Below are 57,671 nucleotides of genomic sequence, written 5' to 3' on the forward strand. Positions count from 1 at the left end.
AATTGCGCTACGGGTTTCAACCATAAACAGTGCAGGTCCAATAGAATGGCCGGACACATCGGCAATGACAATATCCAGGCACTCTTCATTCCGAAAAAAATAATCAAAATAATCACCGCCAACCTGATCAGCAGGCAAGCAATAACCGGTAATTTCAAAATACCCTGATTTAATCGGTGCTGAGGGTGACAAGGAAGCCTGGATTCGTTGGGCAATCTTGATTTCACTCTGGGCGATTGCCAGCTTGACCTGGGCCTCAAGAATTTTCTGTTCAGCGGCTTTTCGGGCAGTGATTTCGTGGATAAAACCACTAAATATATAGGCGTTACCCAATTTTAAAGGAGCAACACTAAACTCAACCGGAAACTCGGAGCCGTCCCTACGTATCGCGACATGCTCAATCAGTTGATTTAACTGGGGACCAATCCCTGTATTTAGAAAAAGTTTTAAGCCAAGACGGTGAGCATGACGAAACCGTAACGGGATAATTAACTCGTCAAGACGTTGGCCGATTGCCTCATCCCGCGACCAGCCGAACATTTTCTGAGCCTGGTAATTCCAATCCGTAATAAATCCGTAGGAATCCATAATCACGATGGCACTTAAAGAGCTTTCAATAATTAGTCGTGTGCGTTGTTCGCTTTCTACCAACGCATCCTGAAAATACTTTCTTGCAGTAATATCCCGATCAACGCCGCGCCATTTTAACAGCTTTCCTTCTGCATTAATAATGGGCAATCCAGTCGATTCGGTAAAAATGGGGTGCCCATCTTTATGCCGGTAGTGATTGGTTAACGCATAAAAAGGCAGATGGCTAGTCGAGTAAGATTGTTGCTCGACTTGATCCTGAAAGGTTAAAAATTTAGTGTAATGTTTGCCAATAATTTCCGTCTCGCTAAATCCGAGAATTTGGTTAACCGCAGTACTACTGTATATATAATAGCCCTGAGGGTCTTGCTCCCATAACCATTCGCCAGTCATTTCCGCCATTTGCCGAAAACGCTCTTCACTTTCTATTAGTGCGGATTCAACTTCCTGACAATGGAAATTATTTTCGTCAGCCTCCACAGCCATAATTAGCGGATGCGGATGAATATAAAATGATCATTGATGATATATAGCCAAAACCTGTTTCACATAATTTTGTGTTTCAGGATACGGTGGAATTGAATTTTTATAGCGTATTACAGCATTTTCACCGGCATTGTAGGCGGCAACAGCAAGATCCAGATTTGGATTAAACAGGGTAATTAAATGTTTTAAATAGCGTGCGCCACCGTCAACATTCTGATCGGGATTATTACGGTCGATAACACCAAAACGTCTTGCCGTATCAGGCATCAACTGCATCAGACCTACTGCACCTTTTGGAGATTGGGCGCTTGAGTTGTAAGCTGATTCTGTTTGAATAACGGCATGTAACAATTTGGCATCAACCTGATGTCGATAGGCCGTTTGCTCAATAAGGTCGGTAAATCTTTTTTTATTGGTGCCGGTAAAATTCTGAGTTTTTATAATGTCATTTTTTGGCGAATAACTGACGGCTTTTGATTTTATAATGAGCTTATACAGGCTATTGCGAGGCTCATCCGTATAGTAAACATGGCCATCATTATCCGTATACTTATAGATATCGGCTAATACCCCTTTTGAAAGAAATAGTGTCAATAAAATAACAGTAATTTTTATCATTTTTTTACCTAAAGCGCCGCTTTAACGACCACTAAATTTGCAGCTTTAAGTGCTTTACGCCTGGCCTCATAGACGCTTTCAGCAGTTGCCAAAGCCACACCCATACGTCTATTGACAAATGCCTCAGGTTTGCCAAATAATCTAACCTCACTGTCAGACACAGCAAGTGCCTGAGCTAAGCCGTCATAAACAACGCCTTTGGCATTAATACCACCTAAAATAACAGCACTGGCGCCTACGCCTTTCAAACTAGTATTTACCGGCAAGCCTAAAATAGCCCTTGCGTGTAACTCAAATTCATTTTGATTTTGCGTCACCATAGTCACCATACCGGTATCGTGAGGCCTGGGACTAACCTCGCTAAACCATACCTCATCGCCTTTGATAAACAACTCAACACCAAACAAGCCAAGTCCGCCAATTTCATGGGTTACTTTAAAAGCAATGTCTTGAGATAACTTTAACGAGGCTGCACTCATGATTTGTGGTTGCCAGCTTTCCCGATAATCGCCATTTTCCTGCACATGCCCGATAGGTGCACAAAAATCGGTTTGCACTACACCATTCTCGTTTAATGAACGGACAGTCAGCAAAGTGATTTCAAAATCAAAATCAATTTTAGCTTCAACAATCACTTTACCCGTATCAACACGTCCGCTGGACTTGGCATACTCCCATGCCTGTTTTAGCTGATCAGGACCTTTAACCATAGATTGACCTTTGCCGGACGAAGACATGGTTGGTTTAATAAAGCAAGGATAACCTATGCCACTGTTAACAGCAGCTTGTAACTCATCAAAATTTTGTGCGAAAGCATACCTTGAGGTGGGAATTTTTAACTGTTCAGCAACGAGCGTTCTAATCCCTTCCCTATTCATGGTCAACTGGATAGCTCTGGCATTGGGTACAATGGTACATTGCCCCTCGGCTTCAATATCAGCAAGTGCATGGGTTGCAATCGCTTCAATTTCAGGAATAATGAAATGGGGCTGCTCCAGTGCAATCAGCTTTTTTATTGCTTCAGAATCCGTCATATCAATAACGTAACTGCGATGAGCAATCTGGTGCGCAGGGGCATTATGATAGCGATCGACAGCAATTACTTCGACACCGTAACGTTGCAGCGAAATAGCCAGTTCTTTGCCTAATTCACCACTGCCCAGCAACAAAGCACGTGTTGCTTTACCCGTTAATGCAGTACCTATGGTCATTTTGCATCCGCCAGATAGTTGTCTATATCTTCTTTTGAAAAGCCGATTTTTTTAGCGACGCGATCAGCGTGGCTAACCCGGGAAATTCCTGCAATTAATTTATAGCTGGGTGCATCGTTGGCAAACTCAACTTGTCTTGGCAAGCCGATTCGCTGACGCACAAACTCATCAACCAATTGATGGTTGTGGGTAATCAAAATAGTACTGTTACCTTTGCGATAAAAACCGTTCAGCACATTCGATGAAGATTCCATTTTTTCTTCAAACGTTGTACCTTCTGACAATTCGTCCAACACCACTAAACTTTTAGGACTTGTTGCCAAAAATATATCTTTGGTACGTTTTAATTCTGTCCCAAAACGCCCTTCCCCATCATTTAAATGGCTAACTTCAGATACTTGATAAAAAATCCTGTCGGCTACCGTCAGCATTACCGCTTTTGCAGGTACATAACAGCCAATTTGCGCCAAGAGTTGAATTTGCGTAATGGTTTTACAAAAAGCTGTTTTACCGCCACTGTTAGGGCCGGTTATCAGTACCAGTTTATCCTCTTCCAAAACAAAATCGTTGCCGACATATTCGGGATTTTCTTTACCCAAAACGGGATTTTTGGCATCAGCAAGATTGATACGATGATGCTCGCCATCAATCAACGTCGGTAATACAACAGGACTACCAAAAGCGTCAGCAAATTTAATAAATGCCATCAATTCATCCAACTGACCCAACGCATCTAATGTTTCGGCAACATCTGGTGAATTTTTAAATTCATTTCTTAACGGGATAATACAACTATCGCGATCAAAACCACCAATAACAGGAAAATAAACCAACAACAACGGTACAAAGAAAATGCTTGCAGTGGGAATTGCCTGAACGGAAATATTAAACATATCCGTTGGGAAAAAATGTGCCAAGGCCCATACACCAGCAAAAAAAAGAGCAATGAGTAACGGCTTAAACAGCCGTGGTTTGAAAATAATAGCGGGTGAAAACGAGTTCTTTCTCTCTTGCTTCGATTGAATGCCATTTTCAGAGATATAAGCCGGGCCTTGCATTAAAGAATAAACTCGCGTGCCCGCAAATGCTTTTATTTTGTCAAACAGGTCTTTTAAATAAATACTTTGTGGTAACTCGGTTTCTTGAACTTGGGTTACCAGCTCAAGCATAAAACGAATACCTCTTACGTACTGCAGATAACCATAACCTTCAATTTCATGGGTTTCTCTGGCGGTTCCAAAAGATCCCATAAATTCGCCAAACAACAATAAATAAAAGCTGTTCTCATGAGATGCGGCGTTTTCCAGAATGCGTTCCAGAGCCTCTTTTAGTGCAGAATTATTACGTAATTCTTCAACCGCATCCTGCTTGGCCTTAATTTCATCAAGCGTAGCCAAGGGTTGTGTTAAAGAACGATACAATACTGCCTGACCTATCGTCGTTGCCGCATGATTAACCGCATCAAATACCTTGTCAACTTCAATCGTATTGAAGGCGCTTTCATCTATAACGCCGACACCGGTAGCCAAAGGCTTGCTGGATTTAATAGTCGGCCAGACATCTTGCCAACCCTGTAATATGGTTTTTTTCATGGATATTTTAACTTTTTATTTATCGAGACATCAAAAAAACAGATCTTGTGCCACTATAACTACTTAATTTTTAAGTTCAAGTAAATTAATGAGGGCATCGACATGTGCTTCTGAATCATTAAGGGCCGAGATATACCGATAAGCGGTTCCACCGGACTCCATAAATATGGATTTATTTTCCATGGCTATTTCTTCCAGTGTTTCGAGGCAGTCAACAGCAAAACCGGGACACACCACATCAACTGTTTTAATACCTTGCCCTGGAAGCTTTTCCAAGGTATCGACACAATAAGGTTTTAACCATTCTGCCTTGCCAAAACGGGACTGAAAAACAATCATCCATTCTTTTTCATTGAGACCCAATTTTTCAGCAATTAAATCGGCTGTTTTATGACACTGATGAAAATAGGGATCGCCCCATTTAGTCAAAACCTCTGGCAGCCCATGAAAAGACATAATCAACAATTCATTTTTTGACTGTTCACGCCATGCCTGTTCAATCGACTCGGCAACCGCGGCAATATAATGTTTATCCTGATGATAATCACTGATAAATCGAAAAGACGGTAAATGCCGCCATTGATTAAGTTCTTTGACTAAATCATCATAAATAGAGGCAGTGGTCGTCGACGAATACTGCGGATATAAAGGCAAGACGATAACATCAGTGATGCCGGCTTTTTTAAACTCTCTTAATTGTGTTGCCATGGAAGGCTCGCCATAACGCATTACATAATTGCTGACAATACCTTTAGCGTCCAGTTGCTCAGCGACTTTCTCGGTTAATTGCCGAGTCATGTAAGTTAACGGTGAGCCTTTTTCATGCCATACTTTTTGATAAGCTTTTGCAGACCGGCTCGGTCGAAATGGCAATACAAAAAAATTCAGTATTATCCACCACAGTGGGCGAGGCAAATTAACAACACGTGGGTCCCACAAAAAATCCGCCAAAAATCGTCTGACCGCACGCGTTGTGGATGCTGTTGGCGAACCTAGATTAGCCAGTAATACACCTGTTTTTTTAGTAGCCATAAACCAACCTATCTGCTGATCAGATTTAAAAATTCTGAGCGTGTGCTAATTTCTTTACGAAAAATACCGGTCATCACTGAAGTCGTCATTACCGAATTTTGTTTTTCAACACCGCGCATCATCATGCATAAATGCTTGGCCTCAATAACCACGGCCACGCCTCTGGCACCAGTTGAAAGCTCAATCGCATCGGCAATTTGTTTAGTCAGTTTTTCCTGAATTTGTAAACGCCGCGCATACATGTCAATGATACGAGCTACTTTGGATAACCCCAGTACTTTACCCTGAGGTAAATAACCTACATGACATTTACCAATAAACGGCAATAAATGATGTTCACATAACGAGTATAGTTCGATATCCTTAACAATAACCATGTCTTCGGTATCGGCAGAAAAAATAGCGCCATTTAGCACTTCTTCCAGGGTCTTATCGTAACCGTTATTGAGGAATTTGAATGCTTTGGCCGCGCGTTTTGGCGTATCAATCAGACCCTCACGTCCCAAATCTTCACCGACCGCTTCAATAATTCTGGCGAAATGTTCTTCCATGCTTTTCAGTCTCACTTAATAAAAAATAGCCCGAAGTATAGCACTACATTTTATGTTGCTGCCAGATTTTGAACAGCCTGAATTTTTTAAAAAAAGTATTTTTTGCCCTTGCCACTTTTATAACTTAGGTGATTTCCAAGAATTAAAAGTCCAAAGTGGCGCAGGATTTTTATTTATTTATAACGACTGCAAGGATAGATATTTGCTCCTGTAATATCTGCCCCTTGTCGATTATGCAGGAGATAGAGTAAAGCAGCAGCACTTGCCGAGGCGGAAAAATTGGCGCGTAGCTGGCTACGTAACTATTTTGACAATGCAGTAATGAATAAAAAGACCAGCAAGCTAAATATATTATTCACAGGAAATAACCTTATTGCTCAGTAAACTTTAAAGCTTCCAGTATGACCTTTTCATCCGCACCTGACTGACTGACATTTTCACTGATAGCTCTGCGCCAACCTCTGGCACCCGATTCGCCGTGAAAAAGACCTAAAATATGCCGGGACACACTGTTTAAACGCACTTCATTTTTAAGCTGTTCCTGAATATAAGGAATTAAAGCAGCAACAATCGCCTGACGCGAAAGCGGATGGCTATCGGCACCAAAAAAACGCCTGTCAACATCCGCTAATATATAAGGATTATGATAAGCCTCTCGCCCCATCATGACACCATCAACATTTTTCAACATTTCCTCAGCCTGATCCAATGACGTAATACCGCCATTAATAATAATTTCCAACTGCGGAAAATCTTTTTTCAGTTGAAAGACAAAATCATAGCGCAATGGGGGTACATCACGATTTTGTTTCGGCGACAAGCCACTTAACCAGGCTTTTCTGGCGTGAACAATAAATGTTTTACAACCGGCACTGGCAATGGTATCCACAAAATGTACCAACTCCTCGTAAGAATCCCGTTCATCAATGCCAATTCTCGATTTAATCGTTACCGGAATGGCAACCGCTTGAGACATTGCAGAAACACATTCAGCAACCAGTAACGGATCAGCCATTAAACAGGCACCAAAACGACCATTCTGAACCCGGTCACTGGGACAGCCTACATTCAAATTGACTTCCATATAGCCATAGTCTTCAACCATCTTGGCACAAATTGCCAAATCGAGTGGATTACTGCCGCCCAGCTGAAAAGCCAAAGGATTTTCAACAGCATTGAACTGTAAAAATCGATGATGATCGCCATGAATTAATGCACCTGTTGTCACCATCTCGGTATACAAAAAGGCGTGCTTTGAAATCAGCCGATGAAAAAAACGGCAGCGACTATCTGTCCAATCGAGCATGGGGGCAACACAGAAGCGGTGTCTAGTAAAATCAAGGGTTTTCATGTAAAAATAAGTATAATAAAGTGATTGTATTTGCTATTCAGTACGCCTATAGTACACCTAATTTATTAGGCGTACCGAATAGCATGGCATCAATAACAAAAAGAATACGGGCAGACGGCACCATAGTTTATAAAGCTGAAATTGTCATCAAAAAAGATGGTGTCATTGTACATCGTGAATCAAAAACTTTTGATAAACAGAAGCTATCGAAAGATTGGGCGATGCGTCGCGAAGTTGAGTTACAGAAAACAGATGTCTACGCAAAAAAATCATACCTGCCAATCAGAGAGGTAATCGAGAAATATCTAAAAGACTTCCCCCCTTCTGGACGCTCAAAATTATCTGATTTACTCATGCTATCAAAACAGGATATTGGGTCTATCGATATTCACAAGCTATCAACATCAGATTTAATTCGTCATATAAGATTTAGAAATACAATATGTAAACCCCAAACCGCCGGGAATGATCTTATTTGGCTAAACACTGTTATTAAAACAATGAGTGCCATAATTGATTTAGGTATTGATATGTCGATATTTGATTCAGCAAGAAGAATATTACATGCCGAAGGTTTGATTGCTCACTCAAAAAAGCGTGAGAGGATACCATTAAAATCTGAATTATGGGCAATATCACGATGGTTTTTCGATAAGCCATTTATGCTCCATATAATATGGTTTGCAATTTATTCAGCACGAAGACAGTCCGAAATAATGCGTATTGAGTGGGATGATATTCGACATGAAGACAGGACATGCCTAATTCGTGATATTAAAGATCCGCGCAAAAAAGGCTTGGTTGTTCGTTGTAAGCTGCCAATGAGTGCCTACAAAATAATCATGAGGCAACCTAAGACCAGTAAGTTTGTGTTCCCGTATAACTCAAAAACCATTGGCGCATATCATACCAGGGCTTGTAAGATGCTAGGCATTGATGACCTACACTTTCACGATTATCGGCATTTAGCAGCAACAAGGCTTTTCAATGCCGGACTATCTATTCAGCAAGTTCAACAGATTACACTGCATAAAACATGGAGCAGTTTACAGAGATATGTGAATATGCAGCCTGGTGATATCGATATTTAGAGCAGTGGATTAAGAGAGAACCGCCCAATACATAAAAATCAATAAGTTAGCTGTATTTTATTGCACCTATTTAATGATTTTCAGTGTATATAAATCAATATCTTACAAAACAATTGCACTCACGAATAATGCGGGTTGCAGATATTTAATGCCAAACTAAAACAATGACTTGTTACAGCCAAGCCAAGTTAGGCAACTCGCTTTCAATGTCAGCATAACTGGTTGGAACTGGTCTGTTCCCGGCTTCAACATCGGCTAATATTTGGTATAGAGTCGCCCATGTTGTATCCCGAACACCAGTGCAATACTGTCCTTCTGCCGCAAATTGAGCAACTGTGCTGGTTGCATAAGTACACGCTGACAAGATACTGTCATAGTTTCTGGTTTTTGCAAAATCATCCAAGCGTTTTTGGGTTGCTTCAGTAATTACTTTGACAATATCAATTGACGGCAATGCCAATAATGGCAGAGTAAAGTCGGTATTGCCATGTACTGTATTCATCGCTTAACGGCCATAAGTCTAAAATCTCTGTAGTGTAGTGAAACGGTGGTATCTTCCGCCCACCATAGAAGTGCGACTGTTTTTGTAGTATTAACTGGCACACCAAAACAGGTACTTAATACGGGCAACTCTTCAATTGCAGTTAGGATAGCCGTGTCGGTTATAAATACTGAATCAGTTATATTGTAGAACGCCCATCGCGTTTGCTTTAAACCAGCAGAGTAAACCTGTAGTGAGTTAACCTGCACAGAGCAAGGCAATTCCTCAGTTAAACTGGTGTTTGCTATAACAAAACTGGCTACCGCAGTGAGCGCAAGTGGGTTTGCGGTAACTACGTCAGCCGAACGTCCAAAATTAAACTCATTAGTAGCATTAGGCTCAATATCTATCGTTTGTACGGCAATGGGCGTTTGCGATCCAGAAGCCAACTTTACGCCCACTATTGCATCTGGCTCATAAACTGCACGAAACCAGTAAAAGTTGGGCACTGGCGTTAACCCAACCGCCTCGTAAAACTTATCTACTGTGGTGCTATGCAGAGTGGCGGTTGCAAAATCATTCGCTAAGCTTGACCATATCTCTGTCTCGTAACCAACGTCGCCATAAACGCTGTCGAGAACTGACCAAGTAAATGATAGTTTTTTGAAACCGATTATGACAACTAATTCTTGGATTATCGGCGCTGGTGCTGAAGCTTCCCACTCTAAAGTAGTGGTATTAAATCGATAATATTTGCCAGGCTTTTCAACATTTTCTATTGAGTATATGGCTTGATCTGCAGATTCACCCGTATATGCCTCATAAAGCGTTAACAGATGATTATCATCAATAGCTATTATTTTGTAAGGCAAGTCGCCAATAAAAATAGTATCCCCTGTTTTAGCATAGTCGAGCCACGATGTGCCAAGACCCTCAACCTGATCGCTACCGTTAACTACTTTTATATATCCCGCTTCATAAGCCATTTTAGTTTCCTATTGCAATGTAGTTTAGTGAACCTTTAGCGAGGACTGTTGAGCCCGCGACTGCCCAAGCGTAAGACGAAAAGGTAAAGTCGTTGGATATAGCCGCTGAATTAACAATTAATTGCCTTGATTTGATCGTAGCGTGTAATGTATTACAGTTGCCAAAACAAGTGCCATAACCGCTAATGGCAGCCTTCCAAAAATACCTGTCATAGCTGGTAGCACTTGCTGAAAGCGACCCCCGCAATGTAGCACCCGCTTGGGTGTTTCTTGAAAACCCTGTAGAGGATATGCCGAATGTAGCTGCCGATTGAGAACTATTTGCGAATAGTGTCCAATTTGTAGTATAGGTTACTTCATGTATAGCAAATCCGCTAGATGGTGTAACGTCTCCTAAATCATAAGTTAAACTTGTTGCGCCTGAAGCAAATGTATTTACATTACCGCTTCCAAAAGCTGAGTCACTTCCGCCAGTAATATCTTTAGACACTTCTTGGTAATTATAAACATCACTGCCTAATGAGTAACCCGTACCATTGGTATTTGCCACTGAAAAGTAAGCCCTAATTTTCGTATAAGTGGAGGTAAGATTTACCGCATTAGTATCGACGATTGACACGCCATGCTCCGCTGCTGTGACAGCTCTCGTCTTGGTCGCCAAATTTATCCATGACGACCCGTTCCAGCCCTGAATAGTCCATGTTACGCTACGATAATAATAGCCATAAGTACCCGTTCCAGTGCCCTGAACACTGCTGAATTGAACAGCAACGGTCGCAGAAACCGTATTGGCTATCAACGCGCTTTCACCGGAAGTCCAAGCGTTTACGCCAGTAGTTCCAGATTGTGAGGTGACTACTGTATTGCCTGAGCTATTTGACAGCGTTAAGTCTGCTACCGCGTCGAATTGCCATTTACCCGAAGGTGCCGGTGGTAATCTTTTCCAGAAGTTAATGCCTGATATTGCGCTACCCGCTCCTAAGTATGAATCTACAGAGATAGCTTCACCAACTGGTATAACAGCTTTTCTATAACTTACAGCGCCATTATTAACTCTAGCAAAGTTGATCTCAGCGCCTATTCTATAAATGCGCCAAATATTAGTTAGTGGAAAAATACCGCCAGCTAAAAGTGTTACTCCATTTGCTTTCATAGCTAGAGAGCCATCAGCTGCTAATGCCATCACATAGTTGATGGTATCTATTGCTGGATTTGAAGCGCCTATGCTAAACCCAATTGAGCAGGGAGCAGAATCAAACTTAAACTCTATATAACAATCTTCAGTTATTGTGTTGCCAGCATAAGCTTGTTTGCCGCCAGTTGAGCTACCAATATTAGAGATATAGCCAGTATTATTTTTAGTCTCTGCTGACCCTATCAGCGCAAGCCCTTGTTGAGTTATAACGCCAACTGTTGTTGATGCTACCTCTCGTAAATTGTCGGCTCTAATCTGCCAACTTTGATCCTGCGCTCCATAAGCTTTTAAATAACTGGTCAGTGCGTATGTGCTAACTTGTATAATAGGTTGAGCATCCCACCAACCATCAATGGTTACCGTTGTTCCACTTTCCGCAACCCCGTAAACTACGCGTTGAACATTCTTGTAGGTGCGATAAGCGCCTTCCCTGTATTTCATAAACGACAGATCGCCGCTGCTTAAAATAGCCAAATCGCGGTTGACGATAGTTTCTGGACCTTTGTAGACGATAATGCTGGCATCACCCGTACTACCACCATCGATCAATAAACTGCCGTTGCCAATAGTTAGCTTTTCTGTTGCCGCGATCTTGCCTGATGTGATTTGTGATGCAGATAGTGGACCTGTCACTGAAACGCTGGCATCAAGAAGCAATGCAGGTGCGCCAGCAATATTACCAAGGATAAATGGTGGGTTATCAATTCCATTAACATTGATAACAAAGGCATCGGCATTAAAGGTTAATGGAGTAATCAGTGGGTCATTGATTACTTCCTGTAATTTGGTTTTAATGTCAATACCGCTAAGGCTTGGTATGCCATATTTACCGACCATGATGTAATCAAGGACGACACTATCGCCAACATTGTTGATAAAGTCAAAATCAAGTATCGTTATAAGCCCACCTGAAATATAGTCAACAGGTAGTGTTCTGGTGTCGATGGTAATTAACGTCCACTCATTAAATACTGGCTGTGGCATATAAATATTCTGAGTTGCAGAGTAACCATGCAAAGTATTGGAATAATATAGATTTCCTTCCCAACCTCCCGCAACCCACTTAACTCTGATAATAATTATATAGCTGTCGGCAGGGTTAAAGCCTCCATTGATTACCAACTTTTGATCCGCTACCGTGTTGGTAATTCTGGTTGCCGTATTAAAATCGCTGCTTGCTACCGTGCCAGGGAAAGTAAAACCAGTTGGTAGAGTATTCCCTGCAAAGTCAGCATCAATAACAGGGTTGAAAACAAAGCCATCTTTTCCAGGCAGTCCTATTTGTCCAGTTTCACCTTTCAAAATGAAAAGTGACCAATAGGTGTTTTTATTGTCACTACCAGCTAAATACGTTGGTGTTTTTACAGACGCACTGGAGGTATGTGCCTGAACACATGACCAACCATAACCTATTGAATCTAAGACTATATCGCCAAGCGCGTAAACTGTGCCTGTAAGCCAAGCGTTTCTAAAAACATTTCTTGTTGCGTTGTCAGCGGGTTTCCCCTCTCCTGAAACGACAGACCAGTTCGCTCTTGTTGCTGCAGAATCAGTAATAGCTTGTATTGTCGAAACTCGCCAATAATAATATACAGAGAAATAGTTGTTAAATGTTGCGCTAACAATGTCTGTACTTAATGATAAGTTTTCATCGTTTATCCATGCGGGTAGGACATACGAATTTGACCAGGCGTCCCACCAGTTGTTGCCATTTAAATATGTCGCTAGATCAATTACTGTATTCCAGTAAGCCTCATCATCTATTCCATACATTGCGCATTGACTTCTTATCACAGCTTTTTCAGCCCAAATATCCTCCCATTCACGCCTTATCGCTATCTTTTCATTGGGGCTAAAAACAGAATTACTTGAAATATTGGCAATAGCTGTATTCGCTTCTGTTGCATTGGCTGCTGCGGCAGTGATACTTGGGATAAGTAGACTGTTGGCAATTTCAGCAACGGTAGGCGACCATGCAGAATAAGTATTTCCTTCTTCAAGCTTTGCCGATGCTACGTTGAGTGTGAAGCCATCTTCTAAAGGGAAAAAGTAAAAATGCCCGTAGGTAGCATTAGGGCTAGCAACTGTTCTGAATGTTTTATGAATAGTTTTCCATTCAGTAGTTAGTGCCTGAACGAAAAAGCCACTTTTCAAAAAAACCAGCTCAACATCCGGAAATATTTTTTGGAAAAATCTTTCCGGAGTGGAACAAACGACTTATTTTCTGATTTACCATCAGTTTTTCAGAATTATTTCTAATAATCACAAATTATAAGCGCACCTTTCCTGTGGATAACCTGTTGGCTGTTCTCAAAAAAGCGTCAGGCAGCTAGTTTTTGTTGCTCGTTAACAAGCCTTAGCCGTTCCATGTCGCGTTTAATTGTGCCGAGCTTTTGAATGTTACGCGATAACACGGCTAAGCCAACATAACGCTCGAAGGCTTCAATGCCATGATCAAGGCACTTATCCAGCCCATGTACTTCTAACGCATTAATAGCCGATTCTACGGCGGAATGTTGCTTTTTTGCCTGTTTAAATTCCGCGGTGTATTCACGATTCTGGTCGGCTTTGGATAGCTTGCCTTTTTTGGGTAAAACGACTTGCTCAAGGAGGGCTTTCAGGTCGGTTTGATTGGCCGGACTGTGGAAACCTTTGTCAAAGCTACAGGCGTTAAAACTTGGGAATTTTACTTGAGTCGCTTTAACCATCGGCACGGCGACTTTGTCGTCGGTAGTCTTTTGCATGACTTGACTGTGCAATATAAAGCCCTGATGGTCTTCCATGATACAGACCCGCAAGCCCAGTTCAACCGGGACTCCGGCTTTGCCTTTGCTGATCCATTCGGTGTGGGTCTGGAACAGGGAAAAGACTTTTTCATCATGGGGAATGGTTTCTCCTTGAATAGCGCGACGTCTAATCTGCTCGATTTGACGTTCGGCATGCAGGCTAAAAGTGCTCAGATCGGTAAGCAACACTTCTGGTATGTGAAAGTGATTTTTTAACGTCAACATACTGGCTTTAGTGCGCTCAAGATAAAACCCTGCCAAATCAATATAGTCCTGGTAGGCCTGTTTGATCTCAAGTGCTTTGGCGGCCTTGATAGCGTCATTTTTTGACGTGGAATGTTTGAGTTTTTGCAGCGTGCGATACCGCCTTTTAAATTTAGACAGGTTGTGCTTATGCAATCGCCATTCAGGCAAGGCATGTTGCAAGCTCCATTTGACGCACGTCCGAATCAGAATCCGGATCGCATCATGCAGTAAACTGATATCGGTTGGAAAATGCACGTTGGTTTTTAACACAAAAGAATCGCAACGGCCTCTGATCAGCGCATGAATATCCAGATCCAGTAATTGATAGCCGGCTCGAATAACTTCAGTACTAATACGCGCCATGATCGCTGGCGTAAACAGCTTGAGATTGTCTTTCAAGGTTTGCAGGCGATAGCGTTTGTCGGCATCAAAGCAACCAAGACCGAGCATTTCACGTAGGGTGTTATGCTGATTGGCCAACTCCAGAATGCGATCATAGTCTGTATTCAGTCCTACGCGTAGCGATCCTAACACCAAAATCGACCATTGATTCATACCGGGGCGGCCTTTGTCGATGGCAACGATTTTTGTCACTTCGGCGTCAATTTTAGTAGGCACCACATCCTCCAGTATTTTAAAAACAGCATCCCTTAATGGCTGAGTCGTATAAATGTGTTGCAAGCCCAGCAAGATGATCGGAATGTCATCACGGGAGGAAACATCTATTTTGATATCAGCAATATCGCGTTGACCGATGCTCATTTGTGGAGAAAATACCTTTCTCATCGGGAGTTTTCCAACGAGAATTTGAAAGCTGAGGCGCTTATCCGGGAGGTAGCTTTTGCCAAGCCCTTTTCGATGAAAATAATAATCATAATTATCAGCAAGTTACTTAAATTCAGCATTTTATACGCCAATAGGCTGTTATTTGATTTTCAATAGCCTATTTTATCGCAACTTATTGTTTTGTATTAAATAATTTATTACCGTTCAAACACTAGTTACATTAGTATCGTAGTTGAGAGTAGTTTCCCAATGGATAAGAGCATTACCTTGAGCATCCTTTTCACCATTGATTTTCCAATTCTGGATATGCAAAGTAGTGTCATCACCCCCTGCTAAAGCCGAAGAACCTTTGACTAAAGCACTGATTGTGTACTCTGTATTAGCCTTCAACATAAAAGTGGGAATATGATTAACACCGCCACTGTTTACAATTTTCATTGTAGGATAGCCAGCGTATAGGACAGTCGTATCTAAACTTACAATACTGCCGTTACTATTCCAATAATCTAAGTTTGCAAACTGCCCACTATTTTGTAGAAGATTTGTCCCACCTACACGGACTAAAGAGTTGTCAATAATTGTTGAGTCATTTACGTCTACCAAAGCAGTGGGGCGATTAGCTATCTTTAACCACGCTGCTGTATTGGCAGCAGAGCCAATCTGACCACTATTGCTATTAATGGCGGCATACATTTGGCTAATTTCTGCTCTTGCGCTTATAGCTTGTGATATATAAAAATTATCGCCACCTGTCTGTTCTGCCCACAGTAGCTCAATAGTACACCAGCCAGCAGGTATACTTAGCGAAACTGACTGCGTTCCTATTGTATGAGAATAGACCTGTGCACCGTTTATGTAAATAGTGCCATTATCATCATGGTTAACTGTTAAATCCCAAGTCCAAGCGGTTGCAGAATAAATTGAACAACTTGCTATACCGATATAATCATCAGCACCAAATGAAAAGTTAGTGGCGGTGCTGTCGTAATAAGTAGATGAGCCCAAAGTTGCTTTATTTATAACCTCATATGTAGGAACCGTATAGGATGTATTTATGCTTATAGTCGTATCATAGCGTCTTACTAACCACTTATTCTTACCTATGGCTGATTCTACAACAGCATTGCTTACAGGTATACCAGCACCAGAAGATACGCCTTGTATATTTCCATTGTCATCCACATAAGTCTTATTGGCTCCCGCTCCCGCTGTGCTGTTATCCAATCTTGATATAGTGGTTTCATCGACATAGTTAGCATTACCGTTGATCTTACAAATCACTTTTAGTGATTTTCTTGCGCTATCACCTTGAGTGAAATTTGCAGAACTAATTGTTATTGTTGAAGTTGTAGCATCAAAAGGGGCGTTAAGTGTCAGTGCCGAGCCATCTTGCTTTATAAATGTCCAGGCATAGCTTGTTGGGACAATGCCACTCATTAGTGGTGTAAAGGTGATACTCGCCTGTGCTGGTGTGACCAGCGCATTATCTATAGAGGCAAAATCAGCAGTTCTGCTGGTAACGAGCCTAACAGCCGCGCCCTGATCCCCCTGTTCGCCTTGTGGTCCAGTAGATTTGCTCCACTCATAGTCTGCATAGCTTTCGCTTTCAGTCATGCTGGCTTTATTATAAGCGATACCGATATAGCTTTTGTTGGTTGAGACATTAGCCATTCCGGTTGTTGGTGTATCAGCGTAACGTATCCAAGTAAATAGACTCGCAGCATCAAGGTTCCCAACTGCTTTGGTAAACTCATCTGTAGTTAATACGTAGTCATTCTCGCTACCAAACGCATCGTAAGCTGCCAAGCGTATAAAGTAGGAGCCTTCTGTCAAGTTTGGGATAACCACTGACAAATCAGTACCAGAAAATACTTTATTGGTTGTCGCTGGTGTAAAGCCAGACACAGTGCTAACAAAGACAACAACGCCAAGCCAGTCGTTATCAGATGGTTTAGTGTATTTAATGATTAGTGACTTGTAGCCTGCAAAAATACTAACAGAAAGGGGGTTAATGGCAGTCGGCGCAGGATTGGCAACTATTATTGTCATCCCCGCGCTATAGCGACCATAGTTGTCACGCGCTCTGACAACTGCCTTGACTCGTCGGTGTGGACCATCATCAAGTAGATTTTTTTCATAGGTATAAACATAGGCAGATTCAGTAACAAATTCTGTGCGAACTATTGGCGCTGGAATAGTCGCATCATCGGGATCATAAATATCAATCTGAAAATCCCGAAACCATGGCGACTGACCACCAGCTCCCGCCGCAAAGGTTGTCGAAAATCCCAATACAGCAAGCGCATCGGTATCCCAAGTAAATTCTGGCTCTTTCCCTGAAAAGGTAGCACCTGTGTTGCCTTTTAAAACCAAGTTGGTCACATGTACTGACTCAATTGGGTACAACTCACCTAATTCATGTGTTACCGTAACGCTGGTTGAGTATCTTCCGGTCACCGCAACTGAGCTAACAGTAATCTCATAAGAGCCTGCCAGCGGGTTGACAATACGATAGGTTTGCCCTGTTATTTCGCTATCAAATAGCGTTATGCCATTGTGTCGATAAATCAGATGATAACCGCGTAACAGCATGTCATTTGATGCTGACCACGATATGTCCAGATAGCGTATCAGTCCCTCAATACCGGTATAAACACCCTCATTAACCAAAATTCCTGACGGCGGCGCAACTGAGGTTATTTGATAAGGATTAACGGCAAGAGGTGTTAAATCTGCAATGCTGTCAATATCGGCAAATTTGGTACTGGAATATTGGGTTGCCGAGATTGTGTAGAACCCTTGCTGACCATCTTCGTTTTCAGCAATGCCTAATATTCTAAACAGCCGTGATACGTCCGACTGAACATAAACAATAAATTCAAGCTCGACTTCGGGTGCAGCGGGAAACGCATTACCTACTGTTACTGTGCTGACTGTGCCAGCGGCAGTAATAATAGGCGACTCAACTACGACGCCATCATTACCAATAATTGCCAGTTTATAACTTTTATTAGACTCAAGAATGACTGCGCTATCCAGCTTGATAACAGTTATTGTTGATCCGGTTGACAATCTGCCGCCTAGACGGGCGCCTTTGGCTTTCAATGGATCGGCAATGCGAATAATGTCGCCCGGCTTATTGTTGATACCTGATAGTCCTACCGAAAAGGCAACAGCATCGGTTTCATCGCGACCGGTAATCAAAAGTCGTTTACCGCGCCTGTGTGCCTGTGAGCGCGATGTACAACCAATAGCTGTCTCAGTAATGGGTCGATAACCATAGCGGTCAATAGCAGAAAAGTCCTCTACATATTCAGTCGCCAATCTTGATTGATCGGTTAAGTCGTTATACTGAATCAATGCTGCTGTATAACGTGTTTGCCGTGCTGAACCCTGATAAACAAAGCGACCGTCAAGCACATTGGCAGGGCAGTAGAGTGATGACACTGGTTTGGGTGCATCTTGAGTCAGATAAACAGACTTTCCATCCCACAGTGGCATTGCGTCAAATGTTCCTGCGATTTGATTGACTAACTCATGTGCCGATACTTGGGTCATAAATTGAGCATCAAGCGAGTAGCGGCACTCTTGACCGCCTGCACCGTCTGGTACTTTTTCATCGCAGCGTTTGGCAATAGTAAAGATTGACCATTTATCCTGATACGCTTGATTTATTTCAGCGCCAAGACCGATGCCGCCCGTCGTTAAGATATGATAAAGAATCCATGCCGGGCAATTGCAGTATGCCATAACCATACTTTGTCCATCCCAATCAACATTTGTGTACTCTCTAGTGACGGGATTATAAACAGATGCAGGGGGTACTTTGATCAGCGCACCTTTCAGATCGTAACTGCGAACAGGAACGCTTTTAAAATAACGCGCATCAAATAATATGCGAATATGCGGAATATTGGGTCGTCGTAATTTTGCGTAAGTCAGTTTGACATAGCTATCCCACTGAAAAGCAGATTGTTCAGAAATAGTGCCGTTGCTAATTGGGTCAGCCGAAACGCGACTAACGCGAATATCGTAAGACGTGGCAAGGCTATCAATCGCTTTTAGATTGATGGTAAAGGCACGTTGATAAGGGCTTTCGATCTTATCGTGTATTCTGCCTCTACCTTGCAAATCAGCCGTTATCCAGCCAGTAGCACCCAAGGGTCTTACTTCTATTTTTAGCTCAACAGTGACGCTACTACGATCACCATTGGTGCTGTTTTGACTAATTAGCGCCGCGTAGGTAACGATAATTCGTACCGCATCCGTAGTTACATCATTGATTGTTTTGGTAATCGGTGTGGCAAAAACTACAGGCGTATTGACTGAAACAGGCGAGCCTATCGCATCTTCCAATGTACCAGGGATGTAGGCTTGATCTTGCGTACCTAATCTGTAGTCAATACTAATGCCTTGAAAGTTAAGTGTACCGTCAAGCGATTTTATTGGTGTGCCATCTAACTTGATCGACATTAATGGGTCAGCGGTAGCAAAACCACCTATTTGCCCCCATCCCCACGCTTCAACCACTTCGATCATCGCCTTTGAGCGTACACTGTCTGCCTGAATGATAGGGGTACGCGGTTCTGCGCTACCTTGCCCGCCGCCTTTTGCTCCGCCTATTTGCTTACTCATAGTGCAATGTCCTCAACCCAATAATTTGATGATAAAACGATAGAACCCGCATCTTGTACATGCCCAACCAATAGCGGATAGGGGTTGCCGGCTCTCAGTAAATTAACTGCGCCGTTAGAGACAAAAGACGGACTGTTTTGATAACTTTCTGTTTCACCTGCCGACATAGACTTCCCCCCGCTACCAGTAATGACGCTTGCGATAGCAGAAACTGTTAAACTTATTGCCATTGTTAAAACTATTGTTGCTATTGGAACGGCTATAGCCGCCGCTGACGCTGTAAACCCAATCGCCATAAACATAGCAGTCAACGAAATAGGCTCATTGCCGCCAGCACTGGGCAGTATCATCAATGTTTCGTCGCCCCATGCCGTAACAGCATTATCGAGTGTTACCTGTCGCGTATTTTCAGGATCGGTTTCGTCAACTAACAATGCTACATAATCACCTTGATTGCAGGCAATTAAAAAGCCTGGTCTGTTGGCTTCGATTGCTCTTAACGCTTCGCTGGGCGTTTTTACATGCAATTCCCAATCTGCCTTGAACGCAGTCAGATCGCCAAATAGTTTAATTTTTTTCATGATATCTCAAATAACAAACGGTATTTTGTCGCCAGTATTGCCCATACATTTCAATGCGTGAGTTGCAGTCTCGGCTTGGGTGATGAAGTATTGAACTATTGCCGTAATAAATGGCGGCATGATTCGGGCAACCGCCACCAAGTCGCATAACAATAATATCGTCCGGCTGTAACTCATCAACTCTGACAAAGCCATTGGCAATAAAGCCATCAACAAAAGCGGTTTCATGTTGTGCGTCTTGCCACCAGCCCCACGTTTTACGCTCGCCATCATTGATAATGATGTTTAATTTGTGGCGGTAATAATCGCTAACCAAGTTTAAGCAATCCATCACGCCATAAACAAACTGTCTATCTTCATAGGGTGCGATTAACACCCCTGATGGCGTGTAAGTAAATACTTCGCCGCTTGGTACACCAACGATCATAAACGGGACTCTGCATCGCTCAGAGCTGGCGATGTCAGCAGGTGATGGTTCAGGCGATTGATTAGGGTGTGAGTGGTACACGCAAGCAATTTGTTCAGCCCACTGTGCGTAAACTAAGGGGTCGATCAGGAAAGAACTTTCTGGTTCGTGGCTGGTGTTCTCACACTCAATTATCGTGTAGCTATAGCCCGTATTAATAATTAGTCCACACGCTTCACGGGGGAAATCACGTTCAGCGTGAGCAAGAATTTTACTAAGCACTTGATCTTGCATTAGCTACTCCTGCCAAGGCCGGGATTGCCCGCATAATCTAACGGATTGGTTGCGCCAAAACGTAACTTGCAATCTGATAAGCGTTTGCCACAAACGTCAGCGGTATTGGTCAATACAGGGTCGCCTACTGCGCTAAACCATTTTGCCGAATTAGTACCCGCCCATGAACAACCAGATCCGCTATCAGTGTGGCGGTAACGATGGTTGCAACCTGTCGCCAACGCTAATACACCGGGCAATTGTTTATTCAGAAAATCCATGGGGCTTGCCAGTTCAAACTTAACTGATTCATTGGTTTCTTCGGCTCTCCGCTCGATAAGGTAAAGCTCATCGATAAAGTCAGCGGTATTAGCGAGTAGATATTTTGCCAAGGTACGTCTACGCCGAACTGTTGCACCCACCATGTCTTGATAGGTGGCACATAAATCAGTTATCAATCGATTAGCATTACCCACTTCAATGGTGGGCCTGGGAGAGCTGCCGCCACCGCGCTTATCGATACCTGATACCTTGACAAGCCACGGAGTATAAGTATCGCCTAGATAAACAACGGGGGCGCTCATTGTTGAAGTTCCTGCGTAAAAGTAATGTACTTCGCCAACGCCGATAGAGTTAAGATCGACACTGTATAAATCGATTTTTGCTGTAGGGGTTAATTTGTGACTGTCTGCATTAATACTCATGGCTCAAATACCTGTCGTAGTGATAATGAGAGATTCCATTTGATACCGACTGACACGGCTGATCGGCTATTGGGTTGCACGACATAATTTTTAACGATGCCATCGACGGGGCTTGTCCAGGTCATTGAGCTTACGCAACGGACAGTATTTAAAACCGCCATAGCCGCATGAAACTCAGCGGTTGTTAATGCTGGCCACATGATCGACCACTCCTCATGCTGAGGATTTAAGCCGGTTTCAATGCGTTGTTGGTAATTGTCGCCCATGGCCAGTATTGAAATAGCATCCTTTAATGAGGCAGTGGCGCTACTGTGTATTTTTTCGGGAAACGGAAGTGCTGTCATGCCAGTACCCCGCCTGGGCGTTTCTCAGTCATGATAACCTCACGTATCCGGGCATTAATCATCCCACCGAGTGCAGCCATATTATTATCACCAGTATTGCTGCCTCCGGAGACGGTTACTTGTGTGCTGATTTGCACATCGCCACCGCCGCCGGATAACAGTGCTTTGGTTTGCGAGTTGTTATAAATTTTACTGGGTCCGGTATATTCAAGTTCTGGACCATTTTCGCCAACAATCCGGTAACCTCCTGGATGATCACCGCCGTTGGCAAATCCGGCATACGCTTTTATCCCGGTAAATGCCATGCCCAATAAGCCGCCACCATCTTTTACCCCGGTCTTGCCCATTAAGCTTTCCATGATTTGGGCGCTGGCGGCATTGGCAACCATTTGTTTTATAGTATTGGTAAAACCGGCTAACAGCCCGTCCATGCCTTCGGCAAACGGGTCAAATAAAAAGTTGGCAAATGAGGATTCCATATTACGTGCGGCTTGAATTGCATATTCACTCATCTTATCGGTTGAATCTTTTGCGGTTGATGTCAGATCGTTATAGTCTTGACCCATCCTGTCAAGTACAATCTTTAATTTAGCGTCGTCGGGGATAATGCCCGAGGCCCTGGCATCCATTGCATCATTGATACCGGCATTAAGATCTAAGCGGGGGCCATCAAACTTTTGTGACAGCCGAGCTTGATCAGAGCCCATAGCTGTTCGTTGATTTTTTGCCAGCTCAATACCGTCAGCGATGATTTGGTCATATTCTTCATAGGCTTTGGTATTAAGCACAATGGCATCTTTTTCAGCAGCAAGATTAAGCAGTTTTAGTTTCTGGCCTTGATTGAGTCCGGACAACGAGCTATTAATAAGATCGTATTCCATTTTTGCTGCATTGCTATTGTCACCCCGCAATGCGACTTCTTTTTGCATTGATGCAAGCAAGGCATCATATTCACTAGCTAGTTTGTTAACCGCCTTTTGCTCATCACTAAGTTGTTCTTTTTTACCTTTGCCTTTATCTTTACCTTTGTTATTTTCAATCTCGGCGCGGATCTGTTCCGGGGTTTTTCCGAATGGAGCCGGCGTGGTTGGTGCAGCAACAACTGGCGGCTTGGCTCTACCAGTTAAATCAACTACCATGCCGTTATCACCGGTATGCGTAGCCGGTGTATTAGACATACTATCCCAAAGATACTTGGCATATTTTGCTTGAATAACAAACTCGTTTAGCTGCCACGTTGCCGCATCAAGCACAGTAGAAACCGTCGTTGCTACCGGTTTTTCAAGCGCTGTTGCCAGTTTTATCCAGGCATTTTCAATATCCCCATATTTTGCAGATATATTTTCAGAGGCTTTGGCGGCGGCACCTTCATATTTTGATAGTGCTATTGGTAATATGTCGGCAAATAACTTTGATGTTACTTGCCCTTGTGATACTACTTTTTTGAAATCACCAACAGCGCTTTCCCCGACAAATCCTGCGGCATTGGCAATCTTGGTCATTAAACCGGGAATGGGCTCGGTAACCTGTTTCATTTCCTCCCATTGCAATGTGCCTGATGATAGCGCTTGAGTTAAGCCCGCCATGGATTGCCCCAAGTTTTCAGCAGTAGCGCCAGTTTTACTTTGCGCGTTACTTAAGCCCTCGAGAATAGCTTTTGATTGCCCGCGACTAATTGATCCTGCTTCTTCAATGCTCAATAATTTAGAAAATGAATCGGCTAATAACAGGCTGCTTTTATGATGCTCACCTGATACTTTCGCCAGATATACTTCAATATCTGCATAATCTTGGGTAGATTTTGACAAGCCTTGCAGTCGTAACTCTAAATTTTGTACCTGGACAACAGTCTCAAGCAATTTCGAGCCAACCTGCTGAAAGCTGAACGCGGCGGCCATGCCAACGAAGGTATTTTTTAATGAAGCGCCGGTGCTTTGTGCTTGACGCTCAAAACGGGTTAGGTGCTGATTCATAGTATCGATCTGCCCGGCAATGTTACCCAGGTGTGCATTAAAATCGACTGTTACGCCAAGAGCCATATCATTATCCTGTTATATTTAAGTTAAGCTCATGAGCCAGGTGGCGCATGGCAACTTCGGACGCTTCTACCATAATTGCCAGCGCAGTAGGGGAGGTCGCATTAAACGTACTGAGTATAAAATGCTTACCTGGGATGTTACGACCCGCACCGGGGCGGCGGTAAGTTGCATTGACAAAGCGGCGGTCACGTCTAAGCCGGGCTCCACTACCTAAACCAATTGATTGTCTTGCAGCGGCTGCACCGGTATTGTGGGCACTGCCAGTATTACGACCATTTTCAACAAATTTTCCATACCAGGCACCACTGGTATCGTCACGTTTTTTACCGGGTTTAATTTTTAAATAAACACCTACGTTGCCATTTCTGCGAATCGTATGTATTTTTGAGTCTCTAACTTTGATGGCTTTTTTCATCCTGCCCGATTTTACAGGTGCCGCAGAGCGGACAGCTTTGAGCATATAATTGGCACCTTTACGCATAGCCAAGCGGGTCACACGCTCACCCAAGCGTTTATTAAACTGAAATAATGCGCGTTGGATTTCAGCGATGCCGCGAATACGAACACTAAAATCAGTCATAGTTTTATTAAATTTTTGGCAATAAAAAACCCCAATTAAGGGGTTGGGTTTGTTTGAATTTGTTTATCCGTCCTTGGATTTTTGGTTAAATAGTAACAATCACATCAACACAGCCCATGCCACATTCCCACGCGCCAAATGATATACACTTGCATCTGACACGCTGGATAGGCTTTCTGATGTTGTGAGGGCTGTGAAGGTTTCTGTGAGGAGGGTCATAATCTGATTAAATTCACTTCGGGTATGTAAATAGTCGCTGAACTTCCCGCCATTAATATTATTTGCACAGATACATACGCAAATCTAATTGGATTGCCGGTTGGCTGTATTAATGTAATTTCAGGTGATCTAAGGACACCAGCTCTCGGTATGTATTTACCCGGATAGCCAGAACCGGGATTACCCATTGTGTTGTCATATTTAGGGAATAGAGCTACCCCATATGCCTCAGCAACCGTATTTGATACGCCAACTAGATAAGCTCCAGCGGCTACTTCAATACTTCCAGATAAGCTCTTTATTTCATAAGATAAATCCGCTTGAAATATATCACCTGCTGCCGGTAGTTTTTTCCATACCCATAGAACAGTCCCGTCCAATACTGATTGCCCGTAGTTGGATTCTGATGTAGGCAATGGAACAGTTCCAGTAGTTGTGACACCTGATTTTATACATTGCCAAAATCCTGTAGTAAAGCCAGTTGCTCTAACATTATCTCCTAACTTCATTGCTGTAGACTGTGACCAGCCTTTAGCGCCATTGATATACCCATACTGAGTACCAGCTAAAGTGTTTGCCGAACATCCAAAATCTAAGGTAATTGATGCTTGATCTGAGGGCGCATTAACTATTGTAATTAGTGTTCCACCAAATGTATGGTCTTCTTCCCCAGAGGCAATGTATGGTGCAATAGTTACTGTATTTGTGCCACCTACCCACGTACCTTTTGTTGTTGCAATAGATACCGAATCAGGCCCACCAGCTACCGTAATTCCAGAACCAGCATAAAAGTTATTTGCACCACTAGCATTGTTTCCAGATAACCGTGGATTTGGTAGGTACTGCCTATCTGATCTTTGGTTAAGATGTATGTAGGTAGGTGAAACAAGGTTTTTAATTGACCTCGCTACCTGAATACCCATTACTTTTGCGCCTGATGTATTTGGGTGTACGCCATCAGTAGTAAATTCACTCTGGAATAAACCTGTTGATGGGTCAGCAAGTATGCTATCAGTATTTACATAAATTGCATTATCCAATAGTGCTATATAACCAGCTAACCATGATAGTAATTGTTGGCGCTTAATTACACCTAAAGCGGTAGGGTTGGTAGTAGAGTTGGGTGAATTACTTGGGCTAGGTGATAGCACTACTACAGTTTTTCCAGCACTTAACGTAGTCTCTATGATATAGATATAATCAAGAATCATCTGCTCTATCAAATAAGAGTCATCTGAGTAATCGTTAGGGCCGGGTTCAAATATTAGTAAGTCAAAATTATCAAAATTTGCTGCAACATCAGAAGCGTACCTAGCTCGCATTTGCCAAACTTTGTTACCACCAACACCTTTATTAATTAGTTTACCAAATGGAAACTTTAACGCAGCAGACATCCAGAACGCCCAGCCATTTGAGTTGTATAGCTCTGTGTTTGGTTGAGGGGTAGAATCGGTAGTACGTAATGAGGCTGAGGTCATGTTTGTTATTGATGTTCCTAATAACAATATATTTTTAGCTATATTGCTATTACCACCAACCTCACTCCCCTCCAAAAACATCCTCTTCCCAACTCTCTCTGCGCCGATGTTGGTTAGCTCGGCGATTGAGGTGCGGGGAGTTATGGTTTCAGGCACTGGTTCTGCTAAAAAATAAGTGAGTGCATCGGTTTCCGGAAATTTAAGCATTTCCCCTTCAGACAGCGCTCGATTGACTGCATTGCTATCACTATCAGCGATTTTACCCGTGACTAATTGTGCGGCTGTTGTGTCATTAATCGCAACTAAATCACCGGCTGCATAAGGTACTCCGGAAAGTGTGTATTTTTGTAATAGTCTAACGGTAGTAGTCATGATTAGTTCCGGTTAAAATTTCGGATTAATATAAGTTGGTTGATCAACATCTCGATATCAACAATACCAAGCAGCTCAGCAATTAAAGGCAAGGCCGCCCAATCGATTTCACCGCCCAACATATCCCAGGCTTTTATTGCCAATTCAAAATCGGTAGGCGGTGGTTTTTGGTCTATTGGCAGATTGCTGGACTCTATCCAGCGCTGGGCTTTCCCAGGCTTGATGCAACCTGTTCTTGATGTGCTGAATAAGCAGTTAAGATCGCGTCAGTTAGTGGCGACCAAAAATCTGGATGATCAGCTACCCACTCTATAAATAATTCACTATCGAACGGCACCGGTACCGGATTACCGCCGGGAATAATATCCAGCTCATGAACACCCAACCAGTCAACAACAAACTGTGCCATGATATCGCCCTGCTTTAGAATCTGGCTACGCAGGTTGACTACTTCAAGATCGGTAGGCCTACGGATAGTAAATGTAAATTTACCTGCTTGTACTTCCGTTTCGCGTGATTTTTTTAGCTTTGCGATGAGAGACGTCATAATTAAGACGCGTAATACGTGGGTAAACCAGCAGCGCTGATGTTTGATGATGTTTTCAAAACCTCTTGTGCGGCACCAGCAGGTACGCCAGTGTGTCCAACATAGCCGGTAAATACCATAACCGTGCCACCAACGCCAAAAGTAAATTTAAACGCGGTAAGTATTTGAGAGTCTGAGGCGGCTTTTAATGCCAACTGTCCGGCATCTGCAACGTCCCACAAATGTTTCACATCCATCGAGATTGGCGAGGCCGAGCCAGGTATTTCAGACTTTAAGCTGGTGTGGATAGTTGTCGTATCAAGCTTGGAAAATTCACCACCCGTCAACGTTACTTCTGCCATAGTAGTTATTGAGGTGCCGAAAGTGATTTTTTGTGCAGATCCCGAGGTGAATGTGTCAAACAATAACGTACTGATACCAACGCCAGTGCCGACATCTTCAAGCTGGAAGGATACGGTAGTTGCAATGGCGACAACGCGAAATACCCGGCCTTGCAACTGACTCATGCCCTGAACAGCCAGCACGACATAATCACCATTAACAAAATCATGGGTACACGTAACAATACCAGGGGCGGCTTTACTGATTACAGTGATAGATTTTGAAATACCCAACGCAGATTGCATAGCAACAGCAACGTTGCTCATTTTTTTGATAGCCATAATAATCCTTAAATTTTAGGGTTTAATTAGTTTAAATTAGGTTAAATTCGGTAGAAAAATAATTGAGGTGATACGTCAATGTGACTACATGTAATTCAGGCTCATCTTCTGCAACTTTGAAATCAGTGGCCACCAATTGCATAGCGCTAGATTTATCAGGTTGGCTTAGAATTGCTTCGACGGCTAAGGCGAAATTATCCATATCAATTTCGGCTTTTTCATCGTCCGTAGTGCCACGCACCCAAATATTTACTGAGACGTTTTGTGTCCGTTCTTGGGGTCGTGGTGAGCGCTGAAATGTCAGGTATTCAACGGTTTCTGACTCGCTATATAAAGTAATGCAGGGGTATGAATTGCGTACCGGACCAATACGCTGAATCCACACACCGGCAAAATCTGGCAGGGCTTGCAGTTGGGTGCGGAGTGACTCAAGATTTGCACGGCGGATATGCATTATATTTCCGTGATCTCGTAATTTTTAACAATATGAGCAAGGTGGTTAAGGTCAGCATCTTTAGCTGTTGCAAGTATCTCCAATGATATGCTTACCGGTTTGTTTGGCAGGATAGTAATAACTGCACTGGATATATTTTTATCTTTAACACCAAGAGCACTCAACAGGTCGGTTCCCAGAAAATTATTCATTAGAAATACCCACGCATATCAATATAATTGTCCAATAGCTGTTTTGCAGCGTTGGGAATGGTAAATGGTCGTACTACACCCTCTATACTGCTTTGGAAAACTTCCCACTGACCAACAATGAATCGCAACGCATCTTTAATCGCTTCAGGGACATTAGCAGCATCGCCATAGCCACAAATGTATTCAACTTCGACAGAATTTAACTGATTTCTTACTGTAGGCCATACGGTTCCAAAACTGGGAACGATGCAATTGCCAACTAGATCCACTAAATATAGGGCGGGATTTAGGGTTTGCTGTATGCCATTTATATCGAGATACTTAATATAGCTGACTGACTGGGCTTTACCGCGTAGCTTTATCGCATTGTAATCAGTATGGCCAACACCAAAAGCAATCAGAGATCGATCGCCAGGGAAATCGGTAGCATAACTACCCCATGTTTGGGTAATAAATGCCCGACGTGTGTATTCTTCAGCCCACTGCCGGGCGCTGGTAACACGTCCGGTAATGATAAGGTCACGCGAGGTATCAGCAGCTTGGGTTATCCCCAAATGCCCGCGCATTTCTGCGAGAGAAATCGGTTCAGCAACAGGCGGTATTTTATTGATATCTATCATAGTTATGGTGCTATCCCGCAATTAGACTGTACAAACTGCCGGCACGATTCCGCATAAACTGCTATTGTGTCGGCGCGATTGGTTTCGTGCTGGAGAAAGTTTGTAAATTCTGCTGAAAGTTCGCTTGGATCGGAGTCGTGGGTTGCTTCAGGTTCTTTGGAACTTGAATTTTTTGGCAGTCTGTCTGGACAACGCTTAGGTTTGCCGGGGTCGTGCAGCCGAGTAGCAGCCAACAAAACAGCATTAGCAGCGACAGATTTACTGTTTTTAATAGCAAGATCCTCATTTCTTTGTAGTTCAATGGTAGCTTGAGCGGTTGCTTTAGTGATTTTATCTGTAGACTCATTAATAATTCGCCTTGCTGATTCTGCTTGTACAGCATTGTTGGATTCCAGAGTGATAATGGTTTTTTGGCTGACTTTCCAAGCTGATCCATACCCCACGGCAAAAGCGAGCAGAACTAAAGCGATAATGGCATACATATCAATCCTTAATCATTACGCCTAAGCCACCAGCTACACCAGCGCCCAAGATAAGTAACTCTGTTACAGATTTACCCATAACGACCATGGGTATCCCGATTAGGGCGACAATTACCCAAACCAACCCACGTTGGGTTGATGATTGCGACCAGTCGATTTTCACAGCTCAATGACGCTTGCGTTTTCAGATAACGCATAAGCCACAGCATCTTCTGCAATATCAACGATGCCGGATTCTACCAGCGTTTCAGCAAGCACTGAATCTAGCGCAACTACACGATTGCAGGGGAGTTTTACGCCACCAATTTCAACGTCTGAGAGCACCCGTACATTAACGATTTTGCTAACAACTGTGGTATCGGGGTTATCTACTGAATCAGCTGCTTCTTGGGTATTTTTAGCCATGATGATTTCCAGAATAAAATAAAAAAAGGGCGGTAGTTAGCCGCCCAGGTAAATAGTTTTTACGTTGCTGAATGTTGATACAGTTTGATTGCATTGGTATCCAACAAGTTGCCGCCGGTACGTGCCCAGCCCAAGAAGCCAACCTGCGCTTTTTTCATGTAAGCAGAATCATCAAACCTAAACAGTGATACATCTAACGCGTCACGAATCAAATAGTTGTTAAATTGACCAAATGCCAGTGATTTTGCATTAGCGGCGGGTACTGCCATGTCATTATTAATACAAACATCATAGCCAGCCAACTGATCAGCGCTACGACCAGTAATACCAGTATCATAAGAGGGTATCCATATTGGTCGTCCCGCAGTATCTTTCAATTTACGTAAAACTTTCCGGGTAGTTTGGTTGAACATCCAGCAAGAACGAACACCGTTTTCTTGGTAAGCCACATCAAGGCCATCCAGCATGTCGATTAAATCGTCATAGTTTATGGTCAGTGTTTGGCCAGTAGTGCCTATTTTTGCGACTGAGGATACGCCGACAAAGCCTTGAGGCTGGCCAGCACCGGTACCGACCGTATAAGCGGTATTGGAGACGCGGCCGATACGGGTAACCATGCGATTAAAAACCAGCGCTTGGATATCAAGCAAAGAATCTTGCAATAATTCAATCGGAATTGCGACTACTTTTGATGAAGCCTTAAAAACATTTAAGCCGACTGTTCCAAAATTGACATCCTGATCAGTGGCAGAAGCATTTTGTGCAACCCACTCGCCAGTTTCACCGGTACCATCGGTTGTTGGATAAGAGAAATCATTGCCGCTGGACGTTGTGATTTGTGAAGCTTCACGGCGCATAAAGCCGAACTCTTTCAGCGTATCAATAAAGGTGCTCGCAACTTCTGCCTGCACCGTATAGCCACCTTGAGAACCGGTTGTAGTGCTCATGGTATTACGGATCAGCAACGCTTCTTCATTACTTTGTTCTTTAAAGCTTTTACGCATGAAGATATCGACGCTACGAGCAGCATCACTGATACCCTTTTTATCTTTTTTAAACTGATCAAGATCATCAAAATTAGCTTCTGAAGATTCCTCTTGGTTACGTTTGTAGGCGGCAATCTGGGATTTAGTCAGGTCGGCCTCATCCATAAAGCCATCGAATTTTGTTTGATCATCCTTGTTCCAGACTTGATCACCTTTTTTGGCCAAAACATCGTTGGCTTGGTTGACAAAATGGTTGTGTTTTTCGCGTAGGGCTTGCAATGAAGGCATGGTTTTTCCTGAATTTTTAGCAAAAAAAAGACCACTGATAAGGTGGCCTGTTGGTATGGGTAATAAGTTGTTAGGGATTAATAAGCGCCTGCATCATACGAAGCCGGTTTTGGTTTTCTTGTATCAATGGATCGGGCTCATTGGGTTCGGGTACCGGGGCATTGGCATAGGCTGACAAGTCCCAATCAATTTTGTTTTTTGGTGTAACGGGCGCCAAACCGGTAACGAAGCCAGCATCAACCGCTTCTTGTCCATACCAATAGGTTTCAGCGGCCATCCAGTCTTTGATTTGTTGCTCGCTTTGCCCGGTTTTAGCCAGGTAATCATTAACCAATGTTTGATCAGTGCGTGACAATAGATCTGCCATCGCTGCAAAATCAGTGGCATTACCGGCTGCCATTGTCCAGGCATTGTGAATCATGAACATGGCACCATCGGCAATGTATGCCTGATCGGCGGCAATGACTAAAAAGGTAGCGGCGCTGGCTGCATAGCCGTCAATGTAGGCAGTAACTTGACTTGGATGTTCTTTAATTGCTTGAGCCATGGCACGGGCGGCAAAGACATCACCGCCTGGAGAGTTAATGCGCAGATTAATGTTAGGGGCCGTGATTGCAGCCAACTCTTTAGCGAATGCCAGGGCAGTAATACCACCCCAATAATCGTCTGAAGTAATGGCGTCATATAAATAAAGCGTAGCCGTATCGCCAGCTACTTCATTTTTAAAGTAGCCCTTGCCTTTATTTTTAGCCAGTAGTTTAAGTAGCTGTGGGGTCATTAGTCGTGCCTTTTAGTTGTCCTGATTGAATAACATTATCAAAGTCGGCGTTATCATCTGCCGGCATGTTCTTTATTTTTCTGACTTCGTTAACAGTCATCCAGCCTTGTGAGCCCGGACCGCCAACTGCCTTGCTGAAATAAGCAGCTTGTGAAGCGGCGTCCCCTTCCAGGAAGGCATCCAAGTTAAACTCACAAAAATACGGGGTATTTTTAAACAGCTTGCGGTTAATCTCTTGGGTAAACCGGGCGATATGGCCGCGTAGCGTGTACTTGGTAAACCCTAAGTTAAGCTGTTCCAGACTGGAGCCTGCCCAACCAGCAGTAGAATCTTGTGCCCCGATTAGTTGAGGGGGGACACCAAAGGCCATGCAGACATCGATAACGCTGAATTTTCGGGTTTCCAATAATTGTGAATCTTCCGGGGTCATGTTAAGCGGGGTTACTTTTAAACCACCCTGTAAAACCAGAGGCTTAAACCGGTTGCCAACACCTCGGTGCTGGGCATCAATTGCTTCACGTGTAGCAACGGTTTGATCTTTGGTTAATGTGCCTTCTGTAGCCAGTACATAATCAGGACGGGCATTGTTGCCAAAGAATTCGGCACTGTATTGACTGGCAGCCAAGGCAATACCGACACCGGTACGGGCTGCATGTTGAATGACAGACATGCCATGGAAACCATTGAAGCTAAAGCCCGGAAAATGCAACACGTCACTTTGATCAAGCACATAGGTTTGGCCATTGGTTTTGGTTACCCGGTACTTGAGATAACTGCCTTCTTGATATATCCAAACCGCAGCACGATTGAGCGGAACAATTTTTGCTATGCCTGGATTAGTATCGCTTTTGCTAAATGGTCTTACAATTTCTGCAAGACCATCGCCGCGCAGTAGCATCATGGTGATCATGCACTCCCAAAAACTGGAGGCGGTCCAGGCAGGTGCAGGTTCAGTGTTTAAAAAATCCCAGTATTTATGATCGACACGTTGCCGCCCTTCCGGAGTTTTTTCATAGATGTGTTTGGGCAGGCTGGCAATAACAGCAATCTTTTCAATGCATGAATAAACAGCACTGACTGACATGGCACTGTTATCAGTAACTGCTATCCCGGCAGGTGATGACGGCAGGTTGAAAAAATCGGTACCGCTATCAGCTGTTTGATACACGGACGTTGAATTTTGGACAGTTGGGAGCGCCCAATCATTCGCAGTTAATTCCCGCGTGTGAATGCTGTGTCGTTTTAATCTGCCCATATATCTACGATGCCTGCTGTGTGTGTTTCTTCGCCAAGTGAGGCCCGCGCAATTGCCATGATGATCGCAACCGCTGCATCAATCTTGCTGATTTTGCTTTCTTTGTCGGGCATTAACCCGCCGTTTGAATATTCTTTGCCGAGTACATTGGCGATGCACCAATTAGTAACAAGATTGCCGTCATGATGAATACGTCCAGCGGCCAAGGCAGCTTCAACTTCTCGCATACCAGGACCTAAATTACTGCCATGCTGTTTAATTTCGACGGGCATAAGACCGGCTTCCGCCAGATCACGGGCGATTAAAAAGGCATAATGCGGATCATGTGGCACTTCGACAATATCAAAGCCGGCTTCTTTCATACCAATGATTTCATCAGAGATAATTCTAAAATCCATTTCGGCATCACCGCCAATCCATAGGTCTTGAGAATTTACCCACTTACTGTACAGCTCTTGCAATTGTGGAGCCTCATCATTGATGATCGTCTCTTCCGGCAGATAGTTTTTGGTAAATATGTAGTAGTGTTTCAGGCCATCAATATCCCGCCTGAATACTTTGGCAATGCTTGATATATCCCAGATCTTGGCAAGATCGACGCCAACAAAACAGGCATCATCTTTAAAGTCATTGATATTAAGTGTGGTATCGCCACATTCTACCCAACGCTGGGCGTTAAAGTAGGCGGACTTTGCCCAGCACCACACGTTTAAATGTTTTGTCTTAAAGGCATTTTGCTTGCTGCTGTTTTGCGTTGCGTATTTTTGCGCTGCTTTCAGGAAGTCTGAGCCGACTGACACCCCCCAATTAGGATTGGCTTTTACCAGGCTAGCTTCATCGGTCCATAAATCATCTTTATCTATGCCGTAAATAATGCCAAACACCTCATCATTATCAACAGAACTGTTTAATACCCGCTCGACATCTTTTTCCAATTGATAGCAGGGCCCACTGATGTTTGATCCAGCAGTAGTAATGACTAGTATCAACCCTTGCTCACGCGAGCCCATGCCGGTATCCATCGTATCGTAAAGATCTGATGTTAAATGTTCATGGTATTCATCAACAATCGCACAGGATGGACTTGAGCCATCACCAGGCTTACCAATGATGGGTTCAAATCGTGAGTTGTTTCGGGCTTCAATGCTTTTGGCATTTATTCTGATGCCGAAGTTAAGCCGCAAACTGGGCGACTTTTCAATCATTAGTTTGGCAGGGCGGAATACTTCCCACGCCTGCTTCTCGCAAGTTGCCCCGCAGTAAACTTCAGCGCCATGTTCGTTATCGGCAGTCAGCATGTAATTGGCTATTGCAGCGGCCAAGATGCTTTTACCGTTTTTACGCGGCACCTTGATGTAAACTTTTCTAAATCGCCGTAGCCCGGTTTCTTTGTCAATCCAGCCAAAGATATTGGCTATGATAAATTTTTGCCAGGGCTCAAGAATAATGCGTTGCTTCTTGGCTGCCCACTTGCCTTTTACATGCGGCAGTTTCTCAATAAATGAAATGACACGAACAGCAAGTGCATGGCTAAATTCAAATTCAAAATCTTCCGCACGATCAAGGTCGGATATAAAGCGCGTGCAGGCTTGCATCTCAGTGAGGCAAGCAGGTTTTTCGCCACTGATAACTGCATTGGCATACTCAAAAACATCAACAATGTGCGGATGAAATTCAGCATTAACTAAACTCTGCGAACTCATCGACGAGGTTGTTTTGTATTGAGGTGATTAAAGATTTTTCATCGGATGGCGTGAGGCCAAAACAGCTGGTTAGCCTGGACAGTTTACGCCAGTCGTCATTAAGCTGTGCTACCTCTGGTCGGCTTTTAATTTGCGCGCCATTACGGCCAATGATCTTGTAGGTCTCACCTTCGTCCGCCAACATTTTGCGCATCTCTGCAATTCTTGCCAGCAGATAACAATACTCACCAAAGGCGTCAACGTAGTGCGGCTTCAGGCGGTTCAAAACCATTAGTTCGGGTGCTAAACGATCCCAAACAATGCCGGCTGCCTTAGGTAATACCGGCTTTAATTTTGCAGTCATGGCAATTTGTTCAGATGTAGCTTGAGTGCTCCCCGGCAGATAATGCACGTTGGAGAGTTCTGGTTTACGTCCGGCCATAAATTTACTGCTTATTGATTAAAACCCAAAGGGCTTTCTCTATTCAAAACCCCATGCGTAAAAATAAAGCTTGGGGCGGGCAAAGGGGCAAAAGGCTATTTAGAGATTATATAGCCCCGCCTTAATTTTTGTCATATTTATCATATTTTTCGTAAAATATTGCATATTTGTTATATTTATGCATAATATGACATATAATTGTTATATTTATCTGGTTTTCTTGCGTTCTTTGTTAGTTTTGGCGCTATGACAGGGTGTACATAAAGATTGTACGTTTTCTCTGTCAAGTGCCGCGCCGCCAATGCTGATTGGTGTGATGTGATCGACAACTGACGCTGCAACCAGCTTACCAAGTAGCTTACATTTACAGCATCGCGGTGAGCTATCCAGCTGGGCTCTACGTAGTTGCTTCCACGTGGCCCGCTGATAGAACCGGTTACGTTCTTTGTACTCTTCAGTGACCTGTGCTTTGCTGATCTTATGTCGTGCTGAGTCAGTAACTGCAATGACTTTATGTGTATCGCAATAACCAGGCTTATCCAACAATTCTCTACAATGAAAGACACGGCATGGATGCTTGGCTGTCCTAGCCATTAGCGGTGATGTGCGTTTGATTCGCGGACAACTGATACCAGCTCACGAATAACATTATTGGTTTCAACTTGCCGGTCATCAACCAGGCGTGTTTGCTCACGATAGGCAACGATCCATTCTTGACGCTCGGCCTTGTGCTCCTTAACCAAGAACCAAATGAACGCAAACAATGCGGCAATGACCAGCCCGGATAGGCCGAACTGACCCCATGAATCTATGTGATCAATCGGCATTAAAACAATCCTTTAGGCATAAAAAAACCGCGTCCTGATTGCTCAGTCGCGGTTACTCTGTATTGTGGGAAATTATGTACTAACTCTGTGCTGTTGTCCAATTATTATTATGTAGTGATAGCTTTATTCGTATTGAGCTTTCGATATCATAAAGAAATGCCAAGGCATGGACTAACTTCTCTTTATAGCACCGATGAAACACAGAATTATCAACACCAACAGCTCTGGCCATGGCAACTGTAGACTCATGCCCTAATCCGCTACCACTGCAGCTTAAACATACCTTATTCAACTTACGACCAACACCATTGCATTTCCTGCACCGGCACGGTGACAGTGCTTCATGAGTAGCAATGTCAGCCAGTATAGATAATTGTGATGGCCTGATCTTCCACTTGCCTTTAAGTGCCATACTGGCTATCTGGTTACGGGTAGCAATAAGGACGATACCAACAGACTCATCATCGCCCATGTACTTCGCTTGCACATAACCCATCTCAAGCGCTGTAAATCCTGACATGTCACCAGCAGCTTCAATACCCATTAGTTTGTTTGCTGCACTTGAGTGACCGCCCGTAGCTTCTGGATTAATGGTACCTGCTGTTAACGATCCTATTTGCTCAACGTTCATGTTGTTTATCCTTATGCAGTCAAAAAGAAATTGGCCCGGTTAATCCAGCCGTTTAAAAATACCGATTGAGTGGCATCTTTATCAACGATGGCTCGATAGTATTCTTTGCGTGCCAGGCAGATATTCCGCAATACCTCATGCTTGTAAACATTACAGGCAATGACAGCGGATTGCCTGGTGCGTGGGCCAATGTGGCCATCGATAGTGATAGGTGTGCCCAGCTTGTGAATAACGCGCTGTAACAACTTGATCGCATTAATCGGCCCCATGTTGACGGCCATATCAAACACCACTGGCTGAAGCAATTCAGGAAGCCCATCAATACCCGGTGCGTAATAATAATCGGCTTCATAAATTTCAGCTGCCTCAGACTTGCTTAACAGCTTTACGTCATAAGCCTCAAGATCATGGCCACGATGTGCGCTTAAGGTCTTTAGTGTGATGCCGTACTTGGTAGGGCCACCCTTATCAGCAGGATGATTCACATAGCCGCCTTCATGGTTGCCGATCAAGTCAGCTATCAATGTTTCAATGCTCATTTCTTTTCCCTAACCTAGTTCAAAATAATCAATTTTATCTGACCTGAAGAATCTTCTTTCTCGCCTAACAACCCATCCCATATCTTGAATTTTATAATTAACATACCGGAGCTCTAAGCTGGTGGGTTCTTTAATACCTAAGCTATCAAGTAACTCAGGCATTGAAAACCCATCCTCTGCATCACTCAATGTAATTTTCTTTAATCTACTATCTATTAACTTGAAATTTGGCCCAACATCTTTAAAATTCTTCATTTTTTAACTCCGTTATCAAAATTCATTCCCCGACCAAACAGACCGGATTCAATTGTTTCACCAGACTCCAGCACTACCGACATGGCAGCCATCTTGCCAAAGGCTTTGCTCATATCAGATAACCAAGCAGCAGCTTCAGGTGCTTCAGCTTTAATTACTTCCCACTGTTGGCGCTTTTCATTCATAGTTTCTGTATTTATAAGTATATGCAGAGTGTGCAAGGTTATGTGCAGGGTTAATTTTCTTATAACTACTTGATTATTAAAATATGTGCAGGGTGTGCATGGTGTGCAGGGTATAAAACTTGTGGGAAATAGCAAAAACAGTCGTCGCACATGCGCACGTACACGGGCGAGTAGCGCAACCCCTGCACACCCTGCACAAGCCACGTCACGTATGGTTTTAAACCCTGCACATGTACCCTGCACCCCCTGCACCCCCTGCACATCAATTGGAAGCAGCATTACGACCCCGATACAAACCTAAAAGCCCTGTAAATTCATCGACATAACTGCCAAGCCAACCGCTTTCCGTCTTACCTTCCGGTATTGATATGCATAATTCAGGGAAAATAAATGTCTTTGGGTAGGGTACTGATGATGACTTTGATACATACCGACAGCGCTTACGTGTACAGTGCAGGCGCTTTAGCATCATATCAACCATCTTGACCAGGCTACCGGGCTTAACGCCCTGCTTGCCACACCAAACCTTATACAGCTCATAAAAATCCTCACTCAATACCGGAGGCAACGGTACTGGTTGACCATACCCCGACTCACCCTTAAGGGGTTTAACATTAAACCCGTCAATCATCCCATCACCCCACTCCTCATAAAACCGGTTGATCGTATCTTTTGAGAGATCAATCAAATCTTTCTTTGCAACCGTCATTGGTGGCGGGGTATGCTCGTTAAAGTCACCCAGGTCTACATGCAACAGGAAGTCATGAAACGCAGCTACACCGCCGTTATTCTTCTCTTTAGCGACTATCTGATAAAAATCGGGGGTTAGTTTTTCAGGTGTCCAGATCACCGCGTGCCGTCGATCATCTTCTTCAAGCACAACAGGCATTCTCTCGTTTGACAAGAACACCAAATTAACGTGATTACGTTCTTCATACGCCATCAGGTTCTTTGGGTTGATTCGAATCCAGTCACCGGTAATAAATGACTTCAATTTATTTTTTACATGATATAAATCCGAGCGCGCAACGACTTCATCCGCAATCAAAAACAGCTTTTTCGATGCCCAGTCATTAAACCGGTCTTCAATGGCGTCCTGCCCGATAATGCGACCATAACTGCCATAAATCTCCATGACAATTTCAAACACTAAATTCTTACCAGTTCCCTGCGGTCCATGGACTACCAAGGTAGATTTCATTTTTGCACCGGGATGTTGAATGGGGTAAGCCAACCAACAAATAACCCAGTCATACAATATCTGCGCAGTTTCCGAATCCTCACCACCGCACATATACTTGATCAATCTCAATAACTGGCTGCAATCCCCCGCTATCGGTACTGTTGGCCAACCACCCCATAGATTGCAGGTAATCTTGCTATCCTTTTCACCAGGATCGAAACCGACATTATCAATACCAACAATCTTGCGAACACTGGATGATTGCCATTGCTTGGCATAATCACGAGAGATACAGGCATCAATCATGTCAGTCTGTTTCAACATGATACGTTTTTGAAAATCGAATACCGTCCCGCCATGGCCATAAATCAGCGCATAACGCTCCAATAACTCAACCGCACTGGATATAGGTACAAAGGCAGGGGGTAACTCATCGTCCGGCTTTTCAGCAGTCAACAAAGGTTTGGCTTTAGCGCGGATATATTCAGCCAAGGCTTCAGCTTTTAAACCATCATCAATCGCGTCAGCAATATCCCATCCACTTACCCGCTCACCCGGCTTGGGTATTGCCATCATCCAGACCCGACAACCTAAACCAACTAACACATCGGCAATCTGGTTAGCAGCTTTGATGCCCGGCTGATCAAGCTCAGGTAGCAACAGCCCGGCCTTATCTTTTTGTGCATCACAGTCAGGCCAGATAATCACCTTACGGCCAGCCAGCGGTGCCCAGTCAATCTTACCAACAGCTTTACTACCACCCGGCCATGTTAAACACGCCAGTTCGGGTAGTTGTTCAGCAGCGGCATCGGCGCATTTCTCACCTTCAGTAATTAATACCGTTGCCATTGGCTTTGCTGTTAAACGCTCTAGCCCGTATAAATAGCGAGGTTCTTTAAAACCCATCCAATGCCATTCTTCTTTGCCATTAAATAGGTTTCTGCACCAGGTTAACGGCAATACCTCTTTTCCACCGGCAGAGGTTCTAAAGCGGAACATGTAACCAATGACCGTCCCGTTAAAATTTCGGTACGCCCATACGGTTTCAGGAAGGCCGCGAACCAAATGCGCTTTTGGTGGTTCCGGTGCATCGATAGGCGGTAGCATTGCCACCCATGATGATTGCTGTTTTTTGGGCTTTTCGGGTTTAGGCGCAGCGGCTTTATTATCCAGACCTAACAGCTCCCCAAGTTCTTTTGCCGCCGCACCTTGGTCGTTGTTATGAAACAGATAGGCATACAGTGATATCGGATCAGAGCCACTATCACCGCTGGCAAAATCAGACCAGATGCCTTTGATGGTATTAATTGAAAATGAACCGGCATGGCTATCGTTGCGGGCAGGATTAACTGAAGCATACTCGGCGCCGGACTTCTTGCCATCTGGTAGCCATTGGCGGCAATACGATTCAAAATTACTCAGTAACGCGGCATTGATACCCGCAAAATTGATTTTTTTGGTATGCGTTTTCATGCGGCTATAAACTCGGCAACAACCAAATCAACATCAATCAGAAAATCTTCAATCGTAAAATCATTATCAACATAGCGGTCACTCTCATGATCTTTAATACCTGCCTCGCTAATATGGCTATCACTGGCTATCAAGTCCCCCCGATCCACATGAATTATCAAGTCGCCCATGTCCCTGATCATCTTGGCTTCGTTCTCAAAGCGGATATCATCAAACACGATAAGCTTGGCAGCTTCACCAACCAGACGTTTACTCATAGCCATAACCCAAATATCAGGATGAATTAATTGCCTACCCCACTCAGTACCTAAGGTTTGCATTAAATGGCGAGATGAAACGCCCAGTTCGGGAATGATAACTTCTTTGTGCTCAGTCAGCAGCTGGTCAACGTAATGCGTTGGCAAGCCAAAACCTTGCATTAAAAACCACGCAATATCTTTAATGGGTTGAGCGAATGACAGCTTGGTAAAACCGTTATCGACTAAATGTTCAGCAGCGGTTGATTTACCGGATTGTTTTAAACCGGCAAAACCTATGATTGTTTTATTCAGGCTCATTTTATTATTCTTGATTGGTTAAAAAGAGCTCCGGTAATTACTCCGGAGCTATCGAGTTGATACAACCTGTAAATCATTTATATAGCCCGGTCATTGCTCTATACGTAAAATCGCTTCCAGCAATAAATTACTGAATCGCTGTAATTCACTCACTACCCTGTCAACGACCGTTAATACCCCAAACAGTACATAAATTGCTGTAATCATCAAAAAACCAATGACTGCCCAGCAATCCCAAATAACCAAACCTATTTTTTTAATCATCATTGCTACTGCCGCATACATCATTAATAAACGTCCAAAGTGCCCACACAAAAACGATATAGACAGTGACTGATAAAAGGGTTACCTGAATGATGGTCATATTTATTTCTTCAATTTGAATACAAACAAGATTAAAACCTGATAAATACAAGATTATTTCTTATATATCTGCTATTTTTCCAATATCTTGAAGCCAAGCACATCATTCAGTAATCTTGCTTCATCTTCTTTTTTAGAAAGAAATTCATCTATTAATTTATGCACAAACTCCGAGTTAGAAATGTCCGCCGCATCAGCAAATCTAATGATTTTCTGTTTGGTAGAAACGCTCATAGAGACGGGGATATTTACGCCTTTCTTCTCGGGATGTTCAGCCATGGTTATTTCCCAAAAATATCGGGGCGAATTTCTTCGCGGGGTATGCCGGTTAGAGATTCAGCTTTTTTAGCAAGAGATAGGTTCATTTTTCTCTTTCCAGACCTACACATAGAAATGTAAGGCTGAGTTACCCCAAGAGCCAAAGCCAAGGCCGTATTACTACCGTTGAAATATGCTATTAATTTTTCCATAGCCCTTATGATAACCGATTGTTACCATTATGCAAGCAGATTTAACAACTGATCGTTTTTGCCATAAAGCGCACAATGAAGATATGGCTAAATTAGATAAAGACCCAGAGTTTGCCGAAAGATTTAGGCAATTAGTTATTGAAAAAGGTTGGAGCGATCTGAACAGGATCCAACTTGGAAAAAAAATAGGAACTAGCGGTACTTGCGCTACTTACTATATGAATGGTGATAGGCTCCCCTCTATTGAGCAGTCTAGGAATATATGCATGATATTTGGAGGCATTTGCGTAGAGTGGCTTTTAACTGGAAGAGGGTCTAAATATCCAAACCAAGAATCTAATCTACAAAACTACATCAACGTCACCGGCCTAACCGATGCTCAACGCGCAGCAGTAGCCCAAACAATTGATTTGTTCCTGAAAAGCAATCCTGAAAATAAAATAGAAAACGCCCCACCAACACCAGAAATTAAACCCTTGACAAGCCAGTCCCCAAATGCGGGGGGGGGGGGGGGGCTGATGACCTCTACGAGCAGCGGGGACAAGAGAAGCCACAACAACAGGCTCAAGACCGGCGGAACGTAGCAACTGATCGACGAATGGCGCGAAGCTGATTCCGTAAAGGTCGTTGGTTAAAGCGAGGGAAGTAATAAGTTATAAAGAGAGATAACAATGACAACGATAACGTTTGATACACATAAGTTTATACGCACACTGAAAGAAGCAGGTATCCCCGAGGGCCAAGCCGAAGCTTTTTCAGAGGCATTTAAAGAGGCGCAAGGGGAGGCAGACCTAGCCACTAAGCGAGACATAGATGATGTTCGCCATGATATGGTTCAACTTGAACAGCGCCTCATCATAAAACTTGGTAGCATGATGGTAGTCGCTATTGGCATTGTTGCTGTGCTGGTTAAGCTACTATAAATAAAAGGTTTCTATGATTTTTTTTGTAATAATTGGCCTGATCGTTCTTTTTTATATTATTTTTGGAAAAAATACAACTGGCATAAAAGCATCGAAGAGGGCGCAAACGTTTAATCCTACGATCCCCTCAGACTACAAAAAATACGTATCCAGTGAAGTTGCCGGACTTTATTTTAGAAAAACAGACGCACGATCATTTGCTAATAGTGATAACCAGTCCTTAGCATTTGAGCAAGATCCTAATAATCCTCATGACAAAAATGCCATTAAAATAATAGGCATTACACCTTCATCAAGATATTTTATTGGTTATATTCCCAAAGATATATCAAAACAAATCATAGAAACAGCGTCGTTAAATAACATTCGCCCACAACTAACCAGGATTTACCAGGGCGATGATGATTATATTGAAATTCATTTTAGTATAATCGGCTCAAAAATTAACAAAGAAATATTTGATGCTTTTATAGTTAATAAACCCGCCGATATAAAGCAAAAAGAATTTTTAAAGTTTTTTAAAATAGCCGTACCTAAAAACCTAACCAATGGCCAAGCGGCAAAAACAATCAAAGAGCACACTAAAAAATTAACAAAAGAAGATCCCGATCAGCTCCATGAATACCAGGGGTATAGTTATATTTTTGAGCAATTTGATGACACCGACTTTAGGGAAGGTCATGAAATTAAAAAAACAGGAAAAACTATTATTAACACAGCGTTGACCCAACTAAGACAAGAGGGTAAAACCTATGACTATCTTTCAAATAATCCTGAAGAAATAATCGCATTAATCTTGACTGCTCACCCAGAACTTATGCGCGTACGTTAATCCCACTAATACCTTCTGAAAAAATAAATCATTGGCGTACACTGCCACACATAAACCTGCTAATGCAGGTTTTTTATTGCCTGAAACTTAGCCCCATTAAACCCCTGCATTAATAAGAGTGATTCCCACTATTCCACCCATCCAGGGTGATTTATTTTTAAAAATGATAACAATCGGTTGTTGACAGTTAGTAACAATCTGTTATCATCATTACCACCAGCCCACCAAGCTACCTATTCAACTCCTGAAGCAACTACCCGGCTCAACCCCCGGGATTTTTTTCAGTAAAAACCAATTAACCGGAGTACGACATGAATCTCATCATGAAAGACCACAATAAAAAGCCCGGATCGTGCACCAAAAACGTTGATCTGCTATCTCAAGATGACCGCTATATCAAGAACGGCAAAAATGCTGCAATAGCATTAATTATAGCCCTGCTGGTATCTACTTTTTTTATGATAACCAATATGGCATATGCTGACAATGAACTACACAACCTCGTCAGCGCGGAATTAATCAGCTACATGAGCGATAACCCAAGCCAAAAAATAACGCTTTACGACGTTGAATAACGGGAGAAAACCATGACTCAACTCTACGCAAAGATAAAAAAAGCAGTCAATATTTTAACCAAAATTACACCGAAATCGTTAACGGTAAAACCATCATTCTACCGTTTGAAGTTGACATTCTTATCACCGCACCAGGGCTGTCAGGTCACTATCATGTCCAAGGTGGCAAAGGAGGTCAATATACGCTGAAAGATGTAAATCTGTATGTTATTCAAGGTGATAAAGAACTGAAAATTGCTTAACCCATCCAGTTGTCAAGGATTGCTTAACAACTGAAACTTACCAAAAGGAACCACCATTATGAGCTTACCTACACTTGAAGAAACGCTTGGCGAATTAGATGCCGGCATATTTACCGCCAAAGTCACCAGCGCCTTAAAACTGGTTTCCCTGGGCGTAATTGAAAACCGTAAAAAAGGTCAGGTCACTATTGCGCTTGATCTTGAACAAATCGGTGACAGCTCCAGCGTGCAGGTTAAATCGACGCTGAAGTACAACAAACCGACCAAAAACGGCAAGGCTACCGAAGAAAACACTACCAGCACACCCATGTACGTTGATGGCAATGGCTACCTAACCATCAGTCCGCAAACCCAAAATGATTTGTTTGCCGCTGATAAAAACAATAACGTTACCAAAATAGGACGATAAAATGGACGAAACTGCCGTACAAGAAATTTCAAGACTAACGCTGGCTGCCAACACACCGTTAGCGCAAGTATCGCATCATGCCATGGTGATCAGCAAAGGCAACAAGTTGGAAAGCCTGGAGCATCTTGAGTCTTCTCCCTACGCTTTTAAAGCGCTGTTTAAAACAGAGTTTCTTGCCGATTTTATTCAGTATATCTCAAAACATGCCGATGAAGAATCAACGCTGTTTATCAACCCAGACAACATGTCAGCAAAAGCTATTATTGATTTGGGGACTACCAGCAACCCCAAGTGGGGGCACCATACGGCGCTTGCTGCTCTGAAGAAAATCCCGGCTTACAAACAATTATTGGAAGTTAATGATTTTTTCTTTGCTCAACAAGCTTTTATCGATTTTGCTGAAGACCATAAAGACAACATTGCTTTTATCGATATTGGCGGCGGGTTACTTGGCCATGACACCACCATCAAGACGCTAAGAACACTTAAAGTGACAGCCAACCGCGAAGCCGATCAAACGGTAGGCAATTACGCGGCAACCCGGTCAGCACTTGAATCAATTGAAGTAACTGCCGGCAACCAACAATTACCGTACGGTTTTATTTTCACTACCATCCCCTATTCTGGATTTGAACCGGTTAAATTAACTGCTCAATTGCGCTCGATAAACGATGATAAATCCATCCGTTTAAAATTTAGAATCAAACAGTTGGAAGTAATCAAAGCCGCCATCGCCGAGGAATTTAAAGAAAAACTGTTTATTGAAATGGCTGATGAAAACATCACCATTTACATCGCAGAATTTAACTACCAATAACCACAACGGGGCGTGTAAAAACGCCCCACGGGTGACTGTCATTATGACTGAATTAATAACGCGTACCCAACTTGCAGCAGAGTTGAATATTGACCTAACAACACTCTGTGGAAGAATACTGGGCAAGCATGGTAACTGGGCTAACTTTCCAGCCCCGACAATGAAAATAGGACGTGTTGTTTATTACAACAAAACCGATGTTTTTGAATTCATCAAGACAAAAGAAAGCGAAGCGACGCAGACCAGGCTAACCAATAAAATTAGAGCCAATGAGCGGGCGGCAGTACGATCAAAAAATGTTGCTAAAAAATTAAAGGCTGAACGCAGGCTGGCAAAAATAATCAGCGCAGAGAAAGGAGCGGCTAGGTCGCCCCACAGATTAATTAGCCTGGATATGAAAAATAAAAATGACTCATTATCTGATCTAAAAAGAGCAAGAAGCAATCCGGTTATTGAATATTCCGGCATAGCCTTGTTGAGTATTAATTTCCACAACCGCGTAGCTGTTGCCAAGCGAGCTATTGTAATTAACGCATTGAAATGTTTAAACGAGAGATAGCTCATGGATGATGCTGACCGCGTGACCGAACGTGAACAATTTACCGAAAAAGAAAACCGGTACCGGAGTCATCGTGAAACTACTACTGCCACAGCAACAGGCGACTGTCTGTTTTGTAAAGAACCGGTTGAAGACGGCCGGCGTTGGTGTAACGCTAATTGCCGCGATGATTGGCAATCTGAAAACGAGGAGGATTGATGAGCGTAAGTGTAAAACAACAACTGTTAGATATCGGACTAAATGCGTTTGGTTTGGAGTTATTTCTAGAGTCATTTTTAAGAAGCAAAACGGCGGATGCTATTTATAAAAGAGGAGCGCCAACGACCTTTACTTTCCCCATAAACCGAAGTGAATACCCGCAATGGGAAGGCGTTCAAATTACGCTTATGCCGATAGCAAAAAAGAAGGATGCATCATGAACGGATCAGACAGGGGAAAATTGATTAAGGCAGGATTTCGTATCATGAGAGTCAGTCTTGATAGATATTCGATAACAGAGCTTAGCAAAACAGGTTCCTGGGTATTAGTTGATCGTTATACAACACAATCAAAAACAACAGAAGCTATCAGGGTTTTTCGTGAAGAAAGTAATGTTATTTTTGAGTCAGAATGATGCGAGGGAATAATGCCAGACACAGTATCCACTAAAACTGATCAGGAATTTGATATTTTATGACTGCCATACAAACCGAATTGAACGATGTCGATCTTAAAAATCTTCGGCATATGCTGGGTGCTTCTGCAAACCAAAAAAAAAGTGAATGGGGGTATCGAAACTATTTTGCTGCCGCGCAGGGAATACAGACCGAACAAATGGAAAAACTGCTGGCTTTAAATTTGGTTGAAAAGGGCCGTACTAAAATTGATCTTACCTTATATCGAGCTACTGAAGCAGGCTGTAAAGCAATTGGATTAGGGAAGGCAGCAATTTTAAGAGCAATGGAAAATTAGGGGGATTTATGAGTGAAGATAGACGGTTTTTAAAAATGGTCTTAAGTTGGTACCTGAATGGTAAAGACATGAATGATCTTGAGCTAATTACCAGTAATATTGCTAATTTTTTATTGAGAGAACCTAAACAGCCTCAGAGTTTATTAGATTGCTTTGAACTTCTTAATGAAGCCAACGGCAAAATAATCAGTAAGGCATTTGCACAAAAATTAATTTACATGGGGTATAAGGCAGCGGAAAGCCAACATAAAACGGATCTAACTCATGAGCCTATGGCAGCAGAGAAATTTGTAGCGATACAAATACCAATGGATATAAAAACCAAGCATACAACGATTAAGGCCGGGTGCAGAATTGGTACATTGATCGGAAGATATATGATGCTTTCAGGAGAAGTTAATAGGCTTCATGATGAAAAGTACGGAGATATGCAGAAACCATCTGGGCCTCATCCTTATCTTTGCAGTAAAGAATTAGGCGAGCAGTTATGAAAACAGCTGATGCACTTTTTCAACAGTACGGGAAAAAATTTGTTTCTGCTGAAATAGTTATTACAGAATTTTGGGGCTATCCTTGTGAAGCTTTTGGGGATATTACCAAGCTGATTGGTGGCAATAAATTAAACGGCTTAAAGCCGTTCAGAGCTGGTAAAAAATACATTGTTGATGTTGAGCAATTAGCAGGGGTTTTGGATAGTATTAAGTAAGATATTCTGTTGATAAGTTTCATCAGTACGCCCTGAGTACACCCGAACCCCTGTATATACTGGTTAATATGGGCTATCCGTCCAATCGAGCATGGGGGCAACACAGAATTTTCTGCTTGGCGATTTGTTATTACTCACAGTGTTATACATTTGATTTAGTTAACAGATTCGATGGTGATACAGGCTTTCTAAAGTATTTGATGGCGTAACCAGCAGTTAAAATAAAGGTATTAGTTTGTTAAGATTTAGACAATCTGCTACATACTGAGATAATGTCTGTTCGCCAAGCTTATTAAGCCTGCTTAAGCTATGTAGGGCTTAAATTTTCAACTGCTTTTTAACCAGCTCCATATTATCGGTAATTTGCTGATCTGTATAAGGAACGGCGGCAAACTTGCCCCATATTGGCGCTGGCCAGGCAATATCTGTCTGATAGCGAACAACATGATGAATATGCAACTGCGGAACCATATTACCTATTGCGGCAATATTCATTTTATCGGCACCATAAAGTATTGCCAGATTTTCTGCAAGCGTACTTGATTCTTCAATCAGCATGTTTTGCTCCGCTTTGCCAAGCTGATAAACTTCTTTTATACCGGCTTTTTCCGGCACCAGGATAAACCAGGGATACTGGCTATCATTCATCATTAATAATTGGCATAACTCAAAGCGGCCAATAGCGATGCAGTCTTGCTTCAAGCGAGGATGTAACTCAAATAGTGTCGTCATGTTATTGTCTAAAAGTAAAAGCAAAGCTTGAAAGCCTCTTATTAATCAGTGTACTTTACATCTGCTTTCAATCATAAGCACCATAACAATAATAACCAAGGGGGATTTGTATGTCTGCACATATCATTACTGCTCAAGATTTACCTGATGAGCGTAAATTAACCGTCTCATTCAGGTTATTGCTCGGGCTGTATGCAATTATCCCACTGTGCCTGATCCTGCAAATGGCTGATGGCTGGTTTTGGCACGGATTTTTAAGAGAAAATTTACCCAGCAAACCTAGCCATTTTTTATTGTTCCAAATTCTGTTCGGCACCCCCCATATTCTGGCCAGCACTATTGTATTAGTCAGCAACGCTGACTATCTACGATTTTATAAGCGCAATCTAATCGCAGTAACCACTGCAATTGCGATTATCTTTGGCGTAGGTAGTTTATTTATTCCTTATCAGGTTTTTTATGTACTGGTTGCCGCCTGGACCGTATATCATGTACTTAAACAACAACATGGCGTAGCGCGTGGTGTTTGTCGCTTGCCCGCATGGGCATTTTATCTGTTATTATGGCTAAGCGTGGGCGCAGGGCTTTTTGTTTACATCGGTATTTTTCTTAAAAACAGCCTGGATGCACAGCAAACAGAATGGCTTAAACAAATTGCCGGTTTATTATGTACAGCACTGGTGTTAAGTGCCCTTTATTGTCAACGCCATGTCACGACAGTATTTGGCAAGTGGTTTTTATGGTCCAATATCTTGCTGGTATTAAGTAGTTTTTATCTTTATCTTCAACAGTATTATTTACTGGCAATTTTGGTGCCCCGATTGGTGCATGATTCAACAGCCTATATTTTTTATGTAACGCATGATTACAATAAGCATCACCAGCATCCACAGAATTTTCTTTATCGCTACGCCGCACGTTGCAATGTGCATATATTTATTGTGCTGCCCGTCTGTTCATTAGTGCTGGCATTTTTTTTGCAGGCTTATGGCGACAACATCGTTAGCGTATTAACAGAATTCTTTTTTGGTGTCGAAATTCGCAAAGCCGTTACTTTGGGATTACTGGGTTATCTGGCTTTAATGCACTACTACACGGAAGCTATATCCTGGAAAGGTGATTCACCTTATAGGCAGTTTATTGCCTTTTCAAAGTAAATAAAAAAGCAGCCCTTAAACCAGATCACCGGACTAATGGTTTAAAATTTGGTTTTAAGTGGCCACCTACTCGTATCTATATCCCCCGGTTGCTACATCAACTGATGATTCTAAAAAATCCGGCCGGATAGTATACCAAACATATTATCCGCGATTTTTTTCAAAAAAATCTCAACATGGAACAATTCATGCTTGCACTATTACATACAGCTTACTAAATCAAAGCTATTATTATAAATAAGCCAAACCAACCATCGGGCAATAGGAAAAAAACTATGACCATTCGCGTCGCCATTCGTCACAAAACAATATACAACTTCGATAGACCGGTATCCTTGTCGCCGCATGTGTTTCGATTACGTCCTGCAGTTCATTGCCGAACCCCTATCAAAGCTTATACCTTGCGTATTGAGCCCAAAAATCATTTTATTAATTGGCAACAAGATCCTTTTGGCAACATTGTTGCTCGCGTGGTATTTCCTGACAAATGCCAACAACTTACTGTTGAGGTTGAAGTTGTTGCCGATATGACCGTGATAAATCCCTTTGATTTTTTTGTTGAAGATTATGCCGAAAACTACCCATTTATTTACGACGCACTAACACTTAAAGAACTGCAACCCTATCTGGAAACCACTGAAAACGGCCCGTTATTAATACAATGGGTAAAAGATTTCGATGTTAGTAAGCGCTCCATCAATGATTTTTTGGTCGATATTAATCGCACTGTTTTTGAAGCGCTTAGCTATAACATTCGTATGGAAGTCGGCATCCAAAGCAGTGAAGAAACGCTGGCCATGCGCAGTGGCTCATGTCGGGATTCCGCGTGGTTATTGGTGCAGATACTTCGTCATCTGGGACTGGCTGCCCGTTTCGTATCTGGCTATCTGGTGCAACTAACCTCTGATATAAAATCGCTGGACGGGCCGTCAGGTCCTGAACATGATTTCACCGATTTACATGCGTGGACGGAAGTTTTTATACCCGGTGCCGGCTGGATAGGACTGGATCCTACATCGGGTTTATTGACAGGTGAGGGTCATATTCCACTGGCATGTACCCCCGACCCTGTCAGCGCTGCACCGGTAACCGGCGGCACTGACAAATGTGAAGTGGAATTTGAATTTAGTAATACGGTAGATCGCTTGCATGAAGACCCTCGGGTGACCAAACCTTATACCGAGGAACAGTGGTATCACATAGATGCGCTGGGACAAGCCGTTGATAAACAGTTAATGAAAGACGATGTTCGTCTGACCATGGGCGGTGAACCTACCTTTGTTTCAGTCGATGATATGGAAGGCGACGAATGGAATACGCACGCTGATGGTGCAAACAAGCGTGAACGCGCACAACAATTGACCATTCGTCTACGTGATGTCTTTGCAAAGGGGTCAATGTTACATTATGGCCAAGGTAAGTGGTATCCGGGCGAGCCTTTACCTCGCTGGCAATATGGCATTTTCTGGCGTAAAGATGAAACAGCGATTTGGCGCAATCCGGCTCTGCTTGCCGATATAAACAAAGATTATGGCCATACAGTCAAACATGCGCAAAAATTTATTCACCAACTTTGTCAACGCTTGGGAGTTCAGTCCCGCTATATCGCCACTGCTTTTGAAGACAGCTTTTATTACCTCTGGCAGGAAGGCACTCTGCCCGAAAACCTTGACCCGTCAAAAATTAACTTAAAAGACTCTATTGAACGCAAAACCTTAACCAAAATTCTGGATGCCGGTCTGGATGAACCGGTAGGTTTTACTTTGCCGATTAAATGGAATTGGTCTGAACAGTGTTGGAAAAGCGGGCCTTGGGATTTCAGGCGCGGTGCCATGTTTCTGATCCCGGGTAATTCCCCCATGGGTATGCGTTTACCATTAGAAAGCTTGCCCTGGGTTGCCCCTGAAAAACGCGATTCGCAAGAGCCCCAAAGTCTGTTTGGCGACTTACCGGAATTGGGCGATTATTATGGTGAGGTGACGCGCCGTTACAGTCGTATCGAAGCCAAGAAAAAAGAACATCCGGAGATTATTGAACAAGAACCCGGTGATGATGTAACCATAGAAGTTGAAGTACCGCATACCGCGCTATGTGTCGAGGCTCGTGAAGGCCGATTGTATATTTTTATGCCACCGCTAACGTTACTGGAACATTATCTGGAACTGGTCGCCGCCATTGAAGCGACTGCTGCCACCCTGGAGATGCCTATAGTACTGGAAGGTTATGAGCCACCGCGTGATTATCGTATCGAACGCTTAATGGTGACACCGGATCCCGGTGTTATTGAGGTGAATATTCATCCGTCCAAAACCTGGTCGGAATTAGTGGAAAAGACCACCATTATTTATGAACAGGCGCACCTGACCAGACTGGGTACTGAAAAATTTATGCAGGATGGTCGTCATACCGGAACTGGCGGTGGCAACCACATTACCATGGGTGCGGAAATGCCGACCGACAGCCCACTTTTGCGTCGTCCTGATTTATTACGCAGCCTGATTACTTACTGGCAACATCACCCCGGTTTGTCGTATTTATTTTCAGGTATGTTTATCGGCCCTACCAGTCAAGCCCCGCGTGTTGATGAAGGTCGGGATGAAAAACTCTATGAGCTGGAAATTGCTTTTCAGCAAATACCTGAAGGTGAAGTCCCGGAGCCCTGGTTGGTTGATCGCTTGCTGCGTCATTTACTTACTGACATCACCGGCAACACGCATCGTTCCGAGTTTTGTATTGATAAGCTATATTCACCTGACAGTTCAACAGGAAGATTGGGCATTCTCGAACTGCGTTCTTTTGAAATGCCTCCCCATGCCCAAATGTCACTGGTACAAATCGTGTTGCTGAGATCATTAATTGCCTGGTTTTGGCGCGAACCTTATAAACACGACTTGGTGCGCTGGGGAACTGAATTGCACGACCAATTCATGTTGCCGCATTATGTTCGCGAAGATATGAAACAAGTCACAAAAGACTTACAAAGAGCAGGTTTTGGTTTTGATATGGAATGGCTGGAGCCGTTTTTCGAATTCCGCTTTCCACGCTATGGCAATACCCGGATTGACGGCATTGACATGGAGTTGCGTTTTGCCATTGAGCCTTGGCATGTACTGGGCGAAGAAGTCAGTAGCACCGGCACCGCGCGTTATGTAGATTCATCGGTTGAGCGCATCCAGGTATCGGTCACCGGCTATACTGAAGGGCGCTATGTCGTTACTTGTAACGGCCGACGTTTGCCCATGCGCAACACCGGTCGCAAAGGTGAGTTTGTTGCCGGTGTCCGTTATCGGGCATGGCAACCACCTTCAGCCTTGCATCCTACAATAGCGCCACATGTGCCCTTGGTATTTGATGTCATTGATACCTGGAATGGCCGCTCAGTCGGTGGTTGTAAATATTATGTCGCGCATCCCGGTGGTCGCAGTTATGATGATTTTCCGGTTAACGATTATGCAGCAGAAACCAGACGCATGACACGCTTCTGGGACTATGGGCATACCCCGGGAGTTATTATCAGACCACCGATTGCGACCACTCGGGTAGCCGCTTCAGATAAACCATTATTGGCAAAATTCAGCATTACTGATGCAGCACCAAGAGCCATGGCACCACCCGAGGAAGAGTTGAGCACAGATTATCCTTTTACACTGGATTTACGCCATCGTAACCGGTAATTTTTACTCGCCAAGGTGAGTTTTGCAAATTGGGATACGACCCCATCCATGGGAGCATATCCCAACCAGTGGACTACTTTAATTAATACGACTGTTGAAACGTATTTTGCCCACCGAAACGAAAAATAGTGGACAATAATGACGGAACTTTTCATCCGTAATGGCTTGGTCAGTATCAAACAACCAGATAACGACACCTTACTATAGAGATAGATTTATATGAGCGATAAATTAAAACTACTAACTCCGGCAACCTTGATACTGGAAGATAAAAGTTATTCATTACCAACCTACATCGGTGTTGAAGGTGAAAAAGCCATTGATATTACCAAATTACGTGGCCAAACCGGTTATGTGACACTGGATGACGGTTACGGTAACACCGGTGCCTGTGAAAGTGCCATCACTTACATTGATGGTGAAAAAGGTATACTTCGTTATCGTGGTTACCCGATAGAAGAATTGGCTGAACATTCGCGATTTGTCGAAGTTGCTTATCTGTTGCTCTATGGTGAATTGCCAAGCAGTGATCAATTACTGACCTTTTCAACCCGTCTTAATGAGTCGTCTATTATTCATGAAGATATGCATCATTTTTTCAACGGCTTCCCACGCGGATCTCATCCCATGGGAATTCTTACCACAATGGTTGCCTCATTATCCACTTTTTATCCGGTGCCTGATGAGCTGGATGAAGCCACAGAAATACAAATTGTCGCCAACCTGGTTTCTCAGGTACGCACCATCGCTGCATTTTCTTATAAAAAATCAATCGGTGAACCCCTGGTTTATCCTTCCATCAAGTACAAATACGCCAGTAACTTTATGAACATGATGTTCTCGTCACCAGTACGTGATTATCAACTGGATCCTGACATTGTTCGCGCCATTGATATGCTGTTGATACTGCATGCAGATCATGAGCAAAATTGCAGTACTTCGTCAGTACGTACCGCAGGCTCCAGCATGGCTAATGTGTATGCCGTCATTACTGCGGGTATTGCTGCGCTATGGGGCCCACGCCATGGCGGAGCCAATCAGGAAGTGATTAAAATGCTGGAGCAAATCCATGCAGAAGGGGGTGATGGAACCGAATTTATTAATCAGGCAAAAGACAAAAATTCATCCAGTCGACTAATGGGCTTTGGTCATCGTGTTTATAAAAACTTTGATCCCCGCGCCCAAGTATTAAAACAGCATTGTGACAAGTTACTTAACAAACCGGGTATCAATGATCCACTACTGGATATTGCCCGACGCATTGAAGAAATTGCCCTGAAAGATGACTATTTCATTTCCCGTAATTTATATCCCAATGTAGATTTTTACTCAGGTCTAATACTACGCGCAGCAGGTATACCTACCAATATGTTTACTGTTTTATTTGCTATTGGCCGTATGCCCGGATGGTTGGCACATTGGCGTGAAATGATCCATGGTGAAAAAGTCACTATTTATCGTCCCCGTCAAATATATACCGGCGAGACATTACGTCATTATCAGGATATTAAGCAAAGATAAAGATCTTAACCGTATTGTTGTATGGAACCTTAAATTAATTAAGCCCATAAGGCGAGCCGTGTAAGCCTCAGATTTCAAGGGACATACGGCAGGCCTTACAGAAAATTAATGTCATTTAAACAACGAAGTCATCTATACCTATACTCCGTACGGTCATGTTTACGGAGTTAATGATAGAGTTATTTTATTCGAGAGCAAGGTGCAAAAACAGGTGTATAGCTGGCTATGTAACTGTTTTTGCAACGCGGCTATCGGATAAAACGGCCGATCAGAAAACCTAAAATATGACCGTGCGGAGTATATACAACTATTTACTTATCAGCTTCCTAAGAAATTGTCAGGCCGACCATGAATAAACATAAGGAATAATCCGTGCGTAACGATAACAACCCTGCCAATGATATTGGCACGCAATATTACGCGACGCAACTTGGCATTTACGATGAAATGTATGCCACTGAAAATAAAGCGCTACCTTACTGGGAGCGCTTTATGGGCGCACTTGAAGCTATGGGCAGTGAAAAGATTGAGCTACGCCGTAGAGAAGCCCAACGGTTGCTGCGTGAAAATGGCGTCACCTACAATGTTTATGGTGACTCACAAAATTTAACCAGGCCATGGCGGCTTGATCCTGTTCCCTTACTGATTAGCAGTGAGGAATGGTCGGTTATTGAAACAGGACTTAAGCAACGTGCGGCGCTGCTTGACCTGATTCTAAAAGATATTTACGGCAAACAAAACCTGCTAAAAAAAGGCTTGCTGCCCGCTGAACTGGTTTTAGGTCATGAAGGCTTTTTACATCCGTGTGTCGGGGCATTACAAAATCAGCAACGACATCTGACTATTTATTCAGCCAACCTTGCCCGTGGCCCCAATGGTCGTATGTGGGTATTGGATGACCGCACTCAGGCACCTTCCGGTTCAGGCTATGCACTGGAAAACCGCACCGTAATGACACGCGTTCTGCCGGATATTTTTCGTGAGACGCAAGTCCATCGCTTATCCGTTTTTTTTAAAGCCTTACGTAAAGGACTTGCTGATATTGCGCCGCACAACAAAGAAGATCCGCGCATAGTTATACTAACCCCCGGCCCACTCAATGAAACCTATTTTGAGCATGCCTATCTGGCCTCTTATCTTGGTTATACCCTTGTTCAGGGCGGTGACCTAACGGTGCGCGATGGTCGTGTATGGCTTAAATCATTGACCGGTCTGCAAGCTGTCGATGTTATTTTACGCCGAGTTGATGACTCCTTCTGCGATCCACTGGAATTGCGCAGCAGTTCACAACTGGGCGTGGCAGGACTACTAGAAGTTGTGCGTCGTGGTAATGTCGCCATTGCCAATCCTTTAGGCAGCAGTATCCTTGAAAATCCTGGTTTACTGGCATTTTTACCGAGATTATCCCGGCATTTTTTAAATGAAGAGCTCAAACTGTCCTCGGTTGCAACCTGGTGGTGCGGACAGCGTCGCGAACGCGACTTTGTCCTGCAAAATCTTGATAACCTGGTCATTAAGCCTATCAATCGTAGTATGGGTAATCATGCCGTTTTTGGTGGTGAATTAAGTAGCAAAGAAAAAGAACAACTGCGTAGCCAAATTTTGGCCAAACCGCATTTATTTATAGGTCAGGAACAAGTCAGTTTCTCTACACTACCGGCATTTATCGACCATCGTATCGAACCACGTAACGCCGTCATACGCAGTTTTGTGGTCGCCAGCGGCGATGATTATGTAGTGATGCCCGGTGGACTTACCCGTATCGCCCGCCAAAAAGATAATTTTATCGTTTCAAATCAGGCTGGCGGCATTAGTAAAGACACATGGGTATTAGCCTCTGAACCTGACAAGCCGATAAGTTTATGGACGCAACCCAAGCGTAATCAACTGATTGATGCAGCCACCGAACCGCTAACCAGTCGCGCCGCAGACAACCTGTTTTGGGTAGGCCGACATCTTGAACGCACTGAAGCAGTAACACGACTTTTGCGAACCATATTACTAAAATTAAGGGAATCTTTGGAGTTTAAGGACTCCATTGACACTGAATGCCTTAACGTATTGTTGCGCACCTTGACTCAGGTTACCGGCACTTATCCCGGCTTTGTAAAAGGCGATACACAGCTATTGAAAACACCTGAAGCCGAATTATTATCACTGGCTAAAGATGGTCATCGCAAAGGTTCGTTGACGGCAAATATTCAAGCCTTTTTTCAATCAGCCTTCAGTATTCGTGACTTTTGGTCACAAGATACCTGGCGTAGCGTAGACAATATCCAACGTCGATGGCAACAGCGTGTCATCAATAATGAACTCAATATCGAACAGTTACAAAATAATCTGGATGATTTAATTACCGGCATCGTCGCCTTTACCGGCTTAACCAATGAGAGCATGACCCGTGAAGCCGCATGGCTAATGCTTGACAGTGGTCGCAGACTGGAGCGTGCCTTGGCGCTGATTGCCTTACTTCGCTCAACATTGGCACTACAACACGAGGATGCCTTACAAAATCAGGTGCTTGAGGCGGTTCTGGTTTCAACTGACAGTTTAACTATTTATCAGCGCCGCTACCGCTCCTTTATCCAGCTACCGATGGTACTGGAATTATTATTACTGGATGAAACCCATCCACGCTCGGTTGCCTACCAACTGCATCAGTTATGT

The 57,671-nt window shown here is 43.3% G+C and carries 62 protein-coding genes (2 of these 62 running past the window's edge); 19 read left to right on the forward strand and 43 right to left on the reverse strand.

What is annotated here, in order from left to right; genetic code table 11:
* The 7 genes from KKZ03_RS19340 to dusA form a co-directional block, all read right to left on the reverse strand.
* Positions 1 to 1,074: the 5' portion of a SpoIIE family protein phosphatase gene (locus KKZ03_RS19340; RefSeq protein ID WP_243218382.1), read on the reverse strand. 495 nt of this gene lie to the left of the window's left edge; only the first 1,074 of its 1,569 coding nucleotides appear in the window; its start codon is at positions 1,072 to 1,074; its stop codon lies beyond the left edge, outside the window.
* 30 nt (positions 1,075 to 1,104) lie between these two features.
* Positions 1,105 to 1,692: a lytic transglycosylase domain-containing protein gene (locus tag KKZ03_RS19345; protein WP_243218383.1), complete on the reverse strand. Its 588-nt coding sequence runs from the start codon at positions 1,690 to 1,692 to the stop codon at positions 1,105 to 1,107.
* An 8-nt stretch (positions 1,693 to 1,700) separates the two neighbouring features.
* On the reverse strand, positions 1,701 to 2,903 hold the full coding sequence (purT, locus tag KKZ03_RS19350) for a formate-dependent phosphoribosylglycinamide formyltransferase (RefSeq protein ID WP_243218384.1): 1,203 nt from the start codon (positions 2,901 to 2,903) through the stop codon (positions 1,701 to 1,703).
* The gene (locus tag KKZ03_RS19355) at positions 2,900 to 4,495 is read right to left on the reverse strand and encodes a DNA mismatch repair protein MutS (RefSeq protein WP_243218385.1); all 1,596 of its coding nucleotides are present in this window, start codon (positions 4,493 to 4,495) and stop codon (positions 2,900 to 2,902) included. The genes purT and KKZ03_RS19355 overlap by 4 nt, the downstream gene beginning before the upstream one ends.
* Positions 4,496 to 4,558: 63 nt before the next feature.
* Positions 4,559 to 5,527, reverse strand: coding sequence for a ferrochelatase (gene hemH, locus KKZ03_RS19360; RefSeq protein ID WP_243218386.1), 969 nt, complete (start codon positions 5,525 to 5,527; stop codon positions 4,559 to 4,561).
* Between the two features lie 8 nt (positions 5,528 to 5,535).
* Entirely contained in the window at positions 5,536 to 6,078 is a 543-nt protein-coding gene (folE, locus tag KKZ03_RS19365) for a GTP cyclohydrolase I FolE (RefSeq protein WP_243218387.1), read from the reverse strand.
* A gap of 370 nt (positions 6,079 to 6,448) precedes the next feature.
* A complete protein-coding gene (gene dusA / locus KKZ03_RS19370; RefSeq protein ID WP_243218388.1) occupies positions 6,449 to 7,429 on the reverse strand; it encodes a tRNA dihydrouridine(20/20a) synthase DusA in 981 nt (326 codons plus the stop codon).
* 83 nt (positions 7,430 to 7,512) lie between these two features.
* Between dusA and KKZ03_RS19375 the strand changes: the two genes are divergently transcribed.
* Positions 7,513 to 8,520 (forward strand): tyrosine-type recombinase/integrase, encoded by a 1,008-nt coding sequence (locus KKZ03_RS19375; protein WP_243218389.1) that lies wholly within the window; start codon positions 7,513 to 7,515, stop codon positions 8,518 to 8,520.
* A gap of 172 nt (positions 8,521 to 8,692) precedes the next feature.
* Here the strand turns inward: KKZ03_RS19375 and KKZ03_RS19380 are convergent, their stop codons facing one another.
* The 35 genes from KKZ03_RS19380 to KKZ03_RS19550 form a co-directional block, all read right to left on the reverse strand.
* Positions 8,693 to 9,022, reverse strand: coding sequence for a hypothetical protein (locus KKZ03_RS19380; protein WP_243218390.1), 330 nt, complete (start codon positions 9,020 to 9,022; stop codon positions 8,693 to 8,695).
* Positions 9,019 to 9,987: a hypothetical protein gene (locus tag KKZ03_RS19385; RefSeq protein ID WP_243218391.1), complete on the reverse strand. Its 969-nt coding sequence runs from the start codon at positions 9,985 to 9,987 to the stop codon at positions 9,019 to 9,021. Before KKZ03_RS19385 ends, KKZ03_RS19380 begins: the two co-directional genes overlap by 4 nt.
* Before the next feature lies 1 nt (position 9,988).
* Positions 9,989 to 13,336 carry a hypothetical protein gene (locus tag KKZ03_RS19390; protein WP_243218392.1) on the reverse strand — a complete coding sequence of 1,116 codons (3,348 nt, stop codon included), beginning with the start codon at positions 13,334 to 13,336 and terminating at the stop codon, positions 9,989 to 9,991.
* A 167-nt stretch (positions 13,337 to 13,503) separates the two neighbouring features.
* Complete coding sequence (locus KKZ03_RS19395; protein WP_243216937.1) at positions 13,504 to 15,000, reverse strand: ISNCY family transposase; 1,497 nt, start codon at positions 14,998 to 15,000, stop codon at positions 13,504 to 13,506.
* Between the two features lie 204 nt (positions 15,001 to 15,204).
* Positions 15,205 to 19,635, reverse strand: coding sequence for a host specificity protein J (locus tag KKZ03_RS19400; protein WP_243218393.1), 4,431 nt, complete (start codon positions 19,633 to 19,635; stop codon positions 15,205 to 15,207).
* On the reverse strand, positions 19,632 to 20,216 hold the full coding sequence (locus KKZ03_RS19405; RefSeq protein ID WP_243218394.1) for a hypothetical protein: 585 nt from the start codon (positions 20,214 to 20,216) through the stop codon (positions 19,632 to 19,634). The genes KKZ03_RS19400 and KKZ03_RS19405 overlap by 4 nt, the downstream gene beginning before the upstream one ends.
* The gene (locus KKZ03_RS19410) at positions 20,203 to 20,916 is read right to left on the reverse strand and encodes a C40 family peptidase (RefSeq protein ID WP_243218395.1); all 714 of its coding nucleotides are present in this window, start codon (positions 20,914 to 20,916) and stop codon (positions 20,203 to 20,205) included. Before KKZ03_RS19410 ends, KKZ03_RS19405 begins: the two co-directional genes overlap by 14 nt.
* Entirely contained in the window at positions 20,916 to 21,599 is a 684-nt protein-coding gene (locus tag KKZ03_RS19415; RefSeq protein ID WP_243218396.1) for a phage minor tail protein L, read from the reverse strand. The genes KKZ03_RS19410 and KKZ03_RS19415 overlap by 1 nt, the downstream gene beginning before the upstream one ends.
* On the reverse strand, positions 21,596 to 21,943 hold the full coding sequence (locus tag KKZ03_RS19420) for a phage tail protein (RefSeq protein ID WP_243218397.1): 348 nt from the start codon (positions 21,941 to 21,943) through the stop codon (positions 21,596 to 21,598). The genes KKZ03_RS19415 and KKZ03_RS19420 overlap by 4 nt, the downstream gene beginning before the upstream one ends.
* A complete protein-coding gene (locus KKZ03_RS19425) occupies positions 21,940 to 23,982 on the reverse strand; it encodes a tape measure protein (protein ID WP_243218398.1) in 2,043 nt (680 codons plus the stop codon). The genes KKZ03_RS19420 and KKZ03_RS19425 overlap by 4 nt, the downstream gene beginning before the upstream one ends.
* A 4-nt stretch (positions 23,983 to 23,986) precedes the next feature.
* Positions 23,987 to 24,562, reverse strand: a complete 576-nt coding sequence (locus tag KKZ03_RS19430) for an HK97-gp10 family putative phage morphogenesis protein (protein WP_243218399.1) — start codon at positions 24,560 to 24,562, stop codon at positions 23,987 to 23,989.
* Between the two features lie 215 nt (positions 24,563 to 24,777).
* The gene (locus KKZ03_RS19435) at positions 24,778 to 26,631 is read right to left on the reverse strand and encodes a GDSL-type esterase/lipase family protein (protein WP_243218400.1); all 1,854 of its coding nucleotides are present in this window, start codon (positions 26,629 to 26,631) and stop codon (positions 24,778 to 24,780) included.
* A 193-nt stretch (positions 26,632 to 26,824) separates the two neighbouring features.
* Positions 26,825 to 27,178 carry a hypothetical protein gene (locus KKZ03_RS19440; protein ID WP_243218401.1) on the reverse strand — a complete coding sequence of 118 codons (354 nt, stop codon included), beginning with the start codon at positions 27,176 to 27,178 and terminating at the stop codon, positions 26,825 to 26,827.
* 2 nt (positions 27,179 to 27,180) lie between these two features.
* The gene (locus KKZ03_RS19445; protein WP_243218402.1) at positions 27,181 to 27,840 is read right to left on the reverse strand and encodes a phage tail tube protein; all 660 of its coding nucleotides are present in this window, start codon (positions 27,838 to 27,840) and stop codon (positions 27,181 to 27,183) included.
* A 31-nt stretch (positions 27,841 to 27,871) separates the two neighbouring features.
* Positions 27,872 to 28,294, reverse strand: coding sequence for a hypothetical protein (locus tag KKZ03_RS19450; protein WP_243218403.1), 423 nt, complete (start codon positions 28,292 to 28,294; stop codon positions 27,872 to 27,874).
* Positions 28,294 to 28,485, reverse strand: coding sequence for a hypothetical protein (locus KKZ03_RS19455; RefSeq protein WP_243218404.1), 192 nt, complete (start codon positions 28,483 to 28,485; stop codon positions 28,294 to 28,296). The genes KKZ03_RS19450 and KKZ03_RS19455 overlap by 1 nt, the downstream gene beginning before the upstream one ends.
* On the reverse strand, positions 28,485 to 29,105 hold the full coding sequence (locus KKZ03_RS19460) for a phage head-tail connector protein (RefSeq protein WP_243218405.1): 621 nt from the start codon (positions 29,103 to 29,105) through the stop codon (positions 28,485 to 28,487). Before KKZ03_RS19460 ends, KKZ03_RS19455 begins: the two co-directional genes overlap by 1 nt.
* A 2-nt stretch (positions 29,106 to 29,107) precedes the next feature.
* On the reverse strand, positions 29,108 to 29,587 hold the full coding sequence (locus tag KKZ03_RS19465) for a hypothetical protein (RefSeq protein WP_243218406.1): 480 nt from the start codon (positions 29,585 to 29,587) through the stop codon (positions 29,108 to 29,110).
* Between the two features lie 159 nt (positions 29,588 to 29,746).
* Complete coding sequence (locus KKZ03_RS19470) at positions 29,747 to 29,992, reverse strand: hypothetical protein (protein ID WP_243218407.1); 246 nt, start codon at positions 29,990 to 29,992, stop codon at positions 29,747 to 29,749.
* A gap of 59 nt (positions 29,993 to 30,051) precedes the next feature.
* Entirely contained in the window at positions 30,052 to 31,266 is a 1,215-nt protein-coding gene (locus KKZ03_RS19475) for a phage major capsid protein (RefSeq protein WP_243218408.1), read from the reverse strand.
* Between the two features lie 70 nt (positions 31,267 to 31,336).
* Positions 31,337 to 32,044 carry a head maturation protease, ClpP-related gene (locus tag KKZ03_RS19480; protein ID WP_243218409.1) on the reverse strand — a complete coding sequence of 236 codons (708 nt, stop codon included), beginning with the start codon at positions 32,042 to 32,044 and terminating at the stop codon, positions 31,337 to 31,339.
* Positions 32,025 to 33,299, reverse strand: coding sequence for a phage portal protein (locus KKZ03_RS19485; protein ID WP_243218410.1), 1,275 nt, complete (start codon positions 33,297 to 33,299; stop codon positions 32,025 to 32,027). Before KKZ03_RS19485 ends, KKZ03_RS19480 begins: the two co-directional genes overlap by 20 nt.
* Entirely contained in the window at positions 33,287 to 35,002 is a 1,716-nt protein-coding gene (locus KKZ03_RS19490; RefSeq protein WP_243218411.1) for a terminase large subunit, read from the reverse strand. Before KKZ03_RS19490 ends, KKZ03_RS19485 begins: the two co-directional genes overlap by 13 nt.
* Positions 34,980 to 35,423: a P27 family phage terminase small subunit gene (locus KKZ03_RS19495; RefSeq protein WP_243218412.1), complete on the reverse strand. Its 444-nt coding sequence runs from the start codon at positions 35,421 to 35,423 to the stop codon at positions 34,980 to 34,982. The genes KKZ03_RS19490 and KKZ03_RS19495 overlap by 23 nt, the downstream gene beginning before the upstream one ends.
* A gap of 207 nt (positions 35,424 to 35,630) precedes the next feature.
* Positions 35,631 to 35,966 carry an HNH endonuclease gene (locus KKZ03_RS19500; RefSeq protein WP_243218413.1) on the reverse strand — a complete coding sequence of 112 codons (336 nt, stop codon included), beginning with the start codon at positions 35,964 to 35,966 and terminating at the stop codon, positions 35,631 to 35,633.
* 50 nt (positions 35,967 to 36,016) lie between these two features.
* Positions 36,017 to 36,250 (reverse strand): hypothetical protein, encoded by a 234-nt coding sequence (locus KKZ03_RS19505; protein ID WP_243218414.1) that lies wholly within the window; start codon positions 36,248 to 36,250, stop codon positions 36,017 to 36,019.
* A gap of 79 nt (positions 36,251 to 36,329) precedes the next feature.
* Complete coding sequence (locus KKZ03_RS19510; RefSeq protein WP_243218415.1) at positions 36,330 to 36,881, reverse strand: hypothetical protein; 552 nt, start codon at positions 36,879 to 36,881, stop codon at positions 36,330 to 36,332.
* Positions 36,882 to 36,892: 11 nt separating this feature from the next.
* The gene (locus KKZ03_RS19515) at positions 36,893 to 37,420 is read right to left on the reverse strand and encodes a glycoside hydrolase family 108 protein (protein WP_243218416.1); all 528 of its coding nucleotides are present in this window, start codon (positions 37,418 to 37,420) and stop codon (positions 36,893 to 36,895) included.
* Positions 37,421 to 37,429: 9 nt separating this feature from the next.
* Positions 37,430 to 37,675: a hypothetical protein gene (locus KKZ03_RS19520; protein ID WP_243218417.1), complete on the reverse strand. Its 246-nt coding sequence runs from the start codon at positions 37,673 to 37,675 to the stop codon at positions 37,430 to 37,432.
* Positions 37,672 to 37,860, reverse strand: coding sequence for a hypothetical protein (locus KKZ03_RS19525; RefSeq protein WP_243218418.1), 189 nt, complete (start codon positions 37,858 to 37,860; stop codon positions 37,672 to 37,674). Before KKZ03_RS19525 ends, KKZ03_RS19520 begins: the two co-directional genes overlap by 4 nt.
* Before the next feature lie 262 nt (positions 37,861 to 38,122).
* Entirely contained in the window at positions 38,123 to 40,516 is a 2,394-nt protein-coding gene (locus KKZ03_RS19530; RefSeq protein WP_243218419.1) for a DUF5906 domain-containing protein, read from the reverse strand.
* The gene (locus KKZ03_RS19535; RefSeq protein WP_243218420.1) at positions 40,513 to 41,073 is read right to left on the reverse strand and encodes a hypothetical protein; all 561 of its coding nucleotides are present in this window, start codon (positions 41,071 to 41,073) and stop codon (positions 40,513 to 40,515) included. Before KKZ03_RS19535 ends, KKZ03_RS19530 begins: the two co-directional genes overlap by 4 nt.
* A 90-nt stretch (positions 41,074 to 41,163) precedes the next feature.
* Positions 41,164 to 41,340: a hypothetical protein gene (locus KKZ03_RS19540; RefSeq protein WP_243218421.1), complete on the reverse strand. Its 177-nt coding sequence runs from the start codon at positions 41,338 to 41,340 to the stop codon at positions 41,164 to 41,166.
* Positions 41,341 to 41,508: 168 nt separating this feature from the next.
* Positions 41,509 to 41,715: a hypothetical protein gene (locus KKZ03_RS19545; RefSeq protein WP_243218422.1), complete on the reverse strand. Its 207-nt coding sequence runs from the start codon at positions 41,713 to 41,715 to the stop codon at positions 41,509 to 41,511.
* Positions 41,716 to 41,717: 2 nt separating this feature from the next.
* Complete coding sequence (locus KKZ03_RS19550) at positions 41,718 to 41,906, reverse strand: helix-turn-helix domain-containing protein (RefSeq protein ID WP_243218423.1); 189 nt, start codon at positions 41,904 to 41,906, stop codon at positions 41,718 to 41,720.
* Between the two features lie 29 nt (positions 41,907 to 41,935).
* On the opposite strand from KKZ03_RS19550, the gene KKZ03_RS19555 reads away from it, so the two are divergent.
* The 14 genes from KKZ03_RS19555 (at position 41,936) to KKZ03_RS19620 (ending at position 47,920) form a co-directional block, all read left to right on the forward strand.
* Positions 41,936 to 42,490, forward strand: a complete 555-nt coding sequence (locus tag KKZ03_RS19555; protein ID WP_243218424.1) for a helix-turn-helix domain-containing protein — start codon at positions 41,936 to 41,938, stop codon at positions 42,488 to 42,490.
* Positions 42,491 to 42,577: 87 nt separating this feature from the next.
* Entirely contained in the window at positions 42,578 to 42,829 is a 252-nt protein-coding gene (locus tag KKZ03_RS19560; protein ID WP_243218425.1) for a CCDC90 family protein, read from the forward strand.
* A 13-nt stretch (positions 42,830 to 42,842) separates the two neighbouring features.
* On the forward strand, positions 42,843 to 43,661 hold the full coding sequence (locus tag KKZ03_RS19565) for an HIRAN domain-containing protein (protein ID WP_243218426.1): 819 nt from the start codon (positions 42,843 to 42,845) through the stop codon (positions 43,659 to 43,661).
* Between the two features lie 311 nt (positions 43,662 to 43,972).
* Complete coding sequence (locus tag KKZ03_RS19570) at positions 43,973 to 44,236, forward strand: hypothetical protein (protein ID WP_243218427.1); 264 nt, start codon at positions 43,973 to 43,975, stop codon at positions 44,234 to 44,236.
* A 12-nt stretch (positions 44,237 to 44,248) separates the two neighbouring features.
* Complete coding sequence (locus KKZ03_RS19575) at positions 44,249 to 44,425, forward strand: hypothetical protein (RefSeq protein ID WP_243218428.1); 177 nt, start codon at positions 44,249 to 44,251, stop codon at positions 44,423 to 44,425.
* Between the two features lie 111 nt (positions 44,426 to 44,536).
* Positions 44,537 to 44,887, forward strand: coding sequence for a hypothetical protein (locus KKZ03_RS19580; protein WP_243218429.1), 351 nt, complete (start codon positions 44,537 to 44,539; stop codon positions 44,885 to 44,887).
* A 1-nt stretch (position 44,888) separates the two neighbouring features.
* Positions 44,889 to 45,704, forward strand: a complete 816-nt coding sequence (locus KKZ03_RS19585; RefSeq protein WP_243218430.1) for a DUF2303 family protein — start codon at positions 44,889 to 44,891, stop codon at positions 45,702 to 45,704.
* Positions 45,705 to 45,747: 43 nt separating this feature from the next.
* A complete protein-coding gene (locus KKZ03_RS19590; protein WP_243218431.1) occupies positions 45,748 to 46,263 on the forward strand; it encodes a hypothetical protein in 516 nt (171 codons plus the stop codon).
* 3 nt (positions 46,264 to 46,266) lie between these two features.
* Entirely contained in the window at positions 46,267 to 46,461 is a 195-nt protein-coding gene (locus KKZ03_RS19595; protein ID WP_243218432.1) for a hypothetical protein, read from the forward strand.
* Entirely contained in the window at positions 46,461 to 46,682 is a 222-nt protein-coding gene (locus KKZ03_RS19600) for a hypothetical protein (RefSeq protein WP_243218433.1), read from the forward strand. Before KKZ03_RS19595 ends, KKZ03_RS19600 begins: the two co-directional genes overlap by 1 nt.
* Positions 46,679 to 46,876: a hypothetical protein gene (locus tag KKZ03_RS19605; RefSeq protein WP_243218434.1), complete on the forward strand. Its 198-nt coding sequence runs from the start codon at positions 46,679 to 46,681 to the stop codon at positions 46,874 to 46,876. The genes KKZ03_RS19600 and KKZ03_RS19605 overlap by 4 nt, the downstream gene beginning before the upstream one ends.
* A 59-nt stretch (positions 46,877 to 46,935) precedes the next feature.
* Complete coding sequence (locus KKZ03_RS19610) at positions 46,936 to 47,214, forward strand: hypothetical protein (protein WP_243218435.1); 279 nt, start codon at positions 46,936 to 46,938, stop codon at positions 47,212 to 47,214.
* An 8-nt stretch (positions 47,215 to 47,222) separates the two neighbouring features.
* Positions 47,223 to 47,705, forward strand: a complete 483-nt coding sequence (locus tag KKZ03_RS19615) for a hypothetical protein (RefSeq protein WP_243218436.1) — start codon at positions 47,223 to 47,225, stop codon at positions 47,703 to 47,705.
* Positions 47,702 to 47,920, forward strand: a complete 219-nt coding sequence (locus KKZ03_RS19620; protein WP_243218437.1) for a hypothetical protein — start codon at positions 47,702 to 47,704, stop codon at positions 47,918 to 47,920. Before KKZ03_RS19615 ends, KKZ03_RS19620 begins: the two co-directional genes overlap by 4 nt.
* A gap of 318 nt (positions 47,921 to 48,238) precedes the next feature.
* Here the strand turns inward: KKZ03_RS19620 and KKZ03_RS19625 are convergent, their stop codons facing one another.
* Entirely contained in the window at positions 48,239 to 48,652 is a 414-nt protein-coding gene (locus KKZ03_RS19625; RefSeq protein ID WP_243218438.1) for an HIT domain-containing protein, read from the reverse strand.
* 110 nt (positions 48,653 to 48,762) lie between these two features.
* Between KKZ03_RS19625 and KKZ03_RS19630 the strand changes: the two genes are divergently transcribed.
* The 4 genes from KKZ03_RS19630 to KKZ03_RS19645 form a co-directional block, all read left to right on the forward strand.
* Entirely contained in the window at positions 48,763 to 49,809 is a 1,047-nt protein-coding gene (locus KKZ03_RS19630; protein WP_243218439.1) for a hypothetical protein, read from the forward strand.
* A 275-nt stretch (positions 49,810 to 50,084) separates the two neighbouring features.
* Positions 50,085 to 53,483, forward strand: coding sequence for a DUF2126 domain-containing protein (locus KKZ03_RS19635; RefSeq protein ID WP_243218440.1), 3,399 nt, complete (start codon positions 50,085 to 50,087; stop codon positions 53,481 to 53,483).
* Positions 53,484 to 53,702: 219 nt separating this feature from the next.
* Positions 53,703 to 55,004: a citrate synthase gene (locus KKZ03_RS19640; protein WP_243218441.1), complete on the forward strand. Its 1,302-nt coding sequence runs from the start codon at positions 53,703 to 53,705 to the stop codon at positions 55,002 to 55,004.
* A 372-nt stretch (positions 55,005 to 55,376) separates the two neighbouring features.
* Positions 55,377 to 57,671, forward strand: partial view of a circularly permuted type 2 ATP-grasp protein gene (locus KKZ03_RS19645; RefSeq protein ID WP_243218442.1) — the 5' portion only. It continues 276 nt past the right edge of the window; only the first 2,295 of its 2,571 coding nucleotides appear in the window; the start codon lies at positions 55,377 to 55,379; the stop codon falls past the right edge of the window.

This window comes from Methylobacter sp. S3L5C (assembly GCF_022788635.1).
In the GTDB taxonomy this organism is placed as follows: domain Bacteria; phylum Pseudomonadota; class Gammaproteobacteria; order Methylococcales; family Methylomonadaceae; genus Methylobacter_C.

Excerpts from the sequence above, each read along its gene's own strand:
- KKZ03_RS19520 (WP_243218417.1), bottom strand. The coding sequence starts at position 37,675 with ATGAAGAATTTTAAAGATGTTGGGCCAAATTTCAAGTTAATAGATAGT.
- KKZ03_RS19535 (WP_243218420.1), bottom strand. The coding sequence starts at position 41,073 with ATGAGCCTGAATAAAACAATCATAGGTTTTGCCGGTTTAAAACAATCC.
- KKZ03_RS19605 (WP_243218434.1), top strand. The coding sequence starts at position 46,679 with ATGAACGGATCAGACAGGGGAAAATTGATTAAGGCAGGATTTCGTATC.
- hemH (WP_243218386.1), bottom strand. The coding sequence starts at position 5,527 with ATGGCTACTAAAAAAACAGGTGTATTACTGGCTAATCTAGGTTCGCCA.
- KKZ03_RS19565 (WP_243218426.1), top strand. The coding sequence starts at position 42,843 with ATGATTTTTTTTGTAATAATTGGCCTGATCGTTCTTTTTTATATTATT.
- KKZ03_RS19585 (WP_243218430.1), top strand. The coding sequence starts at position 44,889 with ATGGACGAAACTGCCGTACAAGAAATTTCAAGACTAACGCTGGCTGCC.
- KKZ03_RS19625 (WP_243218438.1), bottom strand. The coding sequence starts at position 48,652 with ATGACGACACTATTTGAGTTACATCCTCGCTTGAAGCAAGACTGCATC.
- KKZ03_RS19445 (WP_243218402.1), bottom strand. The coding sequence starts at position 27,840 with ATGGCTATCAAAAAAATGAGCAACGTTGCTGTTGCTATGCAATCTGCG.
- KKZ03_RS19595 (WP_243218432.1), top strand. The coding sequence starts at position 46,267 with ATGGATGATGCTGACCGCGTGACCGAACGTGAACAATTTACCGAAAAA.
- KKZ03_RS19620 (WP_243218437.1), top strand. The coding sequence starts at position 47,702 with ATGAAAACAGCTGATGCACTTTTTCAACAGTACGGGAAAAAATTTGTT.
- KKZ03_RS19490 (WP_243218411.1), bottom strand. The coding sequence starts at position 35,002 with ATGAGTTCGCAGAGTTTAGTTAATGCTGAATTTCATCCGCACATTGTT.
- KKZ03_RS19615 (WP_243218436.1), top strand. The coding sequence starts at position 47,223 with ATGAGTGAAGATAGACGGTTTTTAAAAATGGTCTTAAGTTGGTACCTG.
- KKZ03_RS19600 (WP_243218433.1), top strand. The coding sequence starts at position 46,461 with ATGAGCGTAAGTGTAAAACAACAACTGTTAGATATCGGACTAAATGCG.
- KKZ03_RS19375 (WP_243218389.1), top strand. The coding sequence starts at position 7,513 with ATGGCATCAATAACAAAAAGAATACGGGCAGACGGCACCATAGTTTAT.
- KKZ03_RS19550 (WP_243218423.1), bottom strand. The coding sequence starts at position 41,906 with ATGGAAAAATTAATAGCATATTTCAACGGTAGTAATACGGCCTTGGCT.
- KKZ03_RS19430 (WP_243218399.1), bottom strand. The coding sequence starts at position 24,562 with ATGACTGATTTTAGTGTTCGTATTCGCGGCATCGCTGAAATCCAACGC.
- KKZ03_RS19410 (WP_243218395.1), bottom strand. The coding sequence starts at position 20,916 with ATGCAAGATCAAGTGCTTAGTAAAATTCTTGCTCACGCTGAACGTGAT.
- KKZ03_RS19415 (WP_243218396.1), bottom strand. The coding sequence starts at position 21,599 with ATGAGTATTAATGCAGACAGTCACAAATTAACCCCTACAGCAAAAATC.
- KKZ03_RS19530 (WP_243218419.1), bottom strand. The coding sequence starts at position 40,516 with ATGAAAACGCATACCAAAAAAATCAATTTTGCGGGTATCAATGCCGCG.
- KKZ03_RS19380 (WP_243218390.1), bottom strand. The coding sequence starts at position 9,022 with ATGAATACAGTACATGGCAATACCGACTTTACTCTGCCATTATTGGCA.
- KKZ03_RS19460 (WP_243218405.1), bottom strand. The coding sequence starts at position 29,105 with ATGATAGATATCAATAAAATACCGCCTGTTGCTGAACCGATTTCTCTC.
- KKZ03_RS19525 (WP_243218418.1), bottom strand. The coding sequence starts at position 37,860 with ATGAATGAAAAGCGCCAACAGTGGGAAGTAATTAAAGCTGAAGCACCT.
- KKZ03_RS19420 (WP_243218397.1), bottom strand. The coding sequence starts at position 21,943 with ATGACAGCACTTCCGTTTCCCGAAAAAATACACAGTAGCGCCACTGCC.
- KKZ03_RS19560 (WP_243218425.1), top strand. The coding sequence starts at position 42,578 with ATGACAACGATAACGTTTGATACACATAAGTTTATACGCACACTGAAA.
- KKZ03_RS19580 (WP_243218429.1), top strand. The coding sequence starts at position 44,537 with ATGAGCTTACCTACACTTGAAGAAACGCTTGGCGAATTAGATGCCGGC.
- KKZ03_RS19575 (WP_243218428.1), top strand. The coding sequence starts at position 44,249 with ATGACTCAACTCTACGCAAAGATAAAAAAAGCAGTCAATATTTTAACC.
- KKZ03_RS19385 (WP_243218391.1), bottom strand. The coding sequence starts at position 9,987 with ATGGCTTATGAAGCGGGATATATAAAAGTAGTTAACGGTAGCGATCAG.
- KKZ03_RS19590 (WP_243218431.1), top strand. The coding sequence starts at position 45,748 with ATGACTGAATTAATAACGCGTACCCAACTTGCAGCAGAGTTGAATATT.
- KKZ03_RS19440 (WP_243218401.1), bottom strand. The coding sequence starts at position 27,178 with ATGACGTCTCTCATCGCAAAGCTAAAAAAATCACGCGAAACGGAAGTA.
- KKZ03_RS19505 (WP_243218414.1), bottom strand. The coding sequence starts at position 36,250 with ATGCCGATTGATCACATAGATTCATGGGGTCAGTTCGGCCTATCCGGG.
- KKZ03_RS19450 (WP_243218403.1), bottom strand. The coding sequence starts at position 28,294 with ATGCATATCCGCCGTGCAAATCTTGAGTCACTCCGCACCCAACTGCAA.
- KKZ03_RS19465 (WP_243218406.1), bottom strand. The coding sequence starts at position 29,587 with ATGTATGCCATTATCGCTTTAGTTCTGCTCGCTTTTGCCGTGGGGTAT.
- KKZ03_RS19355 (WP_243218385.1), bottom strand. The coding sequence starts at position 4,495 with ATGAAAAAAACCATATTACAGGGTTGGCAAGATGTCTGGCCGACTATT.
- KKZ03_RS19540 (WP_243218421.1), bottom strand. The coding sequence starts at position 41,340 with ATGATGATTAAAAAAATAGGTTTGGTTATTTGGGATTGCTGGGCAGTC.
- KKZ03_RS19485 (WP_243218410.1), bottom strand. The coding sequence starts at position 33,299 with ATGGGCAGATTAAAACGACACAGCATTCACACGCGGGAATTAACTGCG.
- KKZ03_RS19610 (WP_243218435.1), top strand. The coding sequence starts at position 46,936 with ATGACTGCCATACAAACCGAATTGAACGATGTCGATCTTAAAAATCTT.
- KKZ03_RS19345 (WP_243218383.1), bottom strand. The coding sequence starts at position 1,692 with ATGATAAAAATTACTGTTATTTTATTGACACTATTTCTTTCAAAAGGG.
- KKZ03_RS19395 (WP_243216937.1), bottom strand. The coding sequence starts at position 15,000 with ATGAGAAAGGTATTTTCTCCACAAATGAGCATCGGTCAACGCGATATT.
- KKZ03_RS19480 (WP_243218409.1), bottom strand. The coding sequence starts at position 32,044 with ATGACCCCACAGCTACTTAAACTACTGGCTAAAAATAAAGGCAAGGGC.
- purT (WP_243218384.1), bottom strand. The coding sequence starts at position 2,903 with ATGACCATAGGTACTGCATTAACGGGTAAAGCAACACGTGCTTTGTTG.
- KKZ03_RS19640 (WP_243218441.1), top strand. The coding sequence starts at position 53,703 with ATGAGCGATAAATTAAAACTACTAACTCCGGCAACCTTGATACTGGAA.
- KKZ03_RS19470 (WP_243218407.1), bottom strand. The coding sequence starts at position 29,992 with ATGGCTAAAAATACCCAAGAAGCAGCTGATTCAGTAGATAACCCCGAT.
- KKZ03_RS19475 (WP_243218408.1), bottom strand. The coding sequence starts at position 31,266 with ATGCCTTCATTGCAAGCCCTACGCGAAAAACACAACCATTTTGTCAAC.
- KKZ03_RS19630 (WP_243218439.1), top strand. The coding sequence starts at position 48,763 with ATGTCTGCACATATCATTACTGCTCAAGATTTACCTGATGAGCGTAAA.
- KKZ03_RS19510 (WP_243218415.1), bottom strand. The coding sequence starts at position 36,881 with ATGAACGTTGAGCAAATAGGATCGTTAACAGCAGGTACCATTAATCCA.
- KKZ03_RS19555 (WP_243218424.1), top strand. The coding sequence starts at position 41,936 with ATGCAAGCAGATTTAACAACTGATCGTTTTTGCCATAAAGCGCACAAT.
- KKZ03_RS19495 (WP_243218412.1), bottom strand. The coding sequence starts at position 35,423 with ATGGCCGGACGTAAACCAGAACTCTCCAACGTGCATTATCTGCCGGGG.
- KKZ03_RS19435 (WP_243218400.1), bottom strand. The coding sequence starts at position 26,631 with ATGACTACTACCGTTAGACTATTACAAAAATACACACTTTCCGGAGTA.
- KKZ03_RS19635 (WP_243218440.1), top strand. The coding sequence starts at position 50,085 with ATGACCATTCGCGTCGCCATTCGTCACAAAACAATATACAACTTCGAT.
- KKZ03_RS19455 (WP_243218404.1), bottom strand. The coding sequence starts at position 28,485 with ATGAATAATTTTCTGGGAACCGACCTGTTGAGTGCTCTTGGTGTTAAA.
- KKZ03_RS19405 (WP_243218394.1), bottom strand. The coding sequence starts at position 20,216 with ATGAAAAAAATTAAACTATTTGGCGATCTGACTGCGTTCAAGGCAGAT.
- KKZ03_RS19425 (WP_243218398.1), bottom strand. The coding sequence starts at position 23,982 with ATGGCTCTTGGCGTAACAGTCGATTTTAATGCACACCTGGGTAACATT.
- KKZ03_RS19515 (WP_243218416.1), bottom strand. The coding sequence starts at position 37,420 with ATGAGCATTGAAACATTGATAGCTGACTTGATCGGCAACCATGAAGGC.
- KKZ03_RS19545 (WP_243218422.1), bottom strand. The coding sequence starts at position 41,715 with ATGGCTGAACATCCCGAGAAGAAAGGCGTAAATATCCCCGTCTCTATG.
- folE (WP_243218387.1), bottom strand. The coding sequence starts at position 6,078 with ATGGAAGAACATTTCGCCAGAATTATTGAAGCGGTCGGTGAAGATTTG.
- KKZ03_RS19570 (WP_243218427.1), top strand. The coding sequence starts at position 43,973 with ATGAATCTCATCATGAAAGACCACAATAAAAAGCCCGGATCGTGCACC.
- KKZ03_RS19400 (WP_243218393.1), bottom strand. The coding sequence starts at position 19,635 with ATGAGTAAGCAAATAGGCGGAGCAAAAGGCGGCGGGCAAGGTAGCGCA.
- dusA (WP_243218388.1), bottom strand. The coding sequence starts at position 7,429 with ATGAAAACCCTTGATTTTACTAGACACCGCTTCTGTGTTGCCCCCATG.